59 protein-coding genes, 5 pseudogenes and 1 riboswitch (2 of these 65 only partly in view) are annotated in these 57,145 nt (G+C 47.7%); of the genes and pseudogenes, 34 read left to right on the top strand and 30 right to left on the bottom strand.

From position 1 onward, the window contains the following. The 5 genes in view from P401_RS0106475 to P401_RS0106455 are tightly spaced (each overlapping or abutting the next) and all read left to right on the top strand, a layout consistent with a single transcriptional unit that may run on beyond the window. Positions 1-416 carry the end of an ABC transporter permease gene (locus P401_RS0106475; RefSeq protein WP_029341755.1) on the top strand. Its footprint begins 520 nt before the window's first position, so the window shows 416 of its 936 coding nt (coding positions 521-936); its start codon lies beyond the left edge, outside the window; its stop codon occupies positions 414-416. Continuing rightward, positions 413-1,240 (top strand): ABC transporter permease, encoded by an 828-nt coding sequence (locus P401_RS0106470; protein WP_051656268.1) that lies wholly within the window; start codon positions 413-415, stop codon positions 1,238-1,240. The genes P401_RS0106475 and P401_RS0106470 overlap by 4 nt, the downstream gene beginning before the upstream one ends. Further along, positions 1,188-1,934: an ATP-binding cassette domain-containing protein gene (locus P401_RS0106465; protein ID WP_029341753.1), complete on the top strand. Its 747-nt coding sequence runs from the start codon at positions 1,188-1,190 to the stop codon at positions 1,932-1,934. The genes P401_RS0106470 and P401_RS0106465 overlap by 53 nt, the downstream gene beginning before the upstream one ends. Further along, entirely contained in the window at positions 1,913-2,650 is a 738-nt protein-coding gene (locus P401_RS0106460; protein WP_029341752.1) for an ABC transporter ATP-binding protein, read from the top strand. The genes P401_RS0106465 and P401_RS0106460 overlap by 22 nt, the downstream gene beginning before the upstream one ends. Beyond that, positions 2,644-3,933: an MATE family efflux transporter gene (locus P401_RS0106455; protein ID WP_029341751.1), complete on the top strand. Its 1,290-nt coding sequence runs from the start codon at positions 2,644-2,646 to the stop codon at positions 3,931-3,933. The genes P401_RS0106460 and P401_RS0106455 overlap by 7 nt, the downstream gene beginning before the upstream one ends. 40 nt (positions 3,934-3,973) lie before the next feature. On the opposite strand, the gene P401_RS0106450 is transcribed toward P401_RS0106455, so the two are convergent. Then, entirely contained in the window at positions 3,974-4,573 is a 600-nt protein-coding gene (locus tag P401_RS0106450; RefSeq protein WP_029341750.1) for a TetR/AcrR family transcriptional regulator, read from the bottom strand. Positions 4,574-4,683: 110 nt separating this feature from the next. On the opposite strand from P401_RS0106450, the gene P401_RS0106445 reads away from it, so the two are divergent. Further along, the gene (locus P401_RS0106445) at positions 4,684-5,211 is read left to right on the top strand and encodes a hypothetical protein (protein WP_029341749.1); all 528 of its coding nucleotides are present in this window, start codon (positions 4,684-4,686) and stop codon (positions 5,209-5,211) included. Positions 5,212-5,229: 18 nt separating this feature from the next. Here P401_RS0106445 and P401_RS0106440 read toward each other — a convergent pair whose 3' ends face one another. Beyond that, positions 5,230-5,613, bottom strand: a complete 384-nt coding sequence (locus tag P401_RS0106440; protein ID WP_029341748.1) for a hypothetical protein — start codon at positions 5,611-5,613, stop codon at positions 5,230-5,232. A gap of 144 nt (positions 5,614-5,757) precedes the next feature. Here P401_RS0106440 and P401_RS0106435 point away from each other — a divergent pair, with 144 nt between their 5' ends. Then, the gene (locus P401_RS0106435; protein ID WP_023468357.1) at positions 5,758-6,165 is read left to right on the top strand and encodes a hypothetical protein; all 408 of its coding nucleotides are present in this window, start codon (positions 5,758-5,760) and stop codon (positions 6,163-6,165) included. A 25-nt stretch (positions 6,166-6,190) separates the two neighbouring features. Here P401_RS0106435 and P401_RS0106430 read toward each other — a convergent pair whose 3' ends face one another. Beyond that, positions 6,191-6,760: a recombinase family protein gene (locus P401_RS0106430; RefSeq protein WP_029341747.1), complete on the bottom strand. Its 570-nt coding sequence runs from the start codon at positions 6,758-6,760 to the stop codon at positions 6,191-6,193. A 199-nt stretch (positions 6,761-6,959) separates the two neighbouring features. Here P401_RS0106430 and P401_RS0106425 point away from each other — a divergent pair, with 199 nt between their 5' ends. Together P401_RS0106425 and P401_RS0106420 are read left to right on the top strand one after the other, a co-directional pair. Further along, a complete protein-coding gene (locus P401_RS0106425) occupies positions 6,960-7,433 on the top strand; it encodes a hypothetical protein (RefSeq protein ID WP_029341746.1) in 474 nt (157 codons plus the stop codon). Next, positions 7,423-8,145: a nucleotidyltransferase domain-containing protein gene (locus tag P401_RS0106420; RefSeq protein ID WP_231925618.1), complete on the top strand. Its 723-nt coding sequence runs from the start codon at positions 7,423-7,425 to the stop codon at positions 8,143-8,145. Before P401_RS0106425 ends, P401_RS0106420 begins: the two co-directional genes overlap by 11 nt. A gap of 71 nt (positions 8,146-8,216) precedes the next feature. On the opposite strand, the gene P401_RS0106415 is transcribed toward P401_RS0106420, so the two are convergent. Beyond that, the gene (locus P401_RS0106415; RefSeq protein ID WP_158513342.1) at positions 8,217-9,002 is read right to left on the bottom strand and encodes a pentapeptide repeat-containing protein; all 786 of its coding nucleotides are present in this window, start codon (positions 9,000-9,002) and stop codon (positions 8,217-8,219) included. A 44-nt stretch (positions 9,003-9,046) separates the two neighbouring features. Between P401_RS0106415 and P401_RS0106410 the strand changes: the two genes are divergently transcribed. From P401_RS0106410 to P401_RS0106385, 5 genes and pseudogenes are all read left to right on the top strand, one after another. Continuing rightward, entirely contained in the window at positions 9,047-9,475 is a 429-nt protein-coding gene (locus P401_RS0106410) for a GNAT family N-acetyltransferase (RefSeq protein WP_029341743.1), read from the top strand. Continuing rightward, positions 9,475-10,098, top strand: a complete 624-nt coding sequence (locus P401_RS0106405) for a hypothetical protein (protein ID WP_029341742.1) — start codon at positions 9,475-9,477, stop codon at positions 10,096-10,098. The genes P401_RS0106410 and P401_RS0106405 overlap by 1 nt, the downstream gene beginning before the upstream one ends. Positions 10,099-10,219: 121 nt before the next feature. Next, positions 10,220-11,295, top strand: a pseudogene (locus P401_RS17620) (RNA-guided endonuclease InsQ/TnpB family protein). A 224-nt stretch (positions 11,296-11,519) separates the two neighbouring features. Then, positions 11,520-11,849, top strand: coding sequence for an antibiotic biosynthesis monooxygenase (locus tag P401_RS0106390; RefSeq protein WP_029341741.1), 330 nt, complete (start codon positions 11,520-11,522; stop codon positions 11,847-11,849). 117 nt (positions 11,850-11,966) lie between these two features. After that, entirely contained in the window at positions 11,967-12,203 is a 237-nt protein-coding gene (locus tag P401_RS0106385; RefSeq protein WP_029341740.1) for a hypothetical protein, read from the top strand. 1 nt (position 12,204) lies between these two features. Here the strand turns inward: P401_RS0106385 and P401_RS0106380 are convergent, their stop codons facing one another. From P401_RS0106380 to P401_RS0106370, 3 genes are read right to left on the bottom strand one after another with little or no spacing between them, the layout of a single operon-like run. Then, positions 12,205-13,470: a hypothetical protein gene (locus P401_RS0106380; RefSeq protein ID WP_029341739.1), complete on the bottom strand. Its 1,266-nt coding sequence runs from the start codon at positions 13,468-13,470 to the stop codon at positions 12,205-12,207. Then, entirely contained in the window at positions 13,467-14,189 is a 723-nt protein-coding gene (locus tag P401_RS0106375; RefSeq protein WP_029341738.1) for a hypothetical protein, read from the bottom strand. The genes P401_RS0106380 and P401_RS0106375 overlap by 4 nt, the downstream gene beginning before the upstream one ends. Before the next feature lie 41 nt (positions 14,190-14,230). After that, a complete protein-coding gene (locus tag P401_RS0106370) occupies positions 14,231-14,734 on the bottom strand; it encodes a hypothetical protein (RefSeq protein WP_029341737.1) in 504 nt (167 codons plus the stop codon). A gap of 154 nt (positions 14,735-14,888) precedes the next feature. On the opposite strand from P401_RS0106370, the gene P401_RS0106365 reads away from it, so the two are divergent. Further along, on the top strand, positions 14,889-15,707 hold the full coding sequence (locus P401_RS0106365) for an alpha/beta fold hydrolase (RefSeq protein WP_029341736.1): 819 nt from the start codon (positions 14,889-14,891) through the stop codon (positions 15,705-15,707). Between the two features lie 72 nt (positions 15,708-15,779). On the opposite strand, the gene P401_RS0106360 is transcribed toward P401_RS0106365, so the two are convergent. The 9 genes from P401_RS0106360 to P401_RS0106320 all read right to left on the bottom strand — a co-directional run bounded on the left by P401_RS0106360 (position 15,780) and on the right by P401_RS0106320 (position 26,695). Next, positions 15,780-16,811: an NAD(P)/FAD-dependent oxidoreductase gene (locus tag P401_RS0106360; protein WP_029341735.1), complete on the bottom strand. Its 1,032-nt coding sequence runs from the start codon at positions 16,809-16,811 to the stop codon at positions 15,780-15,782. A 55-nt stretch (positions 16,812-16,866) separates the two neighbouring features. Further along, positions 16,867-17,589 carry an energy-coupling factor transporter transmembrane component T family protein gene (locus P401_RS0106355; protein ID WP_029341734.1) on the bottom strand — a complete coding sequence of 241 codons (723 nt, stop codon included), beginning with the start codon at positions 17,587-17,589 and terminating at the stop codon, positions 16,867-16,869. Next, entirely contained in the window at positions 17,561-19,090 is a 1,530-nt protein-coding gene (locus tag P401_RS0106350) for an ABC transporter ATP-binding protein (protein WP_029341733.1), read from the bottom strand. The genes P401_RS0106355 and P401_RS0106350 overlap by 29 nt, the downstream gene beginning before the upstream one ends. Further along, positions 19,087-19,659: an ECF transporter S component gene (locus P401_RS0106345; protein WP_023468342.1), complete on the bottom strand. Its 573-nt coding sequence runs from the start codon at positions 19,657-19,659 to the stop codon at positions 19,087-19,089. Before P401_RS0106345 ends, P401_RS0106350 begins: the two co-directional genes overlap by 4 nt. Before the next feature lie 100 nt (positions 19,660-19,759). Then, a riboswitch (TPP riboswitch) is annotated at positions 19,760-19,859 on the bottom strand. Between the two features lie 95 nt (positions 19,860-19,954). Beyond that, on the bottom strand, positions 19,955-20,632 hold the full coding sequence (locus P401_RS0106340; RefSeq protein ID WP_029341732.1) for a 50S ribosomal protein L25/general stress protein Ctc: 678 nt from the start codon (positions 20,630-20,632) through the stop codon (positions 19,955-19,957). A gap of 292 nt (positions 20,633-20,924) precedes the next feature. Further along, positions 20,925-22,475, bottom strand: a complete 1,551-nt coding sequence (locus tag P401_RS0106335; protein WP_051656267.1) for a GNAT family N-acetyltransferase — start codon at positions 22,473-22,475, stop codon at positions 20,925-20,927. A 12-nt stretch (positions 22,476-22,487) separates the two neighbouring features. After that, the gene (locus P401_RS17615; RefSeq protein ID WP_051656266.1) at positions 22,488-23,018 is read right to left on the bottom strand and encodes a glycerol-3-phosphate acyltransferase; all 531 of its coding nucleotides are present in this window, start codon (positions 23,016-23,018) and stop codon (positions 22,488-22,490) included. Further along, the gene (locus tag P401_RS0106325) at positions 23,015-25,624 is read right to left on the bottom strand and encodes a DEAD/DEAH box helicase (protein WP_029341729.1); all 2,610 of its coding nucleotides are present in this window, start codon (positions 25,622-25,624) and stop codon (positions 23,015-23,017) included. The genes P401_RS17615 and P401_RS0106325 overlap by 4 nt, the downstream gene beginning before the upstream one ends. A gap of 30 nt (positions 25,625-25,654) precedes the next feature. Next, a complete protein-coding gene (locus P401_RS0106320) occupies positions 25,655-26,695 on the bottom strand; it encodes a tyrosine-type recombinase/integrase (RefSeq protein ID WP_029341728.1) in 1,041 nt (346 codons plus the stop codon). A 430-nt stretch (positions 26,696-27,125) separates the two neighbouring features. On the opposite strand from P401_RS0106320, the gene P401_RS0106315 reads away from it, so the two are divergent. The 9 genes from P401_RS0106315 (at position 27,126) to P401_RS0106275 (ending at position 36,260) form a co-directional block, all read left to right on the top strand. Continuing rightward, on the top strand, positions 27,126-27,527 hold the full coding sequence (locus tag P401_RS0106315; RefSeq protein ID WP_023468336.1) for a CoA-binding protein: 402 nt from the start codon (positions 27,126-27,128) through the stop codon (positions 27,525-27,527). 178 nt (positions 27,528-27,705) lie between these two features. Next, entirely contained in the window at positions 27,706-29,676 is a 1,971-nt protein-coding gene (gene parE, locus P401_RS0106310; RefSeq protein ID WP_023468335.1) for a DNA topoisomerase IV subunit B, read from the top strand. Then, positions 29,669-32,074, top strand: a complete 2,406-nt coding sequence (gene parC / locus P401_RS0106305; RefSeq protein WP_029341727.1) for a DNA topoisomerase IV subunit A — start codon at positions 29,669-29,671, stop codon at positions 32,072-32,074. The genes parE and parC overlap by 8 nt, the downstream gene beginning before the upstream one ends. A 298-nt stretch (positions 32,075-32,372) precedes the next feature. Beyond that, positions 32,373-32,843: an NUDIX domain-containing protein gene (locus tag P401_RS0106300; RefSeq protein WP_230088538.1), complete on the top strand. Its 471-nt coding sequence runs from the start codon at positions 32,373-32,375 to the stop codon at positions 32,841-32,843. 286 nt (positions 32,844-33,129) lie between these two features. Next, entirely contained in the window at positions 33,130-33,777 is a 648-nt protein-coding gene (locus P401_RS0106295) for a hypothetical protein (RefSeq protein WP_029341725.1), read from the top strand. Continuing rightward, a complete protein-coding gene (locus P401_RS0106290; protein ID WP_029341724.1) occupies positions 33,774-34,568 on the top strand; it encodes a DUF3307 domain-containing protein in 795 nt (264 codons plus the stop codon). Before P401_RS0106295 ends, P401_RS0106290 begins: the two co-directional genes overlap by 4 nt. Positions 34,569-34,614: 46 nt before the next feature. Then, the gene (locus P401_RS0106285; protein WP_029341723.1) at positions 34,615-35,166 is read left to right on the top strand and encodes a histidine phosphatase family protein; all 552 of its coding nucleotides are present in this window, start codon (positions 34,615-34,617) and stop codon (positions 35,164-35,166) included. Further along, positions 35,163-36,023, top strand: a complete 861-nt coding sequence (locus P401_RS0106280; RefSeq protein WP_029341722.1) for a ComEC/Rec2 family competence protein — start codon at positions 35,163-35,165, stop codon at positions 36,021-36,023. The genes P401_RS0106285 and P401_RS0106280 overlap by 4 nt, the downstream gene beginning before the upstream one ends. Before the next feature lie 21 nt (positions 36,024-36,044). Further along, positions 36,045-36,260: a DUF3006 domain-containing protein gene (locus P401_RS0106275; RefSeq protein WP_029341721.1), complete on the top strand. Its 216-nt coding sequence runs from the start codon at positions 36,045-36,047 to the stop codon at positions 36,258-36,260. A gap of 33 nt (positions 36,261-36,293) precedes the next feature. Here P401_RS0106275 and P401_RS0106270 read toward each other — a convergent pair whose 3' ends face one another. The 3 genes and pseudogenes from P401_RS0106270 to P401_RS0106260 form a co-directional block, all read right to left on the bottom strand. After that, positions 36,294-36,521 (bottom strand): hypothetical protein, encoded by a 228-nt coding sequence (locus P401_RS0106270; protein ID WP_029341720.1) that lies wholly within the window; start codon positions 36,519-36,521, stop codon positions 36,294-36,296. Positions 36,522-36,678: 157 nt separating this feature from the next. Beyond that, positions 36,679-39,613, bottom strand: a pseudogene (locus tag P401_RS17610) (Tn3 family transposase). A gap of 30 nt (positions 39,614-39,643) precedes the next feature. Further along, positions 39,644-40,189: pseudogene (locus P401_RS0106260) on the bottom strand (recombinase family protein); the annotation flags it as partial. 278 nt (positions 40,190-40,467) lie between these two features. Here P401_RS0106260 and cadC point away from each other — a divergent pair. From cadC to P401_RS0106245, 3 genes are all read left to right on the top strand, one after another. Next, complete coding sequence (gene cadC / locus P401_RS0106255) at positions 40,468-40,836, top strand: Cd(II)-sensing metalloregulatory transcriptional repressor CadC (RefSeq protein ID WP_029341718.1); 369 nt, start codon at positions 40,468-40,470, stop codon at positions 40,834-40,836. After that, positions 40,829-43,000, top strand: coding sequence for a heavy metal translocating P-type ATPase (locus tag P401_RS0106250; RefSeq protein ID WP_029341717.1), 2,172 nt, complete (start codon positions 40,829-40,831; stop codon positions 42,998-43,000). The genes cadC and P401_RS0106250 overlap by 8 nt, the downstream gene beginning before the upstream one ends. Positions 43,001-43,116: 116 nt before the next feature. Further along, positions 43,117-43,785, top strand: a complete 669-nt coding sequence (locus P401_RS0106245; protein ID WP_003322298.1) for a CadD family cadmium resistance transporter — start codon at positions 43,117-43,119, stop codon at positions 43,783-43,785. 55 nt (positions 43,786-43,840) lie between these two features. Here P401_RS0106245 and P401_RS18275 read toward each other — a convergent pair. Both P401_RS18275 and P401_RS19225 read right to left on the bottom strand, forming a co-directional pair. Next, positions 43,841-45,320, bottom strand: a pseudogene (locus tag P401_RS18275) (IS3 family transposase). A gap of 128 nt (positions 45,321-45,448) precedes the next feature. Further along, a pseudogene (locus tag P401_RS19225) lies at positions 45,449-45,609 on the bottom strand (C39 family peptidase); the annotation flags it as partial. Between the two features lie 434 nt (positions 45,610-46,043). Here P401_RS19225 and P401_RS0106230 point away from each other — a divergent pair. From P401_RS0106230 to P401_RS0106220, 3 genes are read left to right on the top strand one after another with little or no spacing between them, the layout of a single operon-like run. After that, positions 46,044-46,952, top strand: coding sequence for an AAA family ATPase (locus tag P401_RS0106230; protein ID WP_029341716.1), 909 nt, complete (start codon positions 46,044-46,046; stop codon positions 46,950-46,952). Between the two features lie 2 nt (positions 46,953-46,954). After that, a complete protein-coding gene (locus P401_RS0106225; RefSeq protein ID WP_029341715.1) occupies positions 46,955-48,001 on the top strand; it encodes a DUF58 domain-containing protein in 1,047 nt (348 codons plus the stop codon). Beyond that, positions 47,998-48,972 carry a hypothetical protein gene (locus tag P401_RS0106220; protein ID WP_029341714.1) on the top strand — a complete coding sequence of 325 codons (975 nt, stop codon included), beginning with the start codon at positions 47,998-48,000 and terminating at the stop codon, positions 48,970-48,972. The genes P401_RS0106225 and P401_RS0106220 overlap by 4 nt, the downstream gene beginning before the upstream one ends. Before the next feature lie 14 nt (positions 48,973-48,986). On the opposite strand, the gene P401_RS0106215 is transcribed toward P401_RS0106220, so the two are convergent. Next, positions 48,987-49,340 (bottom strand): winged helix-turn-helix transcriptional regulator, encoded by a 354-nt coding sequence (locus P401_RS0106215; protein WP_029341713.1) that lies wholly within the window; start codon positions 49,338-49,340, stop codon positions 48,987-48,989. 114 nt (positions 49,341-49,454) lie between these two features. On the opposite strand from P401_RS0106215, the gene P401_RS0106210 reads away from it, so the two are divergent. Beyond that, positions 49,455-50,177 carry an SDR family oxidoreductase gene (locus P401_RS0106210; RefSeq protein WP_029341712.1) on the top strand — a complete coding sequence of 241 codons (723 nt, stop codon included), beginning with the start codon at positions 49,455-49,457 and terminating at the stop codon, positions 50,175-50,177. 69 nt (positions 50,178-50,246) lie between these two features. Here the strand turns inward: P401_RS0106210 and P401_RS0106205 are convergent, their stop codons facing one another. The 3 genes from P401_RS0106205 to P401_RS0106190 form a co-directional block, all read right to left on the bottom strand. Further along, the gene (locus P401_RS0106205; RefSeq protein WP_029341711.1) at positions 50,247-50,765 is read right to left on the bottom strand and encodes a hypothetical protein; all 519 of its coding nucleotides are present in this window, start codon (positions 50,763-50,765) and stop codon (positions 50,247-50,249) included. Positions 50,766-51,091: 326 nt separating this feature from the next. Further along, positions 51,092-51,418, bottom strand: coding sequence for a hypothetical protein (locus tag P401_RS0106195; RefSeq protein ID WP_029341710.1), 327 nt, complete (start codon positions 51,416-51,418; stop codon positions 51,092-51,094). Between the two features lie 159 nt (positions 51,419-51,577). Then, positions 51,578-52,582 (bottom strand): helix-turn-helix transcriptional regulator, encoded by a 1,005-nt coding sequence (locus P401_RS0106190; protein ID WP_029341709.1) that lies wholly within the window; start codon positions 52,580-52,582, stop codon positions 51,578-51,580. Between the two features lie 113 nt (positions 52,583-52,695). On the opposite strand from P401_RS0106190, the gene P401_RS0106185 reads away from it, so the two are divergent. Further along, a complete protein-coding gene (locus tag P401_RS0106185) occupies positions 52,696-53,547 on the top strand; it encodes an alpha/beta fold hydrolase (protein ID WP_029341708.1) in 852 nt (283 codons plus the stop codon). On the opposite strand, the gene P401_RS0106180 is transcribed toward P401_RS0106185, so the two are convergent. After that, positions 53,535-54,203, bottom strand: coding sequence for a hypothetical protein (locus P401_RS0106180; RefSeq protein ID WP_029341707.1), 669 nt, complete (start codon positions 54,201-54,203; stop codon positions 53,535-53,537). The two genes, P401_RS0106185 and P401_RS0106180, sit on opposite strands and share 13 nt — an antisense overlap. A gap of 145 nt (positions 54,204-54,348) precedes the next feature. On the opposite strand from P401_RS0106180, the gene P401_RS0106175 reads away from it, so the two are divergent. Next, on the top strand, positions 54,349-54,885 hold the full coding sequence (locus P401_RS0106175) for a flavodoxin family protein (protein WP_029341706.1): 537 nt from the start codon (positions 54,349-54,351) through the stop codon (positions 54,883-54,885). Between the two features lie 79 nt (positions 54,886-54,964). Beyond that, positions 54,965-55,282, top strand: coding sequence for a hypothetical protein (locus tag P401_RS0106170; RefSeq protein WP_029341705.1), 318 nt, complete (start codon positions 54,965-54,967; stop codon positions 55,280-55,282). A 41-nt stretch (positions 55,283-55,323) separates the two neighbouring features. On the opposite strand, the gene P401_RS0106165 is transcribed toward P401_RS0106170, so the two are convergent. The 4 genes from P401_RS0106165 to P401_RS0106150 all read right to left on the bottom strand — a co-directional run. Next, a complete protein-coding gene (locus P401_RS0106165) occupies positions 55,324-55,623 on the bottom strand; it encodes a putative quinol monooxygenase (RefSeq protein ID WP_029341704.1) in 300 nt (99 codons plus the stop codon). Continuing rightward, a complete protein-coding gene (locus P401_RS0106160) occupies positions 55,623-55,988 on the bottom strand; it encodes a YciI family protein (protein ID WP_029341703.1) in 366 nt (121 codons plus the stop codon). Before P401_RS0106160 ends, P401_RS0106165 begins: the two co-directional genes overlap by 1 nt. A gap of 93 nt (positions 55,989-56,081) precedes the next feature. Next, positions 56,082-56,543, bottom strand: coding sequence for a YflT domain-containing protein (locus P401_RS0106155; RefSeq protein ID WP_023468312.1), 462 nt, complete (start codon positions 56,541-56,543; stop codon positions 56,082-56,084). Between the two features lie 86 nt (positions 56,544-56,629). Next, on the bottom strand, positions 56,630-57,145 hold the 3' end of the coding sequence (locus P401_RS0106150) for an FTR1 family protein (protein ID WP_029341702.1). 1,158 nt of this gene lie beyond the right edge of the window; only the last 516 of its 1,674 coding nucleotides appear in the window; its start codon lies off the right edge, out of view; the stop codon is at positions 56,630-56,632.

The following is a 57,145-nucleotide window of genomic DNA, read 5'->3' as shown; positions in this document are numbered from 1 at the left end:
CACTCGTCCTCCCAGCTCTATCACTCGGCTTTCCACTTGCGAGCGTCTATATTCCATTGATTCGACTGAATCTACGCCGTGAACTGAGCCAACCGTACATCGAGTTGGCACGGATGCGTGGCATATCCGAGCGGACGATCCTTTGGCGTTATGCGTTACGCGGCAGTTTGCCGCCGGTTCTGTCCGTTTTCGGTCTGACGCTCGGCAGTCTTGCCGGAGGTGTCGTCGTCCTCGAAGTCCTGTTCGCGTATCCAGGTGTCGGAAAGTTAATGGTCGATGCGATTTTGCAACGTGATTACCCACTGATTCAAGGGTACATCTTGCTGACGACAGGCATCATTCTTGTCTTGCATCAAGGTATCCGGTCGTTAAACCGGGCGTTACGACCAGATTGGCAGAAGGGAATACACACATGAAAAAAACATGGCTCATTTTCGGAGGATGTCTCCTACTATTTATTTCATATACCGTATATGTTAGTCCATTTGATACAAACGTAGCAAAGAGACTTGAGCCTGCTTCATTCGAACATTGGCTCGGAACAGACGGTTTAGGACGAGATTTCGCAGCTCGTCTTTTTTTAGCTGGTTTGATATCCTTAGGTTTCAGCCTGCTTACGGTGTTGCTCACGGCATGCGTCGGTACCTGCCTTGGCTGTCTAGCCGGTTTTTATGATGGACGTCTCAAGCGGGTGATTCATCGATTAGAAGATGGTCTCGTGATTTTCCCGGACACTGTTCTAGCACTCGTCATCGCCGGACTATTGGGTGCCAGTCCTCGAAGTTTAATCTTTGCGATTCTGCTCATTAAATGGATTTCCTACGCGCGATTAAGTGAAACACTCGTGACCGAGACGATGCAAAAGCCATACGTCAGCATGGCACGCATCAATGGGTTAACAGACAGGATGATCTTACGACGCCACATCCTTCCGCCTATCATCCGGCAAGTCGTCGTCTTAATGAGTTTGGATGTCGGCAAAGTCATCTTATTCTTATCAGCGTTCTCTTATATTGGACTTGGTGTCCAAGCACCACTGCCAGAGTGGGGAGCGATGTTGAATGAAGGACGTCCCTATTTCAGTTCCGCACCCCGGCTCATGCTTTTGCCAGGTGCGTGCATCGTCTTGACCGTCGTTATGACGATGGGATGGACACGGTGGATGAAGAAAAAAGGAGGACAAGTAAATGATTCAGATTCGGAACTTACACGTTCGGGCGAAACACGTCCTTCTGCATGACATGAATCTATCGTTACCAGCTCATCGATTCATCTGTCTCGTCGGAGCGAGCGGGAGCGGTAAGACGCTCTTGCTTAAACGATTACTGGATCGATTGCCGGACGGGATGTCGTCGAGCGGAGAAGTCATCTCGGACGAACCTCTTCGGCGTGGTCTCGATATTGGTTACATACCACAGCAGTATACCGATGCGTTTCTTCCGTTTTTGACGATGCGTCAGATGTTACGGGATACATATCGCGCACATGGACGAAAGATGGATCATCCTTACATCGATGACGTCTTGCGAACGCTTGAGTTGGACCCGACCTGGTTGGACCGATATCCAGGAGAGTTGAGCGGTGGGCAATTGCAACGGTTCGCGATCCTGTTTGCCGTCACCTTAAAACCACGATTGATTTTAGCGGATGAACTAACGACGGCGCTCGATCCTGTGTTGACACGTCGTTTACTCGACTGGTTGACCGAATACCAACACCAGTACGGGGCAACGATTTTGTTCGTCACCCACGAATTAGGACCTGCCTTACATTATGGAGAGCAACTCGTCTTAATGCAGGATGGACGAATCGTCGAGACGGGAACACCACAGATGATCGAGCAAAGTCGTCATCCGTTCACGATGAGCTTGATGCAAGCGCATCGTACATCACTGGAAGAAAGGAAGAGTTCATGTCACCAGTCTTATCCGTAACAGATCTTACTTATCAGATAAAGAGTCAGTCTATCTTGTCGAATATCTCATTTCACGTGACGAAAAAGGCGTCAATTGGCATCATCGGGGAGAGTGGGGGTGGCAAGACGACACTCGGACGATTGATTCTCGGTCTGCTCAAACCCACGCATGGTTTGATTTCCTTACATGAAAAGGCATTTCCGAGTGGGCACCGAAACGAGCGACGAGCTATTCAAGCCGTCTTTCAACATCCTCTCGCTTCCTTTAATCCAGAATGGACGGTGCGGGAATCGATTCTTGAACCGTTTCGTCGGCATCGTCCGATCTTGCGGCATTTCCCAGCGACGTCAGAAGAAAATCTCATTACAGCCCTCGCACTTGCTGTCGGGGTCGAGGAGCAGTTATTCGATCGAGTGCCCCATCAATTGAGTGGGGGACAAATTCAGCGTGCCGCGATCGCCCGCGCGATTTCGATCGAACCCGACATTATCGTGATGGATGAACCGACAACGGGACTTGATGTCGTCTCTCGGGCGCAGATCATCGAGCTACTGGAACGCTTGCAGCAGACACTCGGTGTCAGTCTTGTATTGATCTCGCACGATATTGATTTCATCCGGCGCCTCTGTTCGGAAACACTCGTCTTACGTGACGGTCGCGCTGTTGATTTGATTGATCGATTGGAATCAGGTAGCGCGTATACCCAACGATTCGTCGAGGCCGGAACATGGTGAACGCACAACCGACCCACAAAACGTACTGGTTACTCGCTTATCCGCTGATTCTCTCAAGTATTGCGACACCCTTACTTGGTGTAACCGATACCGTCGTCATCGGTCAATCCGGTGATCCGAGGGCGATCGGAGGCATCGCTGTCGGAGCCGTCTTCTTCAATACGATTTACTGGTTGTTTGGTTTCTTAAAAGTGAGTACGACAGGATTCAGCGCCCAAGCAAGTGGGGCGAATGACGTGCACGCCTTACGGACGTCACTTTACCGACCGCTGTTTTTAGCAGCTTGTATCGGTCTGCTCATCCTGTTGTTCCGACAGCCGCTCGAGCAAATCGGACTGTACTTACTTGCACCACCCGCTGACTTGCTAGATGCGGTCAAGACGTATATTTCATACCGGATGATTGGCGCACCGTTCGTGTTGATGGGTTATGCGTTACTCGGCTGGTTGATTGGTACCGGTCAGGTCAAGCACGCCTTGTTCGTCCAATTGTTTAGTACAGGAGTCAATGTCGTTCTCGATATCGGATTCGTCTACGGATTGAATGCCGGTGTTGCTGGAATTGCGGTTGCGACCGTCATCGCGGAGATCAGCATCGTCGTCTGTGCTCTGTACCTGATCCGTGGTCATTTATCGATGACGCATGATGAATGGCGTGCCTTGACGGCATGGCAAGCGTACCGTCAATTCTTTCAAGTCAATCGTGACTTGTTCATTCGCACGATTTTCCTTCTACTCGTCACCGGCTGGTTCACACGTGCTGGTGGACAATTCGGACCGGATATCCTCGCAGCCAACGCGATTCTGCTACAAATCCAGTATCTGATTTCTTACTGGTTCGGTGGACTCGGTCATGCGTCAACGGTTCTCGTCGGTCGGGCGAGAGGGCATCAAGATCAGGCAGGATACCGGACGAGTGTCCGTTTGGCACGGACGTTTGGATTCTACTCGGTCGTCTTCTGGTCACTGGTGCTCCTCTTCCTTGAGACACCGCTCCTTCAGTTGTTCACTTCAGAAGAGGCAATCCTAAATGCGGCGGACGATTATTACTTCTGGATCATCATCCTACCGCTCCTTGCCGGTTGGGTGATGATCTACGAAGGCATCTTTGCCGGGCGGGTTGAAGCAACACCGGTCCGGAACTCAATGATTCAAGCAGGAATTGGTTTTGCGGTCGTCCTCCTGTTGACACCGACTTTTGGAAATCAGGGCGTCTGGGCAGCGTTTTTGACCTTCTTCTTGATTCGCTCCTTATCGTTGATTCTCGTAGAAGCAAGACGATGAAAAACCCGCTGTTTCCCTCGCGCGCAAAGGGAACAGCGGGTTATTTGTCGTCGATCGCTAAAGGACGGACGAAGAGGGCGTTCAAGTGATGGACGAGGACATGACGCAGGCGTTCTTTTGGTAATCGTTCCGGTCGAAACAGAGCATGAAAGGCTAACCCGTCAACGAGTGCTGCGAGCCGTTCACTCTCAAGCGCAATGTCTAAGCCCGCGCGGAGTGTACCGTCCGGAATCTGTGTCAACAGTACTTGAACCATATGGTAGATATCGTCCGGATTTTCCGTCGCTTGCGATGAATACGCGGACATCATGAATTGAAACCAGACCTGCATCTCGAGCTGATGCTCGGGTGCATAAGGTAAGACCTCAAGTAAGACGTCACATAACGTTTCTTCCGGGGTTCCTCCTTTCTCGAAAATGGTTGTGATGCGTGCTTGGACCCGTTCTTGGACGAGGTCCATCGAGAAGCGGAGCAACTCGTCCTGGGTCGTGAAGTAATATCGCAAGGCACCCAGTGAGAGTCCCGCTTCCTTGGCGATCGTCCGGACACTGGCTTGTTCAATACCGACTTGAGAAATCGTGCGCCACGTCGCTTCGGCGATGAGGCGTTTGCGTTCTTCGTGATTGACTTGTTTTGGCATGTCTCAAGTATATCATCTTTTTTAGCACGAATGTATTAAAAAGACTAGTCAAGCACTGAAAGAGGTGTTATCTTTATGATACAGTCGTATTAAAAAAGGAGAGGATTGATATGCAACTCGTCGCGTGGGCAATCGTCGGTTGTGAGATTCTATTTTGGGTATTCATTGTCGCCGGACTGATCGTGCGTTATGGATTCAGACGAGAGAAGCTTGGTTTTCGATTGATGGCGATGTCACCGGTGATTGATATCGTCTTACTGGTCTTAACGGTGTTTGACTTAAGTCGCGGCAATACAGCAACGCTCGCGCACGGTCTCGCTGCGATCTATATCGGCGTCTCACTTGCATTTGGGAAACAAATGATTGCCTGGGCGGATGGAGTCTACCGCCGTTTTGTCCTAAAAGAGCACGTAGCAAAAGAACGGATATCGCGTGCGCGACGGGAACGCAACGGTTTCTATCGACACATCCTGGCCTTTTTGATTGGTGGTACGTTACTCGGTGCCATGATTCTCTGGCTGGGAGATGCTGAGCAGACGGAGAGTCTCTTACGGACGTTACAACTGTGGGGGCTCGTCCTCGTGATCGATGGGGTCATCTCGATGAGTTACACCGTCTTTCCGGCTCGTTCCAAATAAAAAAACGAACCTTGTCTGTCAGCGGTCGACAGTGAAGGTTCGTTCCCGAATCGTATTCGTATGGACTTGTTTGCGGGCGTCGATCGAATCCCGAATGTGGATGATGTAGCGACGTCCTTTTTTGTATCCAGAGCGCGGTGGTTTGATTCGGATTTCTTTGCCGTCTAGGACTTCAATCTCCGTTTGCATCCGCTCGCCATTCGAATCCGTCACGGTGACCGTTCGGTTCGAAACTTGCTCCTTCCGTAGTCCTTTCGCATATTCGATGTCGAAGGTATGATACGAGGAAATGGAGCGGGCACGTGATTTGAAGTGCGGCTCGTCCGTTCGTTCGTCGAGGGTGCAGTAGCAACCCGTGAACAAAAGACTCGCCGAGAGGAGTATCGAAAATAGATGTTTCACGAAAACGCTCCTTTATGTATTGGTAATTTTAGTATAAGACAAATTTTAGGTTGCGACAATCCTTCTTGAGACCGAATCGACGATGTCTATTAAAATCGAACAGGTCCATGCTATAATCGACCGAGAGAAAGGAAGCGATATACCATGCCAGTACAACCAGACCAACGCGAGATCATCGTCTCGATTCGGACGAGTTATGATTTTAAAGCGGATACCGGTCGCGCGATCCGCGTCATCGAGTTTCACGGACGCCGAACGACCTTATTCGATACATTCGAAGCGTCATCACCAAAACGGATGATCTTGATCGAGATGATCCGCGCCGTCCAATCGTTCAAGGAACCCTTCCACATCATCTTCAACGTCGAATGTAACTTCGGTTTCAAGTATTTGACGGATCAGCGGAAATGGGAAAACCGGGATGTCGGAAATACGTTCCTCGACTTGATTGAACAAGGTGGTCATACGTATGAATTACGAGACAGCTCGTTCTATGAAGGCGGAAAAGCCCTCCAAAAATGGCTCGGCAACACCTTAAAGCAAAATAGCTGAAAAAAAGGCTGATTCCATGATGGAGTCAGCCTTTATCCGTTGCATCGATTGTCTCGCTTTCGAGATATCGGTACAACGTACTTTTACTAATACCGGTCTGTTCGCGGATATCAGCGAGCGAATAGTTTTTACTTTGATACATGGCGATCGCGCGGCGGGCATTTTCATCCGGCTTCCGGGGGCGACCGGTCTGCTTTCCTTGTTCTTTTGCTTTAGAGAGTCCAGCACGCGTCGACATGCTGATGACGTCACTTTGCAGCTGAACGAGATGGCGGGCCGTTTCAAGAAACGATAAGGAGGCACGCTCGCTCGTCCGAATCTGTTCGCGGAGTGACCACAGCGTCGCACCACGAGTCTCCATGTGCTCAAGCAACTCGATCAAGTGCCGCGTCGAGTCTGCTAAGATGTAGAGATGCGAGACGATGACTTCGTCTCCCGTCTGAAGTGCCTCAAGCATCTGTTCGAGTGCCGTCCGTCGTTTAGCCGAATCATGCGTCTCGATGACACGTGTCGTCACATCACTCTTGTCGGCTTCCGCTTGTTGCATAGAACAGTCTGGATCATCCGGATAGGGTCTCATGTAGAAATATTGCATGGATGGAGCTCCTTTCTGTCGATCACGATCGACGTCAGTTCCTCATCAGTATACCGTATTCTCACCTCCGTGCCGTAGAAAACCGAAAACATGCCTTTCTTCTCATGTTCGTATCGACTAATTTGTGGTAAATTGAGTGGAAGTAAGTTTCTCGGACTCATCCCGATACCATTCATTCTTTTTAAATGAGGTGCTCATCATGAACAAAGAAGATCATCAACTCGCCCGTCAGCTCTTGACGACCTATTTCATCGGTACACAATTAGCGACGGTCCATGTCGCAGGCTACGTCACGCTCGAATTCATCAATCTGTTCGATACGACAGCGCCTGAACTACGACTACGGATCGAGACGGACCGTCTGTTTTACGGCGATGTCGAGACGACACAGGATTGGGTCGTCCGCCATGCGACGAAAGAAGAGATGTTACATTTGATCGTCTCACTTCACGCGGAACGCATCACCGGTGTGCGAATCGGAAAGACGGCACCGCACTTATTCCTAACGTTTAGCAACGGACAAACGCTCGTCCTGAACGGATCGGATACATATTATGAATCGTGGGCGATCGATATCGGTCTCGCGCCACACCGAGCCGACGCGACGATCGTTGCCGTACCGGGTGACGAACTGGCCGTCTTCTCCGGAATCGGTGAACAAGTTGAAGACTAAGTGGACACGCATGGAGTGGTGCGACTGGATCATGCCGCTCGTTGCGTCACGTTACCCGAATCACTGTGCTGTTTTACTTGCCGGCAGCCATACGCGAGGGCAAGCGACCGCACAATCAGATGTCGATGTGATCATTTTTGAAGCAAGTCGAGGTCAGGCGTACCGGGAGTCGTTCATCCATGACGGTGTCCCGGTCGAAGCATTCGTCCATTCCTTTGAGACGATTGCACATTTTTTCGAGAGTGACCGGGAACGTGGTCGCCCGTCCCTGCAACGAATGATTGCTGACAGCTGGACGATCGAGGATCATCCGCGTCTTGCATCTATCCGTCAGGAAGCGGCTCACCAATTAACGGACGGACCTGTTGCGTGGACGAATTCGGAACAAGACCGCGCACGTTATTTTTTAAGTGATTTGCTCGACGATTTCGAAAGTGTGACGAACCGCGCAGAAGGTCTAGCGATTGCGTCACGTTTATATGAACAGAGTATCGAGTTTGTTCTTCGTGCCAATCGTTACTACATCGGACAAGGGAAGTGGGCGATTCGCGCTCTTGCAGAGTTTGACGAAGACTATGCCAGCCGACATACAATGGCATTCGAGTTGTATTATCAATCGGATGACCAACGAGAAGTCGTCGCGTTAATCGATGCTTATCTCGCACCATTCGGCGGGCGTTATTTTGATGGCTTTACGCTCGGTAAACGATGACAAGCATTCAAAAGGAGGCACGTTTTCGGATCAATCGACCGAAAACGTGCCTCTTTATCGTTCAGTTCTGTTTAACGCCAATGGGATGGACGAAGTAAACGATTCGGTAACTGTGTCGCCGCATTGCCGATCGCTGAATTAATTTGTGCTTGTGTCAAAAAGAGCGCATCCGTCAAATCCGCGCCTTTGACGTTACAGTCTCGCAAATCAGCCCCGAGAAAGTTTACCCCGCGCAAGCGGGTATTTGACAAGTTCGTCGCGAGCAACCACTGATTCTGAACACTGGCACCTGAAAAATCACGCCCGGGTAACTGTTTTCCGACCCAGTCACGTGGTGTCTGGTCGCGTCTTCCGCTATACTGAGCTTGAACACGTGAGGCGACCATCTCAAGGAGTGGTCGGATGGTATGACGAACAGGTATCACATCAAGTCGTTCAAATTGATCGGCTGGTAATGCCGCGTACCGGGTCAGTGCGGCAAGTGTCTCATCGAGTTGATCGTGGATGTCACGCGTGACATCGCGTTTCCCGTCGGTTATGTACCACATCATCTCAAATAAATGGACCATCTTCGGGAAAGCAGCATAGATCGCTTGGCGTCGCTTGGGCGCATCATCGCCTTGAAACGTCTGCTGTGACAGATGCTGTCCAGCACCAAAACAATCATAGACGGTACAGCCTTTGTAGCCGCTGTCACGTAACCGGTCATGGATCCGACAGCTGTAGTCCGTATCAAGATTACGACACGGTGTTGCTTCCGATTTGTCATGACCAAAATCACTGGATTTCGAAAAAGCGAGTGCTGTACAACATAAACCAAAACACTTCGTACAATCAATTTGGAACGTGGGTTCCATCGTATTCACCTCCATTATTACTATAACAAGAAAGGAGTTTGGACATGCTGCAATTTCAACTTAAGGAAAATGAGGACGGACAGGACTGGCTTCAACAACAAGTGCGTCAATACAATGTCGAGCATTCACCATTTCATGCGACGAAACGCTCCGAGGGAACACAAGCCGTCACATTACTTGCGACGCGTGACGATCAATCGATCGGCGGCATCTCAGGAGAAATGTACTGGGGCTGGTTACATATTGAATGGTTCTTCGTCGTCGAGGAGGAACGGGTAAGTGGGCTCGGTACTCAGTTACTCCGTCAACTGGAGGAATGGGCACGAGCAGCGGGTGTTCAGCGAATCCGCGTCGAGACGTTCTCGTTTCAAGCGCTTCCGTTTTATGAGCGACAGGGATTCGTCGAAGTCGGACGAATCGATGACTATCCACCAGGGATGAGCTACCATCTGCTCGTCAAACAGGTTGACTGATGAAACGGCGTCTTTTCCTCATCTTATTGTTCGGTCTCGTGCTCGGAACGCTGACGGGGATGCATCCACGTCAAGAGACCGTTTCCTTTACGGCGAAGCAAGTCGCCCAGTTATATACACAGATGACGAACACACCAGTCGAAGCGCGTGATGTCTACTTCGTCGAACGACTATCTGACCATTATGCCGTTGCGTATCTTGAAGCGAAGCACGACCGCTTGTTTTTGCTCCTGCAACAAACCGATGAGTCACAACGAATCGACCGAATCATTCGCTCAAAACAGACGAGGGAGTCGGATTGGTTTGAAGGTCGTTTGTTGACGACGGACGAAGGTCGATACCTTGTCGCCTACGGCATGAATGGTTCGAAACAAATGAAATCGATCCGGTTCGAGCCGTATAAGACGACGGCTGAAGGCGAAGCGCCGCTTCGTCCGATGCAACGTTCCTTGTCGGTAGCAGATCAGGAACGTTTCCATACCGTCCAACCGTTACCGGATGCCTTCCCGCATTCGCTCTATTTCGAGATGATCGCGACGAGCGTAGACGGAAAAGAGACGATCCAGCGCTTGACGTTACAGAATGTACGAGCGAGAAAGCCCACTCCTTTAGGGGTGGGCTGATAGCGAGTTCGGAGACGGGGTGTCTTCAGACACCGCATGTCCTCGACTGTTCTTCCTGATGAAATGCATTTATAGTAAATCTATAATGGAGTTGATTATTAGGATGAAAGAGGTGTCAAAGATGAGTCAAGTCGTCACGGTAGAAGTTCGAATCTATGCCACGCGTCGTCAGGATGCCATCCTAAAAAGGATGGGCAAGACCTATATCCAGACCGCCAACCGAGTCGTGGCGAACATGGTCGCCTCCGAGGACGGGAAGAGGTGGTCGAGCAAGGACATCGACACCCCCCTTCCGAGCGCCGTGAAGAACCAACTCGCAGGAGATGCCGTCGGCATCTACAAGAAGGCGAGGAAAGAGGAGTTCAAACGCATCCCTGTCCTCAAAAAGCCGGTCTGCGTCTGGAACAATCAGAACTATTCCTTCGACTTCGAGAGCATCTCCTTCCCCGTTTGGATGGACGGGAAGTCCGTGAAGATGCGATTCCGTGCTCCCATGGTTGACAAGGACAATCGGAATACCCGACTCCTTGCCAACAAACTCGGGACGCTCAGGGTCACGAAGAAGGGAAGGAAGTGGATTGCTCAGATTTCCGTCCATGTACCGACCGTCCCTCGGACGGGGGTGCGGATGATGGGGGTTGACCTCGGACTGAAAGTGCCGGCGGTCGCCGTCACCGATGACGACACGACCCGTTTCTTCGGGAACGGTCGTAAGAACAAGTATATGAAACGCAAGTTCCGTGCGGAACGGAAGGCACTCGGCAAAAAGAAGAAGCCGAGGGCTATCAAACGACGCAATCAGAAGGAACAGCGGTGGATGCGGGACAAGGACCACAAGGTCAGCCGAGCCATCGTCGATTTTGCAAGACAGAAGAAAATCTCTGTCATTCGCCTCGAACTCTTGGCGAACATCCGACAGACGGCAAGAACAAGCCGTAAAAACAACCAGAACCTCCACTCATGGTCGTTCTATCGTCTCGCGTCCTTCATCGAATACAAAGCCGCCTTGTCGGGCATCAAGGTTGAGTATGTGAACCCCGCCTACACGAGTCAGACCTGCCATCCTGTTCCGTCAGGAACAAGGTGAGGGATAGGGTCTACACGTGTGCCTGTGGGTTTAAAGGACATCGGGACGCCGTCGGTGCGATGAACATTCGATACGCACCTGTGATGGATGGTAACAGTCCATCAGCCTGAGAACCTATACGGTCTGTCTCAGGAGGGGTGATGGCACACCCCTACCTCAAGGCTCGGACGAAGCAGAAATGGATTGAGTCCGCCAAGCACTTGAGAATCCCCCCTCACCAACGGTGTGGGCTTGCAGCTTTAGCCGTGGGAGTGTCAACAAGCGATAACGCATCCGTGTTTTCTACGACCCATGACTTTTAGTATACTAAAGACGAAAAAAGGGGGAAGTAAACATGTGGATCGTCATGAACCAGTTACACGTCGTCAAAGGTGCAGCAGATCAAGTCGCAGCGCGTTTTAAGACGACGAAAGGAATTGAACGGATGGAAGGGTTTCACCGGATGCAAGTCCTCGTCGATATCAGTCAGGAAGAAGAAGACATCGTCACGATCATGACGACATGGTCGAATCAAGCAGCATTCCATGCATGGCAAGAGAGTCAAGCGTACAAAGGCGTGCACCATAAGCGGGATAACGGAACATCCGAAGTCAAACCGCTCGTGACGTCGAATACCGTCACGCAATATGCGATCGTCGCTGATCACAGTGCCGTCGTGGAATAAACAACAACACCCCTTGGGAGGACGCCTCTCAAGGGGTGTTGTCTAGTACATTACAATAGATTTTTTTCCGTAATCTGGGTATAATCTAACAAACTAGATGAAGCGAGGTGACACCGCATGGTCTATCGTAAACCTGTCGTCTCTAGCCTGTCCGTCCTCGGTGGTATGATCCTGCTCTTTGGTTTCTTGACGAGCGGTGGCTTCATTTATCTCTACTTCTTCGTCTTACTATTCGCTTGCGTGTCCTTCTTACGTGAACCGTTGACGCGTAAAGAGTGGTTAAGAGAGGGGATTGCTTTCATCTTCTGGTGTTCCTTGATTTATTTGTTGCAACATCTCGTCTTCATGGCGTGAGTCATTTTTCGTATTGCTCGAACAAAGGAAGGAGGATGTCACGACCTGTCGCTGATAGGTGAATCGACACGTCACGCTTCGGATCTTTTAAATAAACATCGGTCTTTTTGACACGCTTATCGAGATAAACTTCGTATTGTTGTCCTTTCACTCCATCTCGGAACGTCAAATATTTCCACTTCGCCCGTTTTCCTCGTACGTCAGCTTGTTCACTTGTCTTGATTGCTTTTTTTAATTTCCCGGATTCATCACTGGTCATCATGATCATATGGTCCCAATCGAGACCTTTCTCCGAAATACGATTTCCTTGATCATCTTCTTCAAAACGGACATGCGAGAACTGTCTTTGATGGATCAACGTCATTTCTTCATTATCCACAACAAGATCATCTGTTGTTTGATTCGGTTCTTGGAGTTCAGTTGGTTGTTCCGTCGTGTGTCGAATCGATAATTCGTAGCGGAATTCGCGTCCGTTTTTCTCCGTTGCGATGACCGTTCCATAATGCTCGGGTGTTCCGTCACCCGGAATGAACCGGACCTTTCCTGGATGTTTCATTGAATGGATCGGGTGTTCCGCACGCCGTCCACCATACAACTGTGGTATTCGAACCGAAACGTCGTATGTCGAACCGAATTGTTGATTGTAGACGAGATAGAGATCGACATCACGGGTGAACGGTGTCAAAGAATTCGTATATACGAAAGACGTCGTACGTGTATCTTTTTTTGTGACATCCGTCGCCTCGATGACGAGGTAACCTGATCCTGGAAGTTCTAATGTTCGAGCAGAATGATCTGCGATCTTCTCATCAGGATTAAACCAGTCGTCTTTTTTTAATACAGTAGGCTTCACATTAAAGTTCTTCCGTTGTTGAGTCAGAGCAGTCTTCTTGAAGACATCGTCTTTCTTTGGTAATGGATAGTACCCGCCTTTAAACGATGTCTGACAATATAAATATCTCTTCTTTCCAGCTTTCACGTAACGAACGGTTTGACCTTCATAATCTTCGAACGGATTCGTCATCATGACGGAATAGATATCGCCGACAGCGTAATCAGTAGGTGCATCGCTCACTTTCGACGCGCACGTTTTTTGGATGGCAGTTCGTTCTTTAGCTGACAAGGTACGAGATTCTTTTTCGTTGAATTGCCCTCCGTCATACATTTGCGATAAGTAATCCCATTTGAAATTCGGCGCATCGCTTTGACAACCGCTTAATGCTAGCGTTGCTCCGAGTGTGAGTCCGATCCAGAAACGTTTGTTCATTGATTGAGCACCTCACTGAGTGCTTCACTTGTCGTACCCGACAGCTTCGCACCGTTTTTTGATCCTGGTTTGACAACATAGATTTCAAGTTTTTTGGCGCGTTTGCGTTCGAATAGCTCGAACATTTGGCTTTTCCCTTCGCGCATCAACGTCAATTTTTTCTGCTTTAGTTTTGTCCCTTGTGGCTCCATCACTTCGGTCTCTTTTAATTCCTGAGCGATTTTTTTCGCTAGCTTGTCAGGAATTGCTGAGACGAACTTATAATCGCTATCGATGAGCTGTTTCGGTGATTGATGGATGAAACCGACATAATTGCTTGAGGATGCTTGAAGGAATCCATAATCGTAATTCACAGGTTTTTTATAAGTTTTATTAAAACGCAAATAAATCGATGTTTCTTGGACGACTTTTCCGTCCTCTTGTTTCCGAACGGTCGCGAACTGGACGGTCTGACCTGTCGCAATCGTATCCAGCAGTTGCTTCCGCTCAATCTGATAGATTTGTCCATTCATATATTCTTGAATCGTCGAAGGGAATCCGACACGGTCACCACTGAACATCAGCTCAATCGACGATTGTTGGAAACCACCAGTCGGACTAACGCGAAAAGCTAAATTCAATTCGGAACCGGATAGTGACTCGGTCGTCTCAAAGAGTGTTTGTTCTTTATCTTTGCCTTTCTCTTTCATGTAGACGACGAGTTGTCCTTCTGGTGGCAAAGATAGTTGATAGGACGGGAAGAGGTACCGTCCGAGCTCTTTTATTTCTTTCTGATCTTCGTTTTCCTGTTTTTGTTGATCCGTGATTTCTTTTGGGACAGGTTTAAAGCGAACGACTGTCGATTTGGCTTTAAGCGGTTGTTTTGACCAATCGACGAATGGATAATCACTTCGCTTGATCTGATGGACCGCATAATCCGCGTGGCGAATCGGCTGACACGCCAGATAGTCCTTTTTTTATCTGACAAGAAACGAACGTGTTGGAATTCGCGCCCTTGGACATTCGGAGGCAGGAAGTATAAGTCAAACCCTTCGTGTTGCACATATCGATCAGGTAAGCGCGTCAAGTCCGGTTTTTGCTGACAAATTTTCAATAAAGCAGCCGTTTGTTTTTTAGGGAGATCCGGTATCTCTTGCCCATTAAAAGTAGTCGAAATACCGCCCCAGTAATTGGCATCATATGTAAGGTCTAAGTATTGTTCTTTTCCACATCCAGCAAGTAGGACTGCGCCTGCGAGAATACCGGTATGTATATAGCGTCTCATGAAAAACCTCCTTCATCTTAATGACTATATTTTACCATAATTTCTATAATAGACAGAATTTTCTATAATGCTTTAACATCAAGATGTTTGACATCCCTTGACTCGGGAATAATAGATGCATGCACGGTCAATCTATTACTATGGGGGTTTTATGATGGGTACATTCATTCAAGCGGTTGATGGCACGAAGATTTACGTCGAGGACGTCGGATCGGGTCAACCAGTCGTCTTTCTACACGGCTGGCCGGCAAACAATAACATGTTCGAGTATCAAAAAAATCTGCTCGTCGAAGAAGGATACCGTTACGTCGGAATCGATTATCGCGGTTATGGTAAATCAGATGCACCGGCAACGGGATATGATTACAAGACGATGGCGTCCGATATCAATGAAGTCATCGAACAGCTGAAATTATCGAACGTCACGTTGCTTGGTTTCTCGATGGGAGGAGGAATCGCCTTGTCCTATCTCTTACAATACGGGGATTCAAAAGTCAGTAAGCTCGTTCTCGCAGGAGCTGCAGCACCTGTCTTTACACAGCGAGACGGTTATCCATACGGAATGACAAAAGAAGAAGTCGATGCGTTGATTGCCGACACGAAACAGGATCGTCCGTCGATGCTCAAAGGATTCGGGGAAATCTTCTTTGCGAAGGAACATCCAGAACCACTCCAACAATGGTTCCATGGACTTAGTATCGCCGCTTCGTCCCACGGTACGATTCAGTCAGCAATCGCCTTACGTGACGAAGACTTACGTGGAAAACTCGAGAACATCAAAGTCGATACGTTGATCATCCACGGTAAAAAAGACCAAGTTTGTCCGTTCGAGTTCGCGGAAGAAATGCAAAAGGAAATTCCACATGCACGCCTTGAAGTCTTCGAAGAGAGTGGACACGGCATGTTGCTTGATGAACAAGAGAAGTTCAACGAGACATTACTGTCATACGTCAAAGGAAATCAAACCGTCTAATCTAACAAGCCATGGACACCCGTCCACGGCTTGTTTTTGTGTACAGAAAAAAGCGTGCGCCGGCGCACGCTTTTAAGGGCGATACTTCCGCATGAACCGTTGATCAATCCAACGCTTCAGGTACCAACCGAACGGCAGTGTCGAATAATGATTACCATACAGGGAAACCGCATGACGTGGTCCCATCGATAAAATCGTCAAATAGTTCGTTTGCGGACGATAGGATCGCAACGTTTCTTCTTTGACATACCGCAAGAGGTTTGCCAGTAAGATCGGTGCTTGCCGGACAGCTGTGACGCCGTTCTTTGGAATATCGGGATAAGCGACGAGGGTCGCCGCGTCACCCGCAGCAAACAGACTTGGATGATCGAGCGCTTGCAACTGCTCATTGACAAGTAGGAATCCGTCTTCCGTATAGAGCTTACTGTCCGCAAACAATGCCGGAGCTTTCGCACCCGTCAAGCGGACGAGCGCATCCGACTCGATTGGCGGGTGATGTGAAAAGCGGAGAGGAGACGACTCGTTCAGTGACCGTTCTCGAATCCAATGAACATCGAGTTCTTGTAAGCGTCGTGTAATGGCTTCCGCTGCTGGGTGTCCTGAAAGTAACTCTGGATCCGTGATCAGGGTGATCGGCACACCCGCTGCTTTTAAGGACGCCGCCATCTCGACGGCCGCTGCACCGCTTCCAATCACGACCGGACACTTTGCTTGTTGCAGACGCTTTAATGTATCCGGTAACCGGTAGTTCGGTTTGATCGATAATCGTGTCGTGTCTTCCGACCAATCGAACGAGCCGATATTCGTCGAGACGACGTCATAGGTATAGCGTCTGCCGGATGCACCGAAGACGACCTTTTCATCGGGGTCGATTTTGATGACGGTCTCTTCGATGAACTGTTTATCATTGGCGCGACACAGTGCGGCGACGTCGATACGGATCTCATCGATATCGTACGTTCCGTCAGCAAGTCCGGAGTACATGCCTGAGTAATATTGGTACGTCGAGGCATTTAAAATCAGCCACTCGACGTCTTCTGTTGGTCCATTGGTAATGCAATGCAGGTGAGCGTGTCCTGCACCAATCAAGAGGATTCGTTTCATGTCGTTCTCCTTCAATCTGTCTTGCTAGAATGTACCCGGATACGGGTGGTGGTAATCATAGCCAAAAGACAAGACTGATGAACAGGAGGATGACCATGAGATAGATAACATCCTGGCGCTGAACGACTGGCACTTCATAATATGTCCGTTCTGCTGAAAAATGACGGGCTTCGAAAGCGATTGCCATCCGTTCTGCCCGCTGAATCGATCGCGAGAAGAGCGGTAAGCCGATTGATAGGAACGCATCACCAGGAAAGCGACTGTGAACGTTCCGAATCATCCGGACTTGCCGTAAGACGCGGACTTCTTCGACCAAATGTGGAAGAAAGCGGATCCCGGCAAGAAATCCGTACGCGAAGCGAGGCGATACCTTTGCTTGGTGAATCAAGCTCATCACGAACCGGATCGCATCGGTCGTCGTGACGAAAGCGAAACTTAAGCAGACGAACGTTGCCATCCGTAAGGCAAGTAACCAGCCGTGCATGACACTTTCCGATGTGACATGAAACCAACCAAACGACCATAGAGGATTCGTTCCTTTGCCGTAGGCTGCCATCATCCAGAACGTCAATAAGAATAATAGACTGTAAGGTGCGAGTCGTTTCAAGAAATCGCGAGGACCCCACCCGGAGAGGAGTAGCAGAGCGATAGCAAAACTTAGGAATACCAACGTCTTGCCCCAGTCATTCGTTGCGATTAGAGCGAACATGATCAAAAATAATCCGCTACCTTTGATGACAGGATTGAGTTTAGCGAACGATGACGCGTTCGTCTGCATCGCGTTTCACCTCCTGGAATTGGTACGAAAGTGGGCGTTGTAGCTGACAGCGTTCGAGTAACGGAACGTCAGCGAACAACTCGTTCGGACACCCGTCAAAAGCAATCCGCCCTTGCTCCATGACGAGGACACGATTTGCGTATCGGGCGACGAGTTCCATGTCGTGCGTTGCCATGACGAGTGTCGTTCCGTTCTGTTGTTCCGTCAACAACTGTTTCATGAGCCGCCGCGTCGTCAATCCATCCTGTCCGAACGTTGGTTCATCGAGCAACAACAAATCCTTCGCCTGCCCGAGCATCGTCGCGACGCTGAGCCGTCGTTGTTGCCCCGTACTAAGCGCAAGCGGTGACTGCTGTTTGACGGATGCGAGTTCCAGCCGTTCGAGCAACGTCGTGCGCTCATCACTCGTCGCTGCTCGGTGACTCCAGTCGATTTCCGCTTCAACCGTCAGCTTGAGAAACTGCAGATCCGGTTGTTGAAAGACATAGCCGACGTGCTCATAAAAGCGTCTCCGGGAGTAACGCTGAGCCGGACGTTCCTGGAACCGATATGTTCCACGATGGGGAAGCAACCGACCGAGTGTTGCAAGCAACGTACTTTTCCCGGATCCGTTTGCCCCGAGCAGCATCACCCATTCTCCTGTCTGCAGGGAAAATGTCGCATCGGTCAGCGGGTAAGGGGCTTTCGTCGATAATGCAGCAACGTGTAACACGGGAATGCCTGCTGTAGCGACTGGAGGAAGCACGTGAAGTCGCGCTGCTTGTGGTCCATCTATGGGTAACGTCTCTAACGTGTACGGATACAAAGAAGGAACAGCGATGCCTTTCGATTGAAGCTCTGTATAAGCCTGCGGGAACAAATCCTGCGGATGCGCCGTCGCAGTAATCGATCCGTCCTCAAGTAAGACGATCTGGTCGATGTACGGTAAACAGACATCGAGTTGGTGCTCGATCAAGACGATCGTTAAATCGTGTTCTTTCTGAATCCGAAAGATCAACGCCATCAGCTCGTGTTGTCCGATTGGATCAATCTGGGCTGTTGGTTCATCGAGTAATAAGATCGTCGGCTCGAGCGCTAGGACCGCGGCGAGCGCGAGGCGCTGTTTCATCCCCCCGGATAGACTCGCGATCGGTGTCGAGAAGGGGAGAGGGAGACCGACGAGTGCGAGTAAGCGTTCAATTCGTTCCTCCATCTCCGCACTTGGAATCGACCGGTTTTCTAAACTAAAAGCGATTTCGCGTCCGATCGTTTCCATGCAGAACTGTTCTTCTGGATTTTGAAATAAGACTCCGACCGAACCGGACCGGGTAACGGTACCAGTCTGTTCGACTTCAATCGTCTCCGGTGTCAGTCCGGCTAGGGCATGAAGCAGTGTCGTCTTGCCACTCCCACTGCGTCCAAGCAAAAGGGTCGTTCCTTGTTCGATCGTCAGCGATACATGATCGAGCACCGATTTCATCTGACCCGGATAGCGGATGCTGAGGTCGTCGACAATAATCATGCGACTTCCCGTTTCGCACGTCCGGCCGCAAACCCGTTCAAGACACCGGTCGCAACAAGGCGACGGACGAGAATCGCTGCAAGCAAGCCGCCCAGTAATGCGCCACTAATTAATTGTAAGCCAGTTGTCGCAAGCAACGTCGTCGTCGTGTAGTAACCGAATCCGTTCGCGATCAGACTATAGACAATGCTACCAATCGCGGCTCCAACACCCGATAACATCAATGTCCATGTGTCATAACGGCGATAACGCGTCATCGCAAAGACGAGTTCCGCACCAAGCCCTTGGCATACCCCGATTAGAAGAGCCGATAAACCAAAGTGACTACCCGTGAACAGCTCGACGGCTGCCGCGACGATTTCCGCGATGAGAGCGGCACCTGGTTTTTGAATGATTGCTGCGACGAGCGGGCTCGCGATGATCCAGATCCCAAACATCCAGTTGGCACCGACCGGTCCGAAGATCGCAGACATCGGTAACCAGAGTGTTGACCAACCAAGATAGATGACCCCGCAAGCGACGGCGAGCATCATCATGACCATGATTTCTTTCATTTTCCAGTTTTGCATTAGGTACGTCCTCCTTAGAATGGGGGAGACGCCAAAAAAGACCGCCCTCCGTAAAAAAGAGAGCGGTCCTCAGAAAAACTGCGCGCAGCAGGAGTCATTGGATGTGATCGCTCCACTTTCCTACGCTAGTATGAACTAGATCAGGTTCGAAGGGTCCGAAGTGAATCGTCTCAGCCAAATGGGCTCCCCTAGTGGATATGGTAATAGGTGATACGCTGTTCACTTTAGGCAATCTTCTGTCTATTGTCAAGACACAAAAAAACGATACGCCACGAAGGGCGTATCGTCAAACGACTTATTTGTTGTCTTCGTTCTCTTCTTTTGCTTCTTCTGAAGACTCTTCCGTAGCTTCCGCTTCGTTGTCTTCACCAGCTTCCGCTTGTGCCTCAGCTTCTGCTTCTTCGATTTCCTCAAGCTCTTGTTCAAGCGTTGATTCGACGACAGCTGCGACTTGAATGTCGCCTTCTGTGACGATACGGAAATCTTTTTGTTCTGGAAGATCAGCAACAGAAATCGAATCGCCGATTTCGAGGTTCGTGACGTCGACTTCGACGTTCTCTGGTAATTTATCTGGTGTAGCTGCGACTGTTACTTTAAAGAGTGTCTGTGACAGGAATCCACCGACTTTAGCGCCAGCTGCTTCGCCGACGAGTACGACGTCTGCTTCGACTTCTGTCTCTTCATCCATTTTAACGGCGATGAATTCAACGTGATCGACAGTTGGTGTGAAGACATCCATATCACGACGGTTGATCAAGACGTTAATATTTTTACCGTCGAGTTTCAGTGAAATCAAGATGTTCTCACCGTTTTCTCGAACGATTTTAAGCAATTCTTTTTCTTCGAATGAGATTGGTGTACTTTCCACTTTGTAACCATACACGACACCAAGAGCTTTTCCTTCATGACGTAATTGTTTACGGAGTGAGCGTGGACGTACCTCGCGTTTTTCGGCTGTTAATTTAACTGACATGTTCATTTCCCCCTTGAATTTGGTATAGCCCTCAAAAGGTAATGAATGTAGGAGCAGGACAAGTCCTGAACAATATGAAACATGCTAAGACAATCGGTTCCAGACTCGCATTGAGCCTGACGCTTTCGTGACTTTGCATTTCTCTCCCAGGTCATTACGCTGATATTGAGAAACATGTGTGAGTAAGTCACCGGTTTGATGCGGTGCTAGTGAGTTTATACCCCTATGTTTTAAATCCTTAAACCTCTAATTTTTATTTTTTAAAGTCGAAAGACCTCCAAATCGCTTGAAATCAAGGGTTGAGAGGTCTTTCATTTTTTTCATTTTTTATGGTGATGCGTTGGTTTTCACGAACCAATACACGGACGAGACGTTCAACGTGCCGCATCGTCGTCTGTCCCATCGTTGAAATTTGGAGCCATTGATTACGGACGAGATAGTCGCTTTCATACTGGACGTGATAGCCCTGAATCCGAAGAGCGTCTCCTAAAGCGGTTGCCGACGGATGGACGATCGTCAGAATTCCCGGCGCTTGCGCTTCTTGAGTCGCAAGAAGGTTGAAACCAGTAGCGCGAACGGTTTGTTCGAGATAGGTCATCTTGATGGCTGCTTGATCGAGATCAATGGCATCCAGCGCTGCCTGACAAGCCAGCAACAGATTCGAGGAACCGGAAAAAGCAACCCCTTCCGCATATAGACCGAGATCCAGATAACGTGGAATCCGGGAGGAAGGCAATACGCTGGACGTATGCCCGATGAACGCAAGACCCGGTAACCCACCAATCGCCTTTCCGGAGACGGTCGTGACGAATCTGCAACCGGCGTACGAGAAACGTCCGGTTCCGACGGCGCTGATCGCATCAACGATGAGTGCGGTTCGTTGATTTAACAGCGCTTTTACCGCATCGAGATCGTAAAGAACGCCCGTAGACGTCTCACAATGCGTCAACCAAATCCAGTCGTACTCCGTTTGATGCAGTTGGCTTGCGAGTTGTTCTAAGTCGATCGGGTGACCGGACGGAAGCAGGTGGATATCAAACGACTTCCCGGCTCGTGCCGCGTGATCGATCAAGCGTTGACCGAACTCGCCACCGTTTAGGATCAATCCATGTCCACTGAGTTGTTGTGCGACGATATCGTTGGCGAGCGTACCACTGCCGACAGCCATCGAGACATGTGGCAAATCCAGCAACTGACACATTCGGTCCCGTAAATCTTGATCGAGCTGACGCATCGATGCCGTCCGATGCGGACGCGGTGCTTGTTGCGCCGCTTGACGGACCGTCGGAGCGACTTCGACCGGACCGGCTAGAAAATGCAGGGGACGTAAGACATCCGCGATGACGGACCGTTCGTATGTTGCGCGAGACAACAACATCGGTACGAACTGGGCATCGCCACTACCAAGCGTCGCTGCGATTGGTGTGAAGCCGAACCGCGCGTATAGTTTTGCTTCCCGTGTCGTACCACTGATATAGACATGATCAATCGTCTCCCGTTCCAAGTAGACCATCAAAAAGCGCATCAATTGCATGAACGTACGACTATTGCGGTATTCGGGACGAACGCTGAGTAAGCGGATTTCCGCTGGGTCCGTCAGTGTCTCATCTAGCGTCACGCCCTTTTCTTCAAGCGAAAAAGGACGATGCTTCCGAATAGCAATCATCGCGACGAGTCGATTGTCTTCCTTGCCGATCAGATAGGTATTTTGATCATGAAACCGGTCAATCCGTTTCCGTTCGGTATTCGGTTGGTGTTGCGGAATCTCTTCCGTGAAGGTGAGGTAGTTCAGTTCATGGATTGCTTCCGCGTCCGAAGCGGTAGCAATGGAAAAATCGATCATGAGACGTCCTCCTTATGTAATGACTGGCTTGTGAAGTGCATCATGAGCCCACGGGACAAGTAGACTTACGGCAACGGTACACAAGATATTGATGGGTCCCGCGTCAAAGTAGACAGGTAGTAACGGGAGTAAAACGACCGGAATAAGCCCCGCTTTGACGCTATCTTTCGTTACGAGATATGACAAACCGAGTATGCCTAGTCCGGCAAGGTATGCCCACGGCGTGATGGCGAAGACGATTCCGGAAAACACAGCGTACCCTTTGCCGCCGCGTCGCGGATGAAACAACGGAAACAAGTGACCGATAAGCACGGCGAGAGCGATGGGATAAAACGCGTCTGTTAGCTGTAGTGCAAGAATCGTCTTCGCGGCATCAAACAGATAAACGAATAAAAAGGCCGGGAGCCCACCGGCGCGATGGGCATTGCGAGCACCGATGTTTCCGGAGCCGACCTGTGCCAAATCGGTACGGCTGATGTACTTCCAGAGCGTACCGCCAAGAATGCTACCGATAAGGTAACCAAGCAGGAGATCAAGGATCACCGATGTTCCTCCTTTGTCGTTACGAGATGAACGAGTTCCTTGACGGTCAAGGCATCACTGTCTGGAGCCGTCAGGACGGCATCGACCATCTGGGCTTTTCGATCTTGTAATTCCGTCATCTTTTCTTCGATTGTCCCGCGTGTCAGCAGTTTGATGACCGTCACGTCAGATTGTTGTCCAAGCCGGTGGGCGCGATCGGCTGCCTGTTGTTCGACAGCCGGATTCCACCAGCTGTCAAACAGGATGACGGTATCAGCAGACGCGAGATTCAGTCCCGTTCCACCGGCTTTCAGGGAAATCAAGAAGAGATCGACTTCACCGTCATTGAACCGGTCGCATAACGCTACCCGGTCTTCAAGCGGTGTCTCACCCGTCAACAAGAAGTGGGGGAGGTGACGTTGCGCGAGGTCCGAGCGAATGCGCTCGAGCATTTGCGTATACTGCGAGAAAATCAAGATCCGCTTTCCGGCTGCTCGTTTTTCGGCAATCAAAGAGAGCAGACGCGTTCGTTTCGTCGCTTCCCCGGTGTATCCTTCGACGAATAATCCCGGATCGTTGCAAATTTGCCGCAACCGCGTTAATCCAGCCAGTAACTTCAAACGATCTTCGCGTTTCGTCTCGTCTAAGTGTTGCAGCGTCTCCAGTTGCAGTTTGGCGAGATACGACGCATATAAGCGTTTTTGGTTCGGACCGAGCTCGACATAATGATGCTCGATCTGTTTTTTCGGTAAATCCTGTAAGGCATCTTGTTTTTCGCGCCGTAATAAGAACGGTTGGATGAACTGTTGCATATCATCAAACGACCATTTCTCAAACGTCATTAGATCCGGCAGTAATTCTGGAAACAAGACGTGGAAGATTGACCAGATATCACGCGGACGATTCTCGAGCGGTGTTCCCGTTAAGGCGAACCGGCGTTTTGCTTGCAGATGCCGTAGTTGACTGACCGTTTGTGACTGCGGATTCTTCAAGTGCTGTGCTTCATCAAAGAAGATGACGTCATATACAGGGTGGCGACGGACGTCGGTCCGAAGCGTCGTATAGGAGACGATCGTCACCGTATCTTCAGGTAAGTGCTCCAGTTCGCGGAGTCGGCTGGCTTGAGAACCAGTGACGACATGAACCGGTCGACCGGGTAAAAAGTGCTTCAGTTCCGCTTCCCAGTTGCGGAGCAGTGACGCCGGCGCGACGATGAGCGCGCGACGGTCAGGAATCGTCGCGATATAACCAATCGCTTGAATCGTCTTCCCGAGCCCCATCTCATCGGCTAGGATCCCGTGACATCCTAACGCGTCTAGATTCTTCAGAAATTGGATACCCGTCCGTTGATACGGATAGAGTCGTGACTCTAACGAATTCGGCAAGTCGAGCCGGAATCCTTGTCCGGATTTTAATTCAAGCCATTTCTCGAGCAAATCAGCGTGAAGATGGAGGACGGAGGCGCCGATCAGATGCTTCATGTTCCGGACGGCAGGTAAGACGATTCGTCCATCGCGTAAGTCGCGTTCACTTGCTTCCATCTGGGCGAGAACCCGTTGCAACTGCTCGAAGGCCCGTGTCTCAAGGGAAACGAACTGTCCAGATTTCAAGCGGTGGTACCGTTTTTGTAAGACGAGCGACTTCAGGACACGTTTCAGCTCATCTTCTGGAATCCCGTCCATCGAAAAGTTGAACACGAGCCAGTCGAGGCGGTCCGTTACGTCGACTTCGATTCGCGGATGGAACGGACCTTTTGGTAACGTCGTCCGGATCGCTTGTGTTGCAAATAACTCCAGTTGACCGAGCGCAACCCGTTCGTCAAGCAGACTCCGCAGAAAGGCATACTGCGCGGCGTCACTCGTGATGATGTATCGCATGTCTCGTGGTGTTGCTTGGAATTCACGTAAGAAGCGTAAGACACTTTGCTCCGTTACCTGATCCCGTCCAGCGTAAATCGTCTCATCGAGCGGATTCAGCTGAATCCCTTGATAATCAAACGACACGCGGACTTCGACTTCCTGAGCCGTTCGGTCGAGATGGAGTTTGACGATTGGTGTCCCGGAAACGATTCGTTCTTGTAAATCAGGACTGAACGAAACATCGGCGAGTCGCTGCAGATACTCGGCCTGTCCAAGCAGACGATCAAAGTAGGATAGGGACAGTTGATGCTGTTGATTGTCCGTCAATCGTTTAAGCGTCACGACAGCTCCAGTCAGTTCGAAATGAATCGCTACCCGACGATCAGGTGTGAGACTGCGTAAATAATGGCGCGCGCCAGCGTCATCGACTTGGATTGCTGAGAACGGACGGATTTGCGGCGATAACGGCGTCGGTGTACCGTGCGCCTGTACATGATGCATCGCTAGTAAAACAGCGACGATATGTCCACAAAACGATGTATCCATCGCAAGTGAGGGACAATTACAGCCGGCGTCGACACCGTGCGCCTTGACGCGGACGGTCACCGTGAATCGTTCCTCACCGTCGACACTCGCTTCGATCAGCTCGTCGCCCATTCGATAATTATGCAACGTGACCTTTCGAGCGGCGACATACTTCTTTCCCCGTCGAAAAGCATAGGCATCAGACATCTGTTTGATTTTGCGTTCACTGAGCCCGTAATTCATGACAACTCTCCTTTAGTTAACATAATATGATTATCGTTCACCATCAAATAAATCGACGGCGCGTTTTTTCTCGGAATCACCGATATGGGCATAGACTTGTGTCGTCGCGACGGATTCGTGACCAAGTAGCTGCTGGATCGTCAGGACGTCGACCCCGCCAATCGCAAGACGTGTCGCAAACGTATGCCGCAATTTATGCGGTGTAATTTTTTTTCGCTCTAAAAAGGGCAGGACCGGTTTCAATCGTTCCGTATGCCGCTGCAAAATATGCTGGACTGCCCGTGGACTGAGTGGTTTCCCGTGTTTTTGAAAGACAGGCACGGCGCCGCTCGTTGGCATCTGATAATGAATCGCGTATTTGCGTAAGGCAATCCGGGCTGGTTTTGCAAGTGGAATTAACCGTTCTTTATTACCTTTTCCGATGACGCGGAGCGTGTTTTCGTGGAAATCGACATCGTTCCAGACGAGCTGGGTCATCTCACTGAGACGCATCCCGCTATAGCCGAGTAGTTGGAATAACGTCACGTCGCGGACGCGATCACGTTCATAATGCGACGCTTCCCGGGCATTCATCTCGACGTTCGACGGTAACAACTGAATCAATTCGTCCCACTCGCGTTTCGTCAGGTAGACCGGTTCCCGTTTCGCTTGTTTTGGTCGGTTGACTTTGGCGACCGGATTTTCTGACAGCTGACCTGTATCGACCAAATAACGGAACAACGACTGTAACGCCGATAGCTTTCGGTTGATCACGCTTGGTGCATTTTGTTTCGTTAAGGCAAGGTATTCGGCATAGGCTTCGATTCCTGATGCATCGATCTCGACGAACGCTTCAAGCGGAATATCTCGCGCCGTTACTTCTTCACCGGACGCCGCAGCGACGAATTGAAAGAACGCTTCGTAGTCATAGACGTAGCGACGCATCGTTGCTAATGAGAAATGTTTTGCTGCTAACTGATCCAAATAGGACTGAATGAAGCGTGGCATCCGCTCATAACCAGGAATCGCTGGTGCTGTAGCCGAAACGGTCGTTTTATGTATCGTTTTTCCTAGGTTTTTAAATAAACTCATCCGACAATCACCCCTCTAGTAGTAGTATACCAAACGTTGGTACGTCAGACACTTGTTTGCGTGAAATAGTTATTTCACGCAACTTTAAATTGTCAGACAGGGAGCTCTCAGTTGCATCGACAACATACTGGACGGGTCGTTGGTCAACTCAATGCACGTGAGAATTCAACCTATTTTTTATGATTTTTAAGCTGCAATATTCTCTGTAATAACAATAATAGTATTATGTCACCTAAAACATCAAAAAAGAATGAATATTCAATTTCGCTCTCAGTTGCATCGAGAAGCTGTTCGACGGGTCATTGGTCGACTCATTTGATTTCAAGACGATTTCTGAAAAACGTCGAAAACATGCTCGATTTCGCATACTTCATCTTGGTTCGGGTATAGAGTGTTAGGTAAGAGTTATTTTCATAAGGGGGAGTTCTAGATGATTACCGATCAACAAGCACGTCAATATTTGAAGGATGCCAAACGCATTGCGGTCGTCGGCGTCTCAAGTGATTCCGGGAAGACGGCGAACTGGATCGCTGACTACTTAGTCCAACATGGATACGAAGTCATTCCAGTCAATCCGACGTTAAACGAGTGGAACGGTCAAAAAGTCTATCCGAGTGTCGCGAGCATTCCAGGGCACATCGATATCGTCGATGTTTTCCGTCGGTCGGAGTTTTTAGCGGATGTCGCGAAAGATGCTGTCGCTCATGGTGACGTCGGGATGATTTGGAATCAGCTCGGTCTCTCAAGTGTTGAAGCCGAGAGCCTGGCACTCGGTGCCGGCATTCCTTATATTGAGAATCGTTGCATCAAGATTGAGCATCAATATCTGTGAGTCATCGCACGATTTCAGGCATCTTCACCCGTTCGTGAAGGTGTCTTTTTTCATGCGCTTTACAGGTTATGCTTGTCAGGAAGCAAGAAGATGCCTACAATTAGAAACAGACTACTCGAAATAACGAACGAACGTTTGTAAAAACGACGTCGTAATTTCGAATTTTGAGGTGAAATGAATGGCGACAGACTTAAATAACTACAATGATGATGCCATACAGGTGCTCGAAGGACTCGAAGCAGTCCGGAAGCGCCCAGGTATGTATATCGGTTCAACCGATCACCGTGGACTTCACCATCTCGTCTACGAGATCGTTGATAACGCGATCGATGAGGCGCTTGCAGGTTTCGGGGAACAAATTGATGTCACGATTCATAAAGATAATGCGATTACGGTGCGTGACCATGGACGCGGAATGCCGACGGGGATGCATGCGTCTGGTAAACCAACAGCAGAAGTCATCTTCACCGTCCTTCACGCCGGTGGTAAGTTCGGTCAGGGCGGTTACAAGACGTCCGGTGGATTACACGGCGTTGGGGCGTCAGTTGTTAACGCCTTATCAACGGACTTGAAAGTGACGATCTTCCGTGACGGAAAACAATATGAGCAAACGTTCGAAAACGGCGGGATGCCGAAAACGACATTGCTTGAAACAGGTACGACACGTCAAAAAGGAACGAGCGTCTACTTTAAGCCAGATGGCTCGATCTTCAGTACGTTAACCTATAATTACGATACGCTCGCGGAACGGTTGCGCGAATCCGCCTTCTTGCTGAAGGGTCTGAAGATTACGCTGACGGACGAACGGTCCGATAAGCAGGACATCTTCCAGTACCAAGACGGTGTTAGTGAATTCGTCCAGTACTTGAACGATGATAAAGACACACTGCATCCGACGGTTGCGTTCGAAGGAACAGAAAACGAGATCGAAGTCGATATCGCCTTCCAGTTCACGGATGCATACTCGGAAAACGTTCTTTCGTTCGTCAACAACGTCCGGACACGCGACGGTGGAACACACGAAGTCGGCGCGAAGACAGCAATGACACGGGTCATGAATGAATATGCCCGGAAGAACACGCTCTTGAAGGAAAAAGATAAGAACCTCGACGGAAACGATATCCGCGAAGGCTTGACGATGATTGTCTCGATCCGGATTCCGGAAGAATTCCTTCAGTTCGAAGGACAAACGAAGTCGAAACTCGGTTCACCGGAAGCGCGGACGAGCTGTGACGCTGTCATCAGTCGTCGTCTCTCGACGTACTTGGAAGAAAACCCGCAAACGGCGACGCTGTTGATCAAAAAAGCGATCCGCGCAGCGCAAGCTCGGGAAGCGGCACGAAAAGCCCGCGAAGAAGCACGAAACGGGAAAAAGAAGAAACGTTCGAGTATCTTGAACGGGAAACTGACGCCTGCTGCTTCGAAGAACGCGGACAAGAATGAACTGTTCCTCGTCGAGGGTGATTCTGCCGGTGGTTCCGCGAAACAAGGACGAAATCGGACGTTCCAAGCGATTCTTCCACTCCGTGGTAAGGTCTTGAACACAGAAAAAGCGAAACTCGCTGACATCATGAAAAATGAAGAGATCAACACGATCATTCACGCGATTGGTGGCGGTGTTGGAGCTGATTTCGACTTGTCAGATTGCAATTTTGATAAAGTCATCATCATGACCGATGCCGATACCGATGGCGCGCATATCCAAGTCTTGCTATTGACGTTCTTCTTCCGCTACATGCGTCCGTTGATTGATGCTGGGAAGGTCTTCGTTGCCTTACCACCGCTCTACCGTGTCTCAAAAGGAAAAGGCAAATCGGAGAAGTTCGAATATGTCTGGGACGAAGAGACACTTAAGAAAACGACGAAGAAATTCGGCAAAGGCTATATGATCCAGCGTTACAAAGGACTCGGAGAGATGAATGCACCACAGCTCTGGGAAACAACGATGGATCCGGAGACACGGACGTTGATTCGGGTCACGATCGACGATGCTGCCGTAGCGGAAAAACGCGTTTCTGTCCTCATGGGTGATAACGTCGGACACCGCCGGACGTGGATCGAGGACAATGTCGCCTTCGGTCTCGCGGAAGACCTCTCGATCATCGAGAATGAGCACGTGACGAAAGAGAGTGTGAACGAACATGTCTAATCTACAAAACATCCTGAACCTGTCGCTCGAGCAAGTTGTCGGCGACCGGTTTGGTCGTTATTCGAAATATATCATCCAAGATCGTGCCTTACCGGATGCCCGTGATGGTCTGAAACCGGTACAACGCCGGATCTTGTATGCGATGCATACGGAAGGTAACCTGTTTGACCGTGCCTACCGGAAATCGGCAAAGACGGTCGGTGTCGTCATCGGTAACTACCATCCGCATGGTGACTCGTCAGTCTATGAAGCAATGGTCCGCTTGAGCCAAGAGTGGAAGCTCCGTTATCCGTTAATCGATATGCAAGGGAATAACGGATCGATCGACGGCGATAGCGCGGCAGCGATGCGGTATACGGAAGCACGTTTATCGAAAGTTTCAAGCCTCATTCTCGACGGGATCAACAAACAGACCGTCGATTACACGCTCAACTTCGATGATACGACTGAGGAACCACTCGTCTTACCGTCACTATTGCCGAACTTGCTGATGAACGGTTCGACAGGGATTTCCGCCGGTTACGCGACCGAGATTCCACCCCACCACGCGGGAGAAGTGCTCGATGCTGCGATTGGTCGGATCTCCGGAACGGTCCAGAACGTCGATGACTTGTTGACACATATGCAAGGTCCTGATTTCCCGACTGGTGGTGTCGTCCAAGGGCTTGACGGCATCAAGAAGGCGTTTGAGACAGGACGCGGGAAAGTCATCATCCGCTCACGCTCAACGATTGAGACACTGCGGGGCGGTCGTCAGCAAATCGTCATCACGGAACTCCCGTATGAGGTCAATAAAGCGAATCTCGTCAAACGAATGGAAGAACTCCGTCTTGATAAAAAGGTCGAAGGTGTCGCGGAAGTTCGTGATGAGACCGACCGCGACGGCTTACGTGTCGTCATCGAGTTGAAGAAGGAAGCAGACGCGGAAGGTGTCTTACACTTCTATCTCAAACAAACCGATCTACAAATCGCTTATAACTACAACATGGTCGCGATCCATGAGCGGACACCGCGCCAAATGGGCGTCTTGACACTCCTCGATGCCTATCTCGCACACGTCAAGGAAGTCGTCATTCGCCGGACAGCGTTTGACCTCGAACAAGCGAAACGCCGTCAGGAAGTCGTTTCTGCCTTGATGACAGCAATCTCTGTCCTCGATGAGACGCTTGCCTTGATCCGTTCTGCGTCGAACAAAGCGGACGCGAAAGATAAGCTGATTGCGCGCTTCAACTTCACGGACCGTCAAGCGGAAGCCGTCGTCATGCTCCAGCTGTACCGGTTAACGAATACCGATATCGTCGAGTTGCAGGAAGAAGCAGCGAAACTCGAGAAGGAAATCGCGCGTCTTGAGAAGATCCTCAACGATGAAAAAACACGAAACCGTCTGATCATTAAGGAATTGACGATTTTAAAGGAACAAGTCGCGGACAAACGTCGTTCGACAATCGAAGCGGAAGTCGAAGAACTGAAGCTGAAGACGGAAGTCATGATCGCCGTCGAAGAAACGATGGTCTTCCTGTCGAAGAACGGTTACGTCAAACGCTCGTCGCTCCGTTCGTTCGGAGCCTCGAACGACTTACCGGACTTGAAGGAACAGGATCGTCCGTTGCTCCAAGGACAAGCGATGACGACCGATCACTTGATCGTCTGGACCGTTCGCGGGAACTACTTGCTGATTCCGGTCCATCAATTACCGGATACGAAGTGGAAAGATGGCGGTCAACACGTCGCGAACCTCGTCCCACTCGAACCGGGTGACCGGGTTCTCTCCGCTGATCTCGTCCGTTCGTTCGACGAAGCACAGCATTGCTTGTTCGTCACTCGTCAAGGAATGGTCAAACGCTCGAAACTGAGTGACTACAACGCGCAGCGGAAGTCAAAACCGCTCCAAGGCGTCCGTCTGAAGGCAGACGACGAAGTCTTGTATGCGCAGGTCTCAACGGGTCAGACCGACCTGTTCCTCGCGACACAGAACGGCTTCGGGCTCTGGTTCACGGAAGACGACGTCCCAGTCGTTGGTGTCCGAGCTGCCGGTGTCAAGGCGATCAACCTGAAGGATCAGGATGTCGTTGCGGGTGCGATCGGCTTCAAGGAAGCACCACAGATCGTCCTCTTGACGCAACGCGGTGCTTTGAAGAAGATGCGTCTCGCGGATCAGTTCCAAGTCTCGAGCCGTGCGCTCCGTGGCTTACAGTTGCTCCGTGGTTTGAAATCGAAACCACACCAAGTCGCAGCACTGATCGACGTCACACAAGCGAAAGAATTGGTCCTCAGCGGGAAAGAGCAAGAGAAAACGATCCAAATTGGTTCGTTATCGTTCCTCGACCGCTTGTCGAACGGTTCATTTGCTTACGATGAAGAGAAATTTGGTCCATTGCTTGACTGGTATACACGATAAAATGCAGCTCCTCCGGTTAACGGGGGAGCTTTTTTAGATTTAACGGGGCAGGAGAGGGGGATTTTGAGACGAACGCTCGGAATTTTGAGATTTATCGCTATAAATATCGTTTACAAATTGAAACACTGACCAATAACGGCTACAATAGAAGAAATAGTCAGGTCACGATTCGTCACGAACAAGCGTCGGGTCACGCGTCTCCGCAGCTTTGCTTATAGCGTCAATTGATCAAGCAGCTACGGGACCGTCCCTTTAGCTGCTTGTTGTGCAATCTGCCGACCTTGGAGAGGTGATGAAGATGAAATTCAGACGTCGCGAAAAAGTAGCAATCTATATCACTCGGGAAAAACCTAACGGATGGGAACTACTTGTTTTTCATCCACAATCGGCTCCTGAGAGTGATTGGCAGATCCCCGCAGGTACAATCGAAGATGCTGAAATCGCCAAGGAAGCGGCTGTCCGTGAGACGCTTGAGGAAAGTGGTCTCTCGTTAGCATCCGTCCAGTACATCGGCGAAGAAGAGATGCGTTATCCGGAACGAATGCGGGTGCATTACACGTATTTCTACCATGCACACATCGAATGCCAAGAGAACCGCTGGACACATTGTGTTGCTGGTGACGGTCAGGATTGCGGTGATTTCTTTGATTTCGCGTGGTTGCCACTTGAACGGATCACGCAACTTGAACGCCGCCATCATATATTCCTAGATCGTTTGATTCATCGATTGGAACGGACACGTCCATATGATTGTCGAAAACACGGTTAATCCCGTGTTTTTTTGTTTCGTCTCACTATCTTAAGTTTACCTTGATTATGAGACAAAATCTTATAACTATTGATAATATATGTTATGTTAACTTAAATAAAAAAATGATATTTTAGTCAGATTCATCCATGCCCCCTGTCGTGTAAAAATCGGTCTATCGTCCTGTTGGTCTTCCTCCTCATTCTTTGTTACTCTAATAACAGTAACACCGCGAATGTTACCTTTTTAACGGTAACAAATCAAATGTTTCCATGATTGTGGCAACAAATGAACAGGAGGAATCGTCATGCAAGCTGTTGCCTTGTCGTTTGATGTCAAAGGCTCCCGCGACTATCCGAGCAAAGAAGCATTACTTCAAGCGCTCCGAGAACTCGCGAACGATCTAAATACGGCATTTCCAACGAGTATCGTTCCGTTCCAAATCAAATCCGGTGATAGCTTACTAGCGGTATTTGCGGATTATCCGGTTAGTTATCCGGTCATTCTGCACTTATTGAATCAAGAATTACCAGGTTACATCGGGATTGGATTTGGTCAGTATGAGACGATTTCGACGACCCAAGCTGAAGAAGCCAATGGTAGTGCGATCATTCACGCTTTTGAAGCGCAAGAACAGGCGAAGACGCTTCCGTCACGGATTGCGTTTGCTGGACCGCCCTACTTACCGACCGCCCTGCTGAATGGCTATCTCGAGATGCTTTATCCGGCGTATTTCGGGAAGACGGACCGTCAGATTGAACTGCACCGGTTGATGGATCACTATCCAGATGATACGTATGAAGAGATTGGACTGAAAATGGGCTTTAAAGAACAGGATGCCCGCGCGAATGTCGCAAAACTCGTTTCCCGCTCGCAGCGTAAACAACGCAAGCGACTTGAAGCTGCCTTGACACAGGCGCTGGAGCAATTCCAAGTCTGGGAGGCGATTCGGTGACCGTCTTACTTAGCCTTATACTTGTCCATCTACTTGCTGATTTCCCATTACAGACGAGACGGATGGCGCTACTGAAACACCGACACCAACGAATCTTATTCCAACATCTTGCCGTTCATGCGGCTCTGATGCTACTTGTCCTTGCGTTCTTCGTCATCCGAGGGGTATTAACCATCGACATCGCCGGATGGCTTGGAGGAAGTATTCTCGTGTTTCACGCCCTACTCGATGCCTCCCCGCTCAAACGTCGCGTCAAACAAGCTGCGGCGTACTGGATCGATCAAGCGTTACATATTGCTGTTATTATCGCGTTGACATGGGTGTTCGTCCCAATCGATTGGTCGTTGTCGTTCGCGCGACCCGAGCAGGTCCTGTGGATTCTGTGCTTCAGTTTAGTGACGACGGAGTTGCTCGGTCACGGGATTGCTTTGATGCTCGCACCATTTGCTCCGCGCTTGATCGAAGCGCATTTCGAGCGAAAAGTGACACGTAAGGAGCAACTCGATGGCGTCTCACGGACCGTCACACATGAAGTCGAAGATTCTGCCCGCAGTTATACGACGGAATTAAACGGGATCGGGCGTTATATCGGTCTCGTCGAACGGGCGATCATCACCCTGCTCGTCGTCACGAACGCAACCGGAGCGATTGGCTTCATCATTGCCTTGAAGGCACTGGCCCGTTTTAAACAGTTTGAAGATCGCCGCTTTGCGGAATATTACATCATCGGGAGCTTGCTCAGTATCTTAGGTGCGATTTTATGTGGACTGGCGATTCGCGCCGCACTCTAAACGATGAATGAAAGTGAGGGAGACGGTCTTGACCGTCGCACGAAGCATGAAACAAATTGGATTAGTGAGACATCACCGGGTGACGGAAGGATACCCGACGAAAGGCTGGATCAGCGCCAGCGATATTGAAAAATGGATTGAACGGTATGATACGTCAGACATCGATATTCAACCGGTCGAGCTTGGTCAGATCGACTGGACGGTCTGTTATGCCAGTAGCATGCCACGTGCCGTCCAGACAGCACAAAGTGTCTACGATAAAGAGATCATCGTGACGGATTTACTACGGGAAGTACCGTTTCCGACAATCCGCTCGAATCTCCGGTTACCGTTTCTTGGCTGGGCGGTCCTCGGTCGACTGGCAGCCCCGTTCAGCAAACGGATTCAGGCGGAGATCAAGGAAGCGAACGAACGGATTGAGGTCTTATTGAATCAACTGATGTTCGAGGATGATGAACGAGTATTGCTCGTCGGGCACGGCGGTATGATGATTCTGATGCGTGCTGCCTTGAAACGGCGCGGTTACCGGGGGCCACGGTTCGGTCATCCGCGTAACGGCATGCTCTATCTGTTCGAGAAAGAGGAACCGACATGTTGAAATGGGGCTCAACGATTCTGTTAGCCCTCTGCCTGATCGTCATCTTCTACACGACACGGGACGAAGAGCCCCCTGCCCCAACCGCGGGACAAATGGAGGTCTATGGTTTTGACGTCGGTCAAGGGGATAGCACGTTCATCCGGACGAAGGAAGACGCGATCTTGATTGACGGTGGGAATAACGGCAAAGGCGAGGATGTCGTCCGCTACCTGCAAGAATTGGGTGTCAAACGCTTAACAGCAGTCATAGCGACACATCCGGACGCCGATCATATCGGTGGACTCGATACCGTCCTCGATGCCTTTCCAGTCGATAGCGTCTATGCCCCGCGTGTCACGCATACGACAGAGACATATCGCGATTTCCTTCTAGCCGTCAAACGCGAAGGGGTGACGATCAAGTCGGTTAAGGCGGGTCTTGAGATACCGAGTGAAGCCGCACGCTTTACGTTCCTTGCGCCCCTAACGGACGGAACGCAGGATCTCAACAGTTGGAGTGCCGTTCTGCGGGTCGAACATGGACAGGACCGGTTCCTCTTCATGGGTGACGCTCCGATCCGGACGGAACGACAATTGCTCGAGTCGGATGCCGATCTTAGCGCCGATGTCTTGAAGCTTGGGCATCACGGAGCAGACACATCGTCCTCCCTGCCCTTCCTACAAGCCGTTGATCCGAAGCGTGCCTTGATCTCAGCCGGGCAGGACAATGCCTATCGTCACCCACGTCCCTCCGTTTTACAGGAACTGAAAGCAGAACGGATCACGATTGACCGGACCGATCAAAGTGGAACGATTCAGTATATCTCGACCGGTGACGGCATCAAGGAATCGAACCGGACCGATTTACGACCGGAATAACGAGACGTGGAGGTGCATCAGATGCGATTGACCCTAGCTGATTTTGAAGACGATCTAGCGATTTGCGAAACCGACGACCGCGAGACAATCACGTTACCGAAAAGTCGTTTGCCGCGCCAGGCAACGATCGGCGACCGACTTGACTGGACCGGACGTTCGATTCGGATCTTACGCGATGAGACGAACGCACGTAAAAAAGAGATCTCCGAGTTGATGGATGATCTCTTTGAAGAATGATGAGACTTCCTCGGAATGCTGAGGGAGTCTTTTTTAACCGAGTAGACTGATGACGAGTCCAGCGAGGATGCCTGCTGTGAATAAGGAACCGATCGTATACGTCAGCAAACGTAATCCGAATGGGAGCCGACGAATCGCGGCAAAGGCTCGGCGATTCGGAGGTCCTCCGGCAACAATCCGTTGATACTCGTCGATAGGACTGTGAGCAACATCTTGTTGCTGGTTTAGAGTGGAGTTCGATTCGGTAGTATGTGGTTTCATCTGTCCATCCCCCCTATTCTAATGACTATATCCTTCTATTCGCTAAGTGACTTCATAATGGGGTATAACCAATATTTTGTCATAAAACCCACGTTAATACAATAAATGGAAAACATAAGCTGATATCACCAACGCTAAGGAGATATCAGCATAATTTTTATATCTTTAAAGGTCGTAATTCATTTGATTTGGGTACCTTTTTCGAATCAAATAAATATTCTCCAAGTAAATTTATATGTTCCCAACCCAATGGGGAAATGTGAGGTAATAACTCCTCTTTTAATATCTTTGTAGCCTCTGTGAGATAAACGGTATTCCAAACTGTAATAGCATTTATAAGAATATTTAAGGCACTAGCTCGTTGAAGTTGATCTTGCAATCCTCTTTCCCGTAACTCTCCACGTTTACCAAAAAATAAGGCTCTTGCCAATCCATTCATAGCTTCACCCTTATTTAATCCTCTTTGGATACGCCGGCGTAATGTTTCATTAGAAATATAGTCTAATATAAAGATTGTCTTTTCAATTCTACCCATCTCTCGCAATGCTGTTGCCATTTTATTTTGGCGAGAATAAGATCCTAACTTTCCTAAAATAAGTGAAGCCGATACTCTACCTTCCCGTATGGAATGTGCTAATCGTAAGACATCATCATAGTTATCTTGAATAATCTTAATGTTGATTTTTCCTCGTAGAATGCTGTCAATCTTTGAATAAACATTGGATTTATCCATGACATAAAGTTTAGAGTCAGATAGATCTCGCATTCTAGGAGCAAAGCGAAAACCTAATATATGGCTTAATCCAAAAACCTAATCGGTGTAACCAGCCGTATCCGTATAATGCTCTTCAATGGATAATTCTGATTCATGATGAAGCAATCCATCGATGACATGTACAGCATCCCTAGCGTTTGTGTTAATAACCTTTGTATAAAAAGAAGAAAATTGATCGCTGGTGAATCTATAGATAGTAGTTCCTTTCCCTGTTCCGTAGTGTGGGTTAGCATCAGCATGAAGAGAAGAGACGCCAACTTGTACACGCATGCCATCCGAAGATGAGGTACTCCCATTTCCCCAATATTTTGATAAAGAAAGATGATGTTGAAAATTTACTAAAGTAGCTTGAGCTTTACTCAAAGAATCCTCATGTAATCGTCATTGGGCTGCATTAGCTAACTGATGATAGGTGATTCCTGGTGTTGCTTCAGCCATTTTGGTAAGACCGATATTGGTTCCCATAGCCATAATCGTAGCCATTACAATAGACTTTTCTTCTCCCTTAGGTGGACGATTACTAGACGCATGAGCAAGGTGTTCATCGAATCCTGTCCAATTTGAAACTTCAATCAATAAATCAGTAAGTTTTACCCGTGGTAACATGTTATATAAAGTTTGGCTAAGAGATTTGGCATCTTCCGGTGTATCTTTCTCTAAACGGTCAAGTCGTATCCTTGACTTGTCAATACTTATTCCCTCAAGAGAATCTATTTTTTCCAATATATAATCTAATCTTTCATTTAAAGCAGTATTTCTCTCAATTATATATTCTTGAGCTGACATACCAACAGCTAATCTATTGCCTGTATTCTTAGTTTCATCCCAATTATCTTTAGTGACTAAGTATTCTTCAAAACCCTTATGTAACCTGCTTCCAGCAACCCATATATCTCCTGAACGGATATGGTTTTTTAATTCGGTTAATGCTGCTAATTCATAATACTTTCGATTAATATTTCCATCTTCATCATAGACATGTTTCTGCCATCTCTTTGGCACAAAATCCAATGGCGCGCCTTCGGGAATATGGCGTTTCTTATTATTGTTAATTTCACGCAAGACATTTAGAGCGCGCAATAAAGGCTCAGAAGCCTGAGTCGTACGGAACTCCAATTTACTGAGAAGTACCGGTGTATACTTTCTAAGGTAACTAAACCGGGTGACCAACAAATCTAAGTAATCGTAGTCCATAGGACGAGCTAAACGTTTTGCTTCTTCTATAGAATCAACAATCCTTTCCCAAGGCATTATTTTCTCTAATACTTCAAATGGATCTAGCTCTTCATTTCGTGCTTTTACTAAAGCTTCACCAATATCCGCAAAGTGCAGTACTTTTTCATTGATAGATTTTCCATTTTGCTTTTGCAGTTCTTCTTGTGCTTTTCTACCCTTTGACTGTAAGATCATAATTTGGCAGTCATGAATTTCGATAGCTTGATCGATTAGATCTTGACTAAGAGTTAAAAGGTGAGCTACAAGAATAGCGTACCTTTTATTCTCATTAAACCTCCGAAAGGAATGAGGGTCATATCGGGCGCCTAGCAAGCTGAAGCAGCCTATTCGAGTGAATATTTTCGGACTCTGTTGAAAGATTTAATAAACGAACATATTCTAATCTCTCAATTACTTTTAAAAAAGCATCTGGTGATGACTGACCTGGTATTTCCCTTAGCCATCCAAGCTTAGTTTTGGATTTATCGGAAGGGGTATCAATTAATTTCTCCAATTGTTGTTTTTGCCATGGAGATAACGGTTTATAGAGTGAATTATATACTTTCTCCTCTGCCCTTCGCCTTGTTTCCCATACTAATCTTTCAATCGTTGTCATAGCAGGCAGAATGATTTTTCGCTTTCGCATTTCTTCTAAAGTCATCCTTATTAGGAACAGTGCATTTAAATTTTTAATTGCATGGGGGAGTAATGCCTGTGAAATAATCCGATATGACTGTGCTGAAAAATTAGAAAAACCATAATACTTTCGTATTTCCTCCATATGTTCATGTTTCGTTTGCTCTCGTTCAGAATATAGCTTAAATTCACTTGCATCTACTTGTAACTGATTAGCAACATAGTTTATCACCTTATCAGGAACATTCTTGATATCTGAAAGAGACCAACCAGGGTAACGAAAAAGACAAATTTGAATAGCGAATCCCAATCGATTATGATCTCTTCTTCTACGTCTTATTACCTCAATATCATCTTGTGTAAGAGTATAGTAATACGCTAATTCCCAATTACTTAAAGTAGACGGGATTAACAAAAAATCCTTTCTTTGATCAGGTGTAAGTAGTTCTCTTGCTCTTAGATACACAGGAAAATCCCCCTAATCCAACCCGAAGGTTTAATTTTTTTCTAAAGCTCGATACAACACTGATTTACTAACACCCGTCATATCCGTAATTTCTTTGATGCTATATTGTTTAGATGAATGTAGTTTTAAAGCACGTTCCACCAACTTGGGGTCTTTGGAAGGTCTCCCCCCATTTCGGCCTCTCATTCTTGCAGATTGTAATCCTGATTTTGTACGCTCACTGATAATATCTCGTTCTAGTTCAGCAATACTCGCCATTGTTCGGAAGAAAAAACGTCCCATAGCTGTTGATGTATCAATATTATCCTGTATGGAAATAAAATTGACCTCTTTTTCTTCAAAGGTTTCAACCAATTCAATTAGATGTTTTGTAGACCTTGAGATACGATCCAACTTATAAACGACCACAGAATCACCTTTACTTATAGCCTTTAGGAGTTGTTCTAATTCTGGACGTTCTTTTCTCGTTCCAGTTATTTTCTCTTTGTAAATAACAGCTGCGCCTGCTTTTTCTAAAGCATCAATTTGAAGATCTAAAATTTGATCTTGAGTAGAAACACGAGCATATCCAAAAACTTTTCCCGTTAAATTCCCTCCCCAAGAATAATTGTTCCCTAATTCGGATTATAAGTCAATTTTAGGGAAGATGAATACAGGAAGGGTTTAGGGATTAGAAAACGCCAAAAATCATGTGTACTATAGATAGGTAATTTTTTCCCTTAAACGTTCGTTAACGGGAATTACTATTAGAAAAATCATTTTATGTTTTTCATTCAAATATTCACTTGAATATTAACCAAGGAAAGGTATATACTATATTCAAGTGAACACTTGAATATCAATGGGGTGATAATGTGAATAAGAAAGATACTTGTGAAATTTTTTGTTATGACGAGGAAAAGGTCAATCGAATACAAGGTGATTTAAAAACAATCGATATTGTTAGTGTTGCCCAAATGTTAAAAGCAATTGCGGATGAAAATAGGGCAAAGATTACCTATGCTTTGTGTCAAGATGAAGAGTTATGTGTGTGTGATATAGCAAATATTATTGGTATTACGGTGGCAAATGCTTCTCATCATTTAAGGACCCTTCATAAGCAGGGGATTGTAAGATATAGAAAAGAAGGAAAACTAGCGTTTTATTCGTTAGACGATGAACATATTAGACAAATAATAATGATTGTACTAGAACATAAGAAAGAAGTGAATGTCAATGTCTGATCAAAAGGCAATAACATCTGAACAAGAAATGAAGGCCTATCGTGTACAAGGTTTTACTTGCGCAAACTGCGCGGGTAAATTCGAAAAAAATGTAAAACAGCTATCTGGAGTTGAGGATGCAAAAGTAAATTTTGGTGCATCTAAAATTGCTGTTTATGGTAATGCAACGATAGAAGAACTAGAAAAAGCAGGTGCATTTGAGAATCTCAAAGTGACACCTGAAAAATCTGCTCGCCAAGCATCACAAGAGGTAAAAGAAGATACGAAAGAAGATAAAGTGCCGTTTTATAAAAAGCATAGTACTCTACTTTATGCTTCCTTATTGATTGCCTTTGGTTATCTTTCCTCGTATGTGAATGGAGAAGAGAACATTGTTACTACCTTATTGTTTTTAGCATCCATGTTTATCGGAGGATTATCACTTTTTAAAGTTGGTTTGCAAAACTTACTACGTTTTGAATTTGATATGAAAACCCTTATGACAGTGGCTGTTATAGGTGGTGCTATTATTGGAGAATGGGCAGAAGTTGCCATTGTTGTTATTCTCTTTGCAATCAGTGAAGCACTTGAGCGATTCTCTATGGATAGAGCAAGACAATCGATTCGTTCATTAATGGATATCGCTCCTAAAGAGGCACTTGTTAGACGTAATGGACAAGAAATAATGATTCATGTTGATGATATTGCTGTTGGGGATATCATGATTGTAAAACCTGGTCAAAAGATTGCGATGGATGGTGTAGTTGTAAGTGGGTACTCTGCCGTTAACCAAGCAGCTATTACAGGTGAATCAGTCCCTGTCGAGAAAACGGTTGATAATGAAGTATTTGCAGGTACCTTAAATGAAGAAGGATTACTTGAAGTAGAAATAACGAAACTTGTAGAAGATACAACAATTTCTAAAATTATTCATCTTGTAGAGGAAGCACAAGGGGAACGTGCTCCTTCGCAAGCATTTGTTGATAAATTCGCAAAATATTACACACCGATTATTATGATCATTGCAGCATTAGTTGCTATAGTCCCTCCATTATTCTTTGATGGCAGTTGGGAAACATGGATTTATCAAGGATTAGCTGTTCTTGTTGTTGGTTGTCCTTGTGCGTTGGTTATATCGACTCCTATTTCTATTGTTTCAGCGATTGGAAATGCTGCGAAAAAAGGGGTCCTTGTAAAAGGCGGAGTGTATTTAGAAGAAATGGGCGCCTTAAAGGCTATTGCATTCGATAAAACAGGAACATTAACAAAAGGGGTCCCAGCTGTAACTGATTATAATGTGTTGAACAAACAGATAAATGAAAAAGAATTACTATCCATTATTACTGCATTGGAGTATCGTTCTCAGCATCCTCTTGCTTCAGCCATCATGAAAAAAGCAGAAGAAGAAAACATTACTTATTCTGACGTACAGGTAGAGGATTTCTCTTCTATCACAGGAAAGGGTATAAAGGGTATCGTAAACGGGACGACTTATTACATCGGTAGCCCGAAACTCTTTAAGGAATTATTGACTAATGATTTCGATAAAGACTTAGAGCAAAATGTTACTACTCTTCAAAATCAAGGTAAGACAGCCATGATTATTGGAACCGAAAAAGAAATACTTGCAGTTATTGCAGTTGCTGATGAAGTTCGTGAGTCAAGTAAGGAAATTCTTCAAAAGTTACATCAACTTGGAATCAAAAAAACAATTATGCTTACTGGTGATAACAAAGGTACTGCGAATGCTATCGGAGGGCGGGTTGGAGTATCTGATATAGAGGCAGAATTAATGCCACAGGACAAATTAGACTTTATTAAACAGTTGAGATCCGAGTATGGCAACGTAGCAATGGTAGGAGATGGGGTCAATGATGCACCTGCATTGGCGGCCTCAACAGTTGGGATTGCAATGGGTGGAGCTGGTACAGACACAGCCTTAGAAACTGCAGACGTCGCTCTAATGGGAGACGATTTAAGAAAACTTCCATTCACTGTAAAACTTAGCCGGAAAACTCTTAATATCATCAAAGCTAACATTACTTTTGCAATTGCTATTAAATTTATTGCCTTACTATTGGTTATCCCAGGTTGGTTAACGCTCTGGATTGCCATTCTTTCCGATATGGGCGCAACCCTTCTAGTAGCTCTAAATGGTTTGCGACTAATGAGAGTGAAAGAATAAAGGAAAAAGTGCTAAAAAGGGCTCTTCCAGACAGATGGAAATTCCTTTTTTAAAAAGGACTCATTATTAGTATAACTTCTAAATATAATAAAAAATCAGTTAGTGAGTTGATGTAATTGACTTTAATTTTGAACGTTATTTCTGCAATAGGGGCATTTATAGTTACCAATATTGATGATATTTTTGTTTTGATGCTGCTATTTTCACAGGCAAAAGCACAGGTGAAAACGAGTGAAGGTTTAAAAGGTAACCAGACAGAGAATAAGCATATATCCCCTAAGGATATAATTATTGGACAATATCTAGGTTTTACCTTGTTAGTAGTAGTTAGTCTCTTAGGAACTTTTGGAGTTATGTTAATTCCAGAGAAATGGGTAGGATTACTTGGACTAATCCCAATCTATTTAGGGATTATGTTGTTTATAAAGGGAGAAGATGAGGATGAAAATGCAATTCTTTCAAGTTTAAATTCTGGAAAGTATAATAGTGTCTTTTTAAGTGTAGCATTTATAACATTTGCTAATGGCGGAGATAACATTGGAATATATGTTCCTTTCTTCTCTACTTTAACCATGAACCAACTAGCAGTAACGGTTATTACTTTCTTTATTATGGTTGCGATTTGGTGTTTTATTGGATATCGTTTGGCAGCTTTTAAACATGTCTCTGAAACCTTAGAGAATTACGGTAGATGGATTATACCCATTGTCTTTATTGGTTTAGGAATCTATATCATGGTGGAGAACGAAACTTTCAGTGCCCTTTTGAGTTTAATAAATTATTAAAAAATAATCTGAACTGCCCCCCCGTCAAGTAGACAGTGGAAATAATAAAAGTGATTTAAGCGGCTTTCGCTCTATATTCTTTAGGGCTGAGGCCGTTTAATCGTTTTTGGTATCTTTCGTGATTATAAAAATAGATGTACTCATTTATGGCAATGTTAAGTTCTTCAAAGGTCTGATACTTATGTAAATAATACTTTTCACATTTTAACGTGCCGAAAAAAGATTCCATTGGTCCATTATCAATACAGCGACCAACCCGTGACATACTTTGAGTCATTCCTGCCGCCTCTAATTTACGCTTGAACGCCTTAGAGGTGTATTGGAATCCACGATCACTATGAATCAGTGGGTGTTCTTGATGCAATCGTACGATTGCCTGGTCAAGCGTTTTAAATACCAGTTGATTATTATTAGAGTGTCCCAGCACATAGCTAATAATGGATCCGTCATAAAGATCACGAATCACACTGAGATAGGCCTTCTTAGATAGGCCATATTTAAATTCTGTCACATCCGTTACCCATTTCTCATTCGGCTTTTCAGCTGTGAGTTCACGGTTTAATACGTTCTCTGCCACATGTTGAGGGGCAGAGGGTTTATATCGCTTTTTTTTGACACGAATGACAGAGCGTAAGCCAGCCAGTTTCATCAACTACTTTTTGATAGAGCGCTTTGATCTCTTCAGTGATTTTCTGGTTCAGTCTTTCTCTGAACGAAGGGGTACGATTAAGCCGTTTATAGTAGGCAGATCGTGCAATACCGGCAATGTCACAAAGCAGGGAAATGCTTAACCCTTTTTCCTGGTGAAGCGCTTGAATCGCAAGATACTTATCCTCAAATCGGATCTGACTTATTTTCGCCTCCTTTCGATCTCTTCTAACTTTTTTATGAATAAAAGCTCTGCACGTAATCGATCATTTTCTCTTTCTAACGCTTTCATTCTAAGATTCGCTTTATCTTCTGGCGTGAGTTGATCTTCCTCTTTCTTGTGCCCACGCTTATCCTTCAGTGCTTCATCTCCACCATCTTCGTACTTCTTCACCCATTGATAGACCTGTTGATAAGAAACCTGATGAGTAGAAGCTGCTTTTTGATAATCTTTTCCGTTCTTCAGACATTCAAGTACAATTTGTATGCGTTCATCCCAAGTTGTTTTTCTTCCTTCCTTTAGCCATAGAGCTCGTCCTTCCTTTTGAAGTATCTTTTAACTCTCTATGACTAGTATAATGGTTGATCCACCTTTGAAGGACACTTCTACTTGAGATTTCATATTTTTCAACAAGATCCCTTTGAGAATATTCCCCTGAGAGATAGTCATTTACAGCTGCTTCTTTTAACGCTTTTGAATATGGCTTCCATGTGGTCGAACGTTGTAACCCTTCTATACCGTACTTCTCATAAAGCTTCATCCACTCACTTAATGAATCCTCGTTAATATTGAAGTATGTGCAGAGCTCTTTTACAGTGCACTCTCTCTTTTCATAGGCTAGTAAAACGTCAGTTTTAAACTCAAGAGAATAACGTTTATAAGACATAGAAAAGCTCCCCTCTAAGTAGACAGATTTTTGTTTTTAATCTGTCTACTTAGAGGGGAGCATATCATAACAGTTGGGACTTTTGTTTTTCTTATTTACAAATAACGGAACCTACCTTAACCAACTAACTATTGGATATAAGTAATTGCTTGTCTACCCAGTTGCACCCATGCAGCTTCAAAGTCTGCTATTTTGGCCTTTTTATTCTTTGTGTTTGCTAGTGGATCACTAAAGTAAATATAGCATTGGTCATATCATATCCTGTTACTAATACAGAGTGCAGCTTATGAAGCCCTATTAGATTAATTTGCAACACAGGTGAAATAGAAAAAACTGAGGAGTTACCACAAAGGAACCCTAAAAATGGTAAGTACCAGCATGTTTGGATTGATTGCATGAATAATCAAATGGAAATATGTCTGGAATTATACAGATAATAAAACTACTATAATAGTTACTAATAAGCCTATGATTTCTTAGCGTAGGAATCATAGGCTTATTTTATGTCGAAATTTGCTTAGCGTGGGTTTTATGTCAAACTGTTGGTGGTACCCCATAATCCTGTTTCAATTTTTTTGATATTCCACGAAACTTTTGGATGAAACTGGTAGTATAAAAGATAGACGTATTTCTTTATGCGTGATTCCTGGAAAATCACTAGCGGTTTTTTCTGAATTTTCGTACACTTTAGAAATACGATGCATCTTAAAGGGGGAATCATCCATGTTTCAAACGTTACGGACATCACTCAAACAATCTGTCCTTGGTCAGGACGATGTGATTGATCATTTATTGATGGGCTTGCTCGCAGAGGGCCACGTTTTGCTCGAAGACCGTCCGGGGACCGGTAAGACGACATTAGCAAAAGCACTGGCGCAGACACTCGAAGCGAAGTTCTCACGTATTCAATGTACAGCGGATACGTTACCGACCGATCTACTTGGGATGGAGCTGTTCAATCCGCTGACAGGATCGTTTGAACAACGGTTTGGTCCGCTGTTCGCGAACATCGTCCTCGTCGATGAAATTAACCGGACGACGCCACGGACACAGTCAGCATTGCTCGAGGCAATGGCGGAAGGACAAGTGACGATCGGGGATACATCTTATACATTACCGCAACACTTTCTTGTCATCGCGACACAAAATCCGTTCGATGGACACGGTACATTCCCATTACCGCATGCCCAACTCGACCGCTTCTTGTTCAAATTATCGTTCGCTCCCCTGACACGTCAAGCGGAAAAAGCATTATTACGTGGAGCGCACTTAACAGCAGCCGAACTACAGATTCCGCTCGAACAACTCAATGACTGGAAAGAGGAAGTCGTCGCCGTATCGATCGAAGATAGCGTCGAAAACTACTTACTCGATGTCTGTGACGCACTCCGCGCCCATCGTGACGTTGAGATCGGACCGAGTCCGCGAGCGACGCTCGCACTCTTAAAAGCCGCGAAAGCACGGGCCTGGATGCAGGAGCGGACGTACGTCACACCAGAGGACGTCAAGCACTTGGCGACGCCATTGCTTGCCCACCGTCTCGTCTTGACGCTCGAAGCGACGCTGAAGCTATCGAACGAACGTCTCGTCGAGCAAGTCCTCGATTCACTCACTGTTCCGACTGAGGTGTAATCATGCAATTGATCATACCAAAAGGCTTTAACCTCATCATTCTTACGATGACAGGTGCAAGTGGCGTCATCGTCGGACTCTATGGTCCTGTCTGGATTGCGGCTTTATTACTCGCCTATACATTATATGGCTGGGTGATGCCGTATTATCTCGAATACGTTGCGAAGCGGATTCGCGTCCGCCTCCTTGAGACCGTTCGCGCTTTTCGAGAGGAAACGATCCAGATACCGTTCGAGTTATCGAACCCAACGAAGTTACCACTCGGTCGCATCACGATTTCTGGCTTGCTCGGGGATCAGATCAAGCTTCCTGATGCGAGTAGTCAATTTTGGCGTCAACACTTATATGTCAACAAACAGACGATTGCGCCATTTTCAATCGATGTCATTGCCGCTCACCGGGGAACGATTCGGATTCAGTCGTTTGACGTCATGATCTCGGATCCGTTTCATTTGATCACAATCTATGTGACGCTTGATATCCAAGAGCTGGGTCACGTCTTCCCTGACTTTGCACCAGCGTCGGTCGAGTGGAATGAACGGATGATTCCCGGTGAGACGATTGATCGCTCGAGTCCGTTCACCGATCGCTCGAGTTTCCACTCCGTCGTCCCCTACTCCGGAGATGCGAAGTCGATCTACTGGTCCGCTTATGCGAAGACGAATGAACTGTACTCGTATCAATATGACCGGAAACGTAACCATGATTATGCCGTCATCGTCGATGGCTTGTCCGCAGACGGACTCGCCCTCCGCTCGGACTTCGAGAAACTATTATCGCGTGCCGCGACGATCATCCGTGAACTCGAGAAACAAGGGGCTTCCTACAGCCTCTGGATTTCGATGGTCAACCGATCCGGGCAGTGGTACCATGTTCCGTCTGGGACGGGAAAACATCAATTCCTACGGACGATGGAATGCCTTGCTCGGATTTCCGAATACGATCTACCGCTCGAACGCCGGTACTTCACGAAACGATTGCAACGTAGTGTACCGTCGACGACGGCGGAGATCCATCTCGGTCACCGGCAGAAAGGAGTGAGCGCATGATTCTCTGGTGGATATTCCTTGCGAGTTTGTTACCGGTTCCGTTCTATCTCGCGCTCGCTCTTCCGGCACTTGCCTTCGTGCCGCATCGTTCGCTTCGCATCGGATTACAGCTACTCGTAGCGGGGTCCTTGTTTTTCCTCTCTCCCGTAGCTAGCGTCTTAGCGCTCGTCTTCGTCGCCTGGACCGCATTTCTTGATACGGTCGATTCGCCGTGGCGATACGCTACGAGTGCAATGGTCATCGGCGTCGTGATGGTATTGTTTCCGGGAGTGACACCACCAATTGGCGCATTTTTAATTTTGGTCTTCGTCATTGCGTATCCATTCGTCGTCACGTACATGACAGAATGGCGGCGTATCTTCCCGACGATCGCGTTAGTCCTCAGCGCGGGGCTGATCATCGCTGTCGTCTTCCGGCTCACGAAAGAAGCGCTCGTCGGATCCGTCACGAGTGCGATTCGTCCGCTATTTGAAGCATTCGGTTCATTATTCCTTTGGACGGAACCACTTGGTCGGGAAGCGGACACGATGACGAACCGGGCAATGGGGCTAGAGAATATCAAAGGTGTTCAAGACGTGGAGCAAGCTGCCGTCCAGGCAGGAACACCGGATTGGATTTGGATCGCAACGACGCTTCTGACCGTGATCTTAGTTGCAGTTACGCTTTATGTCATCCGGAAGCGAAAAGTCATAGCAATCGAAAGAGAACAAACCGTCAAGCACTCCAAGCAGGTACGGGCGCATGCGCCAAAGCGGCATAGTCATCATCCGCTTCTGAAGATTGCCTCTCAACTCGAGCAAGCCTTCCCAAGACGTCATGAAGAGACGACGCTTGAATGGCTGACACGGATCGAGTTCCCGGATGCGTCACCAAACGCTCGACTGATCGACGGGATTGAGTTCAGTCCAAGTGAACCGGCCTACGACATTCAGACGTTCCGCCGTCAAGTACGAGAACAAATCGAACGTTAACAAAAAGCCCCTGCTCATGGAGCGGGGGCTTCCTCGTCGCATAATATGCGCATCAATTGGTTGCGTGGTGTCGTCGCAAGACCCCAGTCGCAGATCGCATCGAGTAAGGGAATCAAGGAAACACCTTTCTCGCTCAACGCATATTCGACGCGGGGTGGGATTTCCGGGTAGACGGTCCGCGTAATCAAGCCATCTTGTTCGAGTTGCTTCAGTTGCTGTGTCAGCGTCTTCGGTGAGACGTCCTGGATATAACGCTCCAGTGTATTAAAACGGACCGCACCTTCTTCATGTAGCTCGTACAAGATCATCACTTTCCACTTGCCTTGAATCTGACGCATCGTCGCATCGAACTCATTTAGATACAGCATACCGTTCCCTCCCTTACCAAAAGGTAACCGACTGACCTAAAAGTGCGTACTTCTCGGATTGGTTTCCCTCTGTTATCTTCAATCTATCATATCAAACAATAAGGAGACGATATCATGAAAACAGGATTCATTGCCATCACAGGAGCTACGTCAGGAATCGGGCATGCGATTGCGCGAACATTCATTCAGAAAGGGTACCGTGTCTTATTGCTCGGACGCCGGATTGATCGTCTTACGAGCCTTGCTTCAGACGATGTCTTGATCCGCCAAGTCGCAGCCACCGACCGAGCTGCTCTCGATGCTGCTTTAGCAGACGCGACGGAAGCGTTCGGACCGGTCGAAGCGATCATCAACAATGCGGGTCGGATGTTACTCGGTCAAATCGAGACACAAGACGCGGCAGAATGGGAAGAGATGTTTGACGTCAACGCGCTCGGTGTCTTACACGGGATGCAAGCTGTCCTTCCTTCGATGGTGAAACGGAAGACCGGCACGATCATCAACATCAGCTCGATTGCCGGTAAAAAGACGTTCGCAGACCACGCCGCGTACGTCGGCACGAAATTCGCCGTTCATGCGATGAGTGAGAACGTCCGAGGTGAAGTCGCATCTCACGGTGTCCGCGTCATGACGATCGCACCAGGTGTCGTCGAGACGGAATTGCTCGGTCATACGACAAGTGACGCGATCAAGGACGGCTATAACGAATGGAAACAGTCGATTGACGGTGGACTCGATCCGCAAGTCGTCGCGGACACTGTCTTATTCGCCTTCGAGCAACCGCAACATGTCAACATTCGAGAAATCGTCTTGGCCCCGACGAAACAACTCGATTGACGAAGAATAGACCGAAGCGCTCGGAAGTGAGTATATTTCCAAGTACTTCGGTCTGTTTTCATGTCAGCGTTATTTTACTAGGCGACTCTGTTCAATCGTTTGAAAGATTGAGTGATAAATCTGGAGTTGTTCCGAACGATTCGGTCGTTCGATCCCCTCCCCGAACAACCAGGTCGTCTCTTGTGTATCGTCATAGAGCATACCAGCCGCAAACGTCGGATTCGGTACCGAGATGCTATCCTCATAGGAGAGACTTGGATCAAGGAACGGTTCGACGGATTTTTGAGAGCCCATAAAGAAAAAGGGAATCTGCGCTTTCCGATAGACGGAGGCATAGTCGCGTCCTGCTGCCTGATGTAAGTACTTCGGCATGATCATGACGGCATCGTAGCGTCGTAAATCTCCTTTAATCTCCTCCAAATCAATCGAATGGAAGTCCGGGGATCGTGCAAGAACTGGAGCCGTTCCGACGACAGCGATAGTAAGATTGATGGTACTGGCTTTTGGCGTCAACGTCGGTTTTTTCATCATACATACGGTAAGCAATAGACTGAGTGCAAGTAAAGTCATGACGGTTCTCTGTTTCATCTGTCCCTCCATGATTTCCTGATATTAGGTCTTTCACCTAGTTCCTTTATACCATAAAAATGGGTGGCGTTATGTTTTTGTACAATAGGGAAATCGCGCGATTAAAGTACCAACAGAAGCCAATAAAAAAAGACTCCCTGATTGGAGTCTCCTTACTTTTCAGCATCGATTTTCGAAGCTTTTTTTGCAATGACGACAATAAAGACGATGGCACCGACAGGAATCACGAGCGGCATCCAGTCGAGGATATACTGTGCGTTCATCGTATCCCCCCTTACCTAGCAAGCTATAAGCGTAGCATATGCCAATTGTTAGGGAGTTGCAAGTCACAGTCGGGGCAGAAGTTCGTTCACGACCGCGTAATAAATCAAGACACTTGTCGAGAACGTGTACCCGATGAATAAAAGGGGTGTGAATTTAGGTTTCATGCGTCGTTCGATCAAGCGTAGCGAGCCGATGGTGACAACAAGAGCGACGACCGGACTAAATCCGAACACGACGATATCTAAGGATGTCACGACATCTTCTGGAAACACGAGATGAAAGACAAAAAGTGAGAATAAGTACCACGAAGTATAGGATAAACAAACGAAGAAGAGGAAAGCAGCTAGTTTCCGCATCCCGTTTGATTGGCTTTTTTCCATCTGTTGCATGTCGTTCCTCCTACATAAGTATCAGATACCCTTAATAGTAACTGGAACTATTCGCTTAAAATATTCAAATATGAATATCCGACAAAAAACGACAAAAAGTTTTTTGCTCGACAATTAAAAAAAGCAAGATCCACGGTCAAGTGAACCTTGCTTCAGCTCTTAGAGAGCAGGTGTTTCGACTTGGTACATCGTCGCAAGACCTGCCACCTTATTCTTGAATGTCTCCCGACGTTCGACAGGTGCGATGATTTCCGCCTGATTGCCGAACTGAATCAGCCACATCATGAAGCCATCTGAAAAGAGCGCATCAACTTTGACCTCGAACCAGAGATCATCGAGGCGACGGCAACGGATATCTGTTCCGAACCGGTCAACGACGGTCGGCATCAGACTCTCCTGGAATTTAAGCGTCAACTGTTCGTTCTCTCCCCCGTACATATTGAACATGTTACTTAAGTAACTCGGCTCGACATGGACCGGTTCTTCCATCGGTTCGAACGCTTTACAATCGACAATTCGGTCGACCCGGTACGTCCGGATCTCTTTGATCCGCTCATCGCGTCCAATCAAATAATAATTCCCGTTATCCATCAACAGATGAGCCGGAGAAACGAGGTAATGCTCGCCATCCTTCCGTAACTCGAACTTTCGCGTCCGTTCGTTAAACTTTCCTTGGTACTGGAAACTGATGATGAAACCATCGCTAATTGCTTTCTGGATCGTATCGATCGAGCGCGACGTCATTCCTTTTGGTTTTTTGACAGTATGTAGCACCGGTTGGAGTGACTCCGCCATCTTATCACTCGTCAACGACTGAATCGTCTGAACGAGCGACGTCGTCTCACTTTCCGAGATGAACTTCGCACTGGCGATGGCATCGACGAGCAATCGGAGCTGATGATGCTCAAAAGGACGACTGACGAGATGATACGGAATGGCAAGCCCATTCTTCGTCTCTTCCGCCACGACGTCGAAACCTGATTTGGCAAGTGCCGCAATATCATCCTTCAACGATTTTCGGGATAACTTCTCGATCAATCCTCGTTTCGAGAGTTCCATGCTCAATTCCTCAAGCGTCAACGTATGGTCTTCATCCGACTGACGTTCGAAGATTTCTCGTACAGCAAGTAAGCGGTCACGGTTCGTTAATTTTTCGTTTGACACTACGCATCCTCATTTCCTAAGTCACAATGGTTTGGTTATACTTTACAGTATACATGAAAATAAATTCGAGATTAACAATAAAATGGTAATAATTAAGAGATGGGAGAATTTGGATGCATTATATTGCAGAATGGAACGGTCAGCGCTTTGATTACCGGGATAGCGGAAGTGGTCCCGTCATTCTTTTGATTCATGGTACGCAGTCGGATTACCGGGAAGTCTACCATGTCGAAAAATTAATTGCTGCAGGATATCGAGTCATCGTGCCATCGCGTCCGGGATATGGAAGAACACCACTTCAGCTCGCTGATAGTCCGGAGGCACTTGCAACGTTCTACGCTGGGTGGCTGGCATCCCGACAGATTAAACAGTACACCGTTTACGGCATCTCTGCCGGTGGACCGACAGCAATCGCGCTTGCTGGAATGGATCCAGGCGTTCATGCTCTTGTCTTAGCGTGTGCAATGACACACCGGATCTCGCTTCCCTATCACCGGCTTCTGATACAACCGGTCTTACAACGTCCTTTACAGTTCATCCAGTGGGGGCTCTGGACATACGTGAAGGATAAGATTCGCAAGTTTCCTGAAGAAGCAGCGGTTCGGATGGTCGAGATGACGAGTATTTTACCACGCGAAACAATCCGTACTCATATTAGTGAGACGGATGCATCGTTGTTGTATGAAGTTGGTCTCCAAAATGGTCCTGGGCGAGGTGTCTTGTTTGATATCACACAAGACATCGAACGAGAACGGCTTGAAGCCGTCACGTGTCCCGTCTTGATCGTCCATTCGAAGTCAGACCGTGCTGTTCCGTTCGAGCATGCGGATCACGCACGACGGAGCATTCCTCACGCGCAGTTCATTGAATCGAAAAGTCCCGGTCACCTGATCTGGATCGGTCCATCCGCACGTCGGGATGAACGGATGATTGAACGGTTCATCGCCTTCAATCAGATGACTTGAAGACGGAGCCGCATTTTTAGCTTCTCATCATCCTCCTCGATTGCAATCAGACCACGACGCGTCAGTTCACCGATGGCACGACGCGTCCGGTCTTGATTGAGTCGGGCACAACGGGCAATCTCAGCGATGCCCATTCGACATGACAATTGGTTCGCTTTGATCTTCGATGAAGGCTTCGCGACGGAACGTTGTAAGAGACGCCAAAAAACATGGCGGGCATCCTCTGATAAAGCATAGGCATTTTTCTCGATCACTGGCGGCATATAACGAACGTCTTCTCGAATCCGGCGAATCAGATAAAGACTGAGCCATTCTTCGAGCTCCGCTTGAATTCGCGAGAATTCGAACCACCAGAGTTGCTCGAGTGCCTCTTCTTCTTTTGTCGCCAGTTGCCAGCTAGCAGGAATCTCATCAAACTCTTCCTCAAGCCAATCTTCGTAATCGAGTGCCGTCTCATACAAGACTTGTGACGGGATCTGCTCGAGTGACGTCCGATGTTTATAGATATCAAAGCTCATCCGTCGAAAATGTTCGACGGATGCAGCCACTTGGCTCAAATGAATCAATTGTTTCGTAATGAGTCGCGCCAGTCCATCCATCTCGAGGTGGATGGCATATAAGTGTTTTTCTAGCGCAATGAGCGTGCTTCTCTCCATTCGACTGTTCCTCCCCTATTTGTTTTTCGTCTTCTTGTCTTTTTCCGCAAAACCCTTATTCAAAACCAATTGTGAGCATATCGGTGTATTGACAGTGCAGTTTGGAATAGAATAGAACAATCGAATTCAAAAGGAGATGCACGTTATGTATACGATTTTTGGTAGCTCACGAAAAGGAAACAGTGAATGGCTCGGGGAACAAGCATTGAAAGACATCCCTCATGTTGCTGTCGATTTGGCGAACGTCTCGATTCAGCCGATCGAAGACCGCCGTCATCACGGAGGCTTTTTGCCGATCGGTGATGACTATCGCCGGATCGTCGAAGAGATGCTTCTTCACGATGACATCCTGTTCATTACTCCGATTTACTGGTACTCGATGTCGACGAAGATGAAACTATTCATCGATCGATTCAGCGAGTCACTGCGCGACGAAGAGCTCGACTTCAAAAGCCGGATGGCGGGGAAACGATTCCACTTGATCGCGGTCGGAGGAGACAATCCACGCGTTAAAGGACAAGCGCTCGTCACGCAGTTCGAGCATATCGCATCGTTCCTTGGCGCGACGCTTGAGACAGCGATTCTTGCTGAAGGGAATGCACCGGGTGAGGTCGAGCGCGATCAAGAAGCGATTGCGGCAATCGAAGCGTTTCGTGAAAAAATATCAGGAGCACGTGTTTAAGCACGGTTCGTGAAGGGAAATAACTGAAGCAGAGCGCACGACTATCTAGCGTACGACTCAATTCAGGAGGTGGTCAGCCATGTTCGCATCTAAAAAACGATCGAATCGCAAGTGGAAACAACTGACTTCACGCCAGCATATCCTTCATCTTGAACATCTGTATCAATCACGCGAAGAGACGATTGTTCGTGATCGCCTCTCCTTACAACACATCATGGAACGTGCAGTCCGGACCGGACAGACGGTCCACGTCCGATTAAAACAACTCGATACGGTATCCGGTTCGATCCAAGCGATTTTTCATGACCGCGGAACGATTGAACTCGTCACATCGACAGGTATGCGCCGGATGGTGCGAGCGTCGGACGTCATCGATATCCAGTGGACGACAACCTAACAGCATGTAACCCCTTCTCGACTAGAGGAGGGGTTTTTGGTTTACATGAGTCCTTTGCCACCGAGCGGGTGGTCTTCGAGCACGCGTTCAACACGCTCGAGCAACGGACGCGCTTGCGTAATCAAACGCCGCGTCACCGGTAACTCTAAAGACGCGAGGTGTGCAGCGGCATCCGTCCAGATTTCACGGACATGTAGCACATCCGGTTCGTCAGAACTACTGATGATGTAGTGTAGACAACTCGGATGAGTCTCTAAAGAAGCCGCAGCTTCAAGTAACAGGGCGATGACGTGGTCGCGTTGTCCGGCTTGAGTCGTAAATGTCGTCCATAATCCATACATCAAGAGGTACCTGATAATGGACGGACTTCTGCGCGCCAACCGTAAGATTCCCCTTCTGCGACTTGAGTCGTCGGATGAAGGGAAGCCAGTTCCATCGCATGATCCAAATCACGTGCTTCAAAGACAATCAAACTGCCAATCTGCTCTCCATGCGTTCGATCCGGCTCTACATTCTTCTGTACGACCCCATCCTGCCAGTAAAATGCTTGTGTCGTAAGTCCCGGGTGCCAGTCTGATAGGACATCGACTTGTTCATTGAAGGTGTTCATCAACACATCACATCGCGACATCAAAGCATCGATCTCTTCCTTCGATAAAGCATCCATCCGCTCAGCATCGTAATAGCCAACATATAAGAATTGCATTGTCTTTCCTCCTCTCAATTTTCCCATTCCCTTCCATGAGAAGGCTAAACAAAAGCCTCCTGTCTCTACGCTGAGAAACAGGAGGCTTATGTATCATTCATCTTTTAACTTGACGTTTTGATCGGCTGGTAACGTCGTCGTCGTTTCCTCGTCTTCAAGTTTTGGTACGCCAGCACCATAATCGGTTGCTTCATCCGTTACGTAAGACGCCGCGAACGCTGGATTCAGTAAATCGGACTTCGAACCGACGATGACGATCCGCCCGTGTCGGACTTCATCTTCTAGATCCTCAGCGACATCCTTCGTCATGCCAAGCTCGGACAACTGAGCAATTCGGTCATTACGGTTACTGCGGACAGCTGATAATAACGTCTCGAAGAACGACTTCTTCGTCACGCGGTATGGTAACGTCTGCGTGTCATTCGCGATGCGTTCCGCGAGTTCTTCGTCTTTTGCAAAGATGTAAATTTGTTTATTCGAATAGCCACTTGATTTGAGGCTCGTCACTTCTGCGTCGACAGCGGTCATGTTTCGTACGATGCGTGTTTCAAGCATAAAAATCCCTCTCTTTCATGCAGCAAGCTGCTGATAAGAAATTATACCCGAAACATAATAGTTGAAACCTGAAATTGAAAAATGGATTAGGCAGCAGTCTGGATTGAAGACGCACGCCGCTTTTGCCAGATTGTAAACAACGCAATCAGAATCATCAGAACGATTTGTGGGATGAGCGTCTCGAGCGTCGGATAAAAGCCGATCCACCCGGCAGTTCCGAGTCCATTGATCGGATGAATCGGTAAGACGTTCGTCAGCTGCAACGCATGCAGACTCGTACCAAGAATCTTAAACGCCATCACATAAATCAACCACGAGGCGACTTGGAACAGGCGGTGGATCGGTAAACGAACGCCGATCTGAATGACCGCATACGAGACGAGTCCGATGATGATGATCGCAAGACCGATTCCGGATAACAGGGCGGTCTTCGTCATCGCTGGTGCCATTCCGATATAGAACAGTAACGTCTCGGCGCCTTCTCGGAAAATCGTTAAGAAACTGACGAAGAATAAGGACGTCGTCGAAAGCGTCGATAAAAAGTGTTTTCGTTTGGCGACGGCGCTTTTCGAGTGCAACCAATAGCCGACGAACAACATGAC

The organism is Exiguobacterium acetylicum DSM 20416 (genome assembly GCF_000702605.1).
Classification (GTDB): domain Bacteria; phylum Bacillota; class Bacilli; order Exiguobacteriales; family Exiguobacteriaceae; genus Exiguobacterium_A; species Exiguobacterium_A acetylicum.
Note: the sequence above shows the minus strand (reverse complement) of the source record. Positions and strands in the feature narration are given on the sequence as shown.

Coding starts and splice junctions, on each gene's coding strand:
- P401_RS0106275 (WP_029341721.1), top strand. CDS start 36,045: ATGCGATTGACCCTAGCTGATTTTGAAGACGATCTAGCGATTTGCGAA.
- P401_RS0106285 (WP_029341723.1), top strand. CDS start 34,615: ATGAAACAAATTGGATTAGTGAGACATCACCGGGTGACGGAAGGATAC.
- P401_RS0106350 (WP_029341733.1), bottom strand. CDS start 19,090: ATGATTATTGTCGACGACCTCAGCATCCGCTATCCGGGTCAGATGAAA.
- P401_RS0106335 (WP_051656267.1), bottom strand. CDS start 22,475: ATGATCGATTTTTCCATTGCTACCGCTTCGGACGCGGAAGCAATCCAT.
- P401_RS0106380 (WP_029341739.1), bottom strand. CDS start 13,470: ATGAACAAACGTTTCTGGATCGGACTCACACTCGGAGCAACGCTAGCA.
- P401_RS0106410 (WP_029341743.1), top strand. CDS start 9,047: ATGCTGCAATTTCAACTTAAGGAAAATGAGGACGGACAGGACTGGCTT.
- P401_RS0106325 (WP_029341729.1), bottom strand. CDS start 25,624: ATGAATTACGGGCTCAGTGAACGCAAAATCAAACAGATGTCTGATGCC.
- P401_RS0106365 (WP_029341736.1), top strand. CDS start 14,889: ATGGGTACATTCATTCAAGCGGTTGATGGCACGAAGATTTACGTCGAG.
- P401_RS0106195 (WP_029341710.1), bottom strand. CDS start 51,418: ATGCAACAGATGGAAAAAAGCCAATCAAACGGGATGCGGAAACTAGCT.
- P401_RS0106370 (WP_029341737.1), bottom strand. CDS start 14,734: ATGAGACGCTATATACATACCGGTATTCTCGCAGGCGCAGTCCTACTT.
- P401_RS0106430 (WP_029341747.1), bottom strand. CDS start 6,760: ATGCAATATTTCTACATGAGACCCTATCCGGATGATCCAGACTGTTCT.
- P401_RS0106455 (WP_029341751.1), top strand. CDS start 2,644: ATGGTGAACGCACAACCGACCCACAAAACGTACTGGTTACTCGCTTAT.
- P401_RS0106230 (WP_029341716.1), top strand. CDS start 46,044: ATGTTTCAAACGTTACGGACATCACTCAAACAATCTGTCCTTGGTCAG.
- P401_RS0106385 (WP_029341740.1), top strand. CDS start 11,967: ATGGTCTATCGTAAACCTGTCGTCTCTAGCCTGTCCGTCCTCGGTGGT.
- P401_RS0106180 (WP_029341707.1), bottom strand. CDS start 54,203: ATGGAGAGAAGCACGCTCATTGCGCTAGAAAAACACTTATATGCCATC.
- P401_RS0106450 (WP_029341750.1), bottom strand. CDS start 4,573: ATGCCAAAACAAGTCAATCACGAAGAACGCAAACGCCTCATCGCCGAA.
- P401_RS0106225 (WP_029341715.1), top strand. CDS start 46,955: ATGCAATTGATCATACCAAAAGGCTTTAACCTCATCATTCTTACGATG.
- P401_RS0106155 (WP_023468312.1), bottom strand. CDS start 56,543: ATGCTTGAAACACGCATCGTACGAAACATGACCGCTGTCGACGCAGAA.
- parE (WP_023468335.1), top strand. CDS start 27,706: ATGGCGACAGACTTAAATAACTACAATGATGATGCCATACAGGTGCTC.
- P401_RS0106215 (WP_029341713.1), bottom strand. CDS start 49,340: ATGCTGTATCTAAATGAGTTCGATGCGACGATGCGTCAGATTCAAGGC.
- P401_RS0106270 (WP_029341720.1), bottom strand. CDS start 36,521: ATGAAACCACATACTACCGAATCGAACTCCACTCTAAACCAGCAACAA.
- P401_RS0106320 (WP_029341728.1), bottom strand. CDS start 26,695: ATGAGTTTATTTAAAAACCTAGGAAAAACGATACATAAAACGACCGTT.
- P401_RS0106185 (WP_029341708.1), top strand. CDS start 52,696: ATGCATTATATTGCAGAATGGAACGGTCAGCGCTTTGATTACCGGGAT.
- P401_RS0106435 (WP_023468357.1), top strand. CDS start 5,758: ATGCCAGTACAACCAGACCAACGCGAGATCATCGTCTCGATTCGGACG.
- P401_RS0106175 (WP_029341706.1), top strand. CDS start 54,349: ATGTATACGATTTTTGGTAGCTCACGAAAAGGAAACAGTGAATGGCTC.
- P401_RS0106355 (WP_029341734.1), bottom strand. CDS start 17,589: ATGCAGACGAACGCGTCATCGTTCGCTAAACTCAATCCTGTCATCAAA.
- P401_RS0106210 (WP_029341712.1), top strand. CDS start 49,455: ATGAAAACAGGATTCATTGCCATCACAGGAGCTACGTCAGGAATCGGG.
- P401_RS0106165 (WP_029341704.1), bottom strand. CDS start 55,623: ATGTATGGATTATGGACGACATTTACGACTCAAGCCGGACAACGCGAC.
- P401_RS0106250 (WP_029341717.1), top strand. CDS start 40,829: ATGTCTGATCAAAAGGCAATAACATCTGAACAAGAAATGAAGGCCTAT.
- P401_RS0106405 (WP_029341742.1), top strand. CDS start 9,475: ATGAAACGGCGTCTTTTCCTCATCTTATTGTTCGGTCTCGTGCTCGGA.
- P401_RS0106360 (WP_029341735.1), bottom strand. CDS start 16,811: ATGAAACGAATCCTCTTGATTGGTGCAGGACACGCTCACCTGCATTGC.
- P401_RS0106465 (WP_029341753.1), top strand. CDS start 1,188: ATGATTCAGATTCGGAACTTACACGTTCGGGCGAAACACGTCCTTCTG.
- P401_RS0106345 (WP_023468342.1), bottom strand. CDS start 19,659: ATGCAAAACTGGAAAATGAAAGAAATCATGGTCATGATGATGCTCGCC.
- P401_RS0106300 (WP_230088538.1), top strand. CDS start 32,373: ATGAAATTCAGACGTCGCGAAAAAGTAGCAATCTATATCACTCGGGAA.
- P401_RS0106170 (WP_029341705.1), top strand. CDS start 54,965: ATGTTCGCATCTAAAAAACGATCGAATCGCAAGTGGAAACAACTGACT.
- P401_RS0106390 (WP_029341741.1), top strand. CDS start 11,520: ATGTGGATCGTCATGAACCAGTTACACGTCGTCAAAGGTGCAGCAGAT.
- P401_RS0106160 (WP_029341703.1), bottom strand. CDS start 55,988: ATGCAATTCTTATATGTTGGCTATTACGATGCTGAGCGGATGGATGCT.
- P401_RS0106445 (WP_029341749.1), top strand. CDS start 4,684: ATGCAACTCGTCGCGTGGGCAATCGTCGGTTGTGAGATTCTATTTTGG.
- P401_RS0106295 (WP_029341725.1), top strand. CDS start 33,130: ATGCAAGCTGTTGCCTTGTCGTTTGATGTCAAAGGCTCCCGCGACTAT.
- P401_RS0106460 (WP_029341752.1), top strand. CDS start 1,913: ATGTCACCAGTCTTATCCGTAACAGATCTTACTTATCAGATAAAGAGT.
- P401_RS0106340 (WP_029341732.1), bottom strand. CDS start 20,632: ATGTCAGTTAAATTAACAGCCGAAAAACGCGAGGTACGTCCACGCTCA.
- P401_RS0106470 (WP_051656268.1), top strand. CDS start 413: ATGAAAAAAACATGGCTCATTTTCGGAGGATGTCTCCTACTATTTATT.
- P401_RS0106415 (WP_158513342.1), bottom strand. CDS start 9,002: ATGGAACCCACGTTCCAAATTGATTGTACGAAGTGTTTTGGTTTATGT.
- P401_RS0106425 (WP_029341746.1), top strand. CDS start 6,960: ATGAACAAAGAAGATCATCAACTCGCCCGTCAGCTCTTGACGACCTAT.
- P401_RS0106205 (WP_029341711.1), bottom strand. CDS start 50,765: ATGAAACAGAGAACCGTCATGACTTTACTTGCACTCAGTCTATTGCTT.
- parC (WP_029341727.1), top strand. CDS start 29,669: ATGTCTAATCTACAAAACATCCTGAACCTGTCGCTCGAGCAAGTTGTC.
- P401_RS0106315 (WP_023468336.1), top strand. CDS start 27,126: ATGATTACCGATCAACAAGCACGTCAATATTTGAAGGATGCCAAACGC.
- P401_RS0106220 (WP_029341714.1), top strand. CDS start 47,998: ATGATTCTCTGGTGGATATTCCTTGCGAGTTTGTTACCGGTTCCGTTC.